This is a genomic window from Anoxybacillus sp. B2M1 (genome assembly GCF_001634265.1).
Lineage (GTDB): Bacteria > Bacillota > Bacilli > Bacillales > Anoxybacillaceae > Anoxybacteroides > Anoxybacteroides rupiense.
Genome location: NZ_CP015435.1, coordinates 286641 through 344311 on the forward strand (window position 1 = coordinate 286641; position 57671 = coordinate 344311).

Consider the following 57671-nt stretch of genomic DNA (forward strand, 5'->3'; position numbering starts at 1 on the left):
TGCTGTAAATGTTGCGGCGCCGGAACGCTCTCCAAAGCCGGTGATCGCCCAACTACAAGGTTATACATTTGGAGTTGGTCTTGAAATTGCGATGGCTTGCGATTTCCGCATCGCTGCTGATGATACGCTTCTAGCGCTGCCAGAGATGAATCTTGGTATGATTCCAGGAAGCGGCGGAACACAGAGGGTAGCAAAAATAGCTGGATTAACCCGCGCGAAAGACATGATTATGAGGGCAAGAAGAATACCAGCTGACGAAGCATATCAATGGGGTCTTATCACCAAAGTAGTTCCAAAAGCAGATCTTGAAAATGAAGTCAATGCTCTTGCAGATGAACTTATGAAATTTTCACCACTTGCGCTAAAAGTATGTAAACAAGTACTGAATGCAGCCTATGAAACACCACTTAGCGCAGGCCTTGAAATTGAAGGAAAAGCATATGGTTTGCTCCGTACAACGGAGGATTTCAGAGAAGGTGTAGCGGCGTTCGTGGAAAAAAGAAAACCGAACTTTAAAGGTAAATAAGCCAAAAACTTCAGGGAGCGGAAATCGTTCCGCTTCCTAAAGTTGAAATTAAAATTAACTGAAAATTAAAAAAAATATATACAAGAAAGGTGGGTCTGTATGAGTGTAAATACGGAGACAACTGTTCAGCAAACTTCTCCGTTGGCATTATCGATTAGTAGAAAGCAAATGATGATAGCCGTTATGGCGTCCCTGTTGGGATGGTCGTTGGATTTGTATGATCTCTTTATTCTGCTCTATGTTGCGCCTGAATTAGGGAAGCTGTTTTTCCCGACAGATAAGCCCACGCTCTCATTGGCCGCTGTGTATGCTTCCTTTGCTGTTACACTGTGTATGCGTCCGCTTGGCTCGGCGCTTTTTGGTACCTATGCCGATCGCAACGGAAGGAAACGGGCAATGGTTGTGGCCGTGTCGGGTGTAGGGATTTCTACCGCACTGTTGGGAGCGCTGCCAACGGTAGCTCAAATCGGTGCTGCTGCTGCGATTATATTTATTGTTCTTCGTTTAATCCAAGGTGTATTTGTCGGAGGAGTCGTTGCCTCCACTCATACGATTGGTACCGAATCCGTACCGGAGAAGTGGCGAGGCTTGATGTCCGGTCTTGTCGGCGGGGGCGGTGCTGCTCTTGGTGCATTGCTGGCTTCTATTGTATATTTCGTCTTATCCAACATTTTTTCCGGACCGGAATTCAGCGAGTGGGGCTGGCGTTTTATGTTCTTTACCGGCATATTGAGCTCTGTTCTCGGACTGTTCGTATTCAAAAAGCTTGAGGAGTCTCCTTTATGGGTGCAACACAAAAAGACGCAAGAAGCGAAACAGGAAAACCAGCAGTCTCCGGTGAAAATGGTATTCACCAAATACTTGTCAGTTTTATTGATTAATTTGATGATTGTGATCGGCGGTGGATCAGCATATTATCTAACTTGCGGGTATCTGCCTACCTTTTTAAAAGTAATTAATAATATCCCGCAGACGGTATCCTCTATGATTCTTATGATAAGCAGCATTTCTGCCATGATCGCTTCTGTTGCTCTTGGTCATTTGAGCACCATTATTGGTAGAAAAAAAACGTTCATTTTACTAGGTATCGTGAATCTGATTGTTCTCCCGTACTTATATACAGAATTGGCAGCCGCTCAAGATCTGACACTGATTACACTCTATGCAATGGGACTGGCGTTTTTAGGTAATGGATCATATGCTCCCGTACTGATCTTTTTGAATGAACGTTTCCCAACGGCTATTCGTTCGACAGGTACCGGACTGTCCTGGAATATGGGGTTTGCCGTAGGTGGAATGATGCCGACTTTCGTAACAATGGCCAGCAGCCAAACCTCGGATATTCCATTATCCTTGACGTATTTCTCGATTGCTCTCTTCCTCTTGTATTTGTTGGGAAGCTTCATCATTCCGGAAACAAAAGGAAATTTTAAGTGATCAGTTAAATGAATTACTCCAATAAGTTTAGACAACAGATTTACCTTTCCAAATTTGCAATAGAATGATAACGTTTTCAGGTAGCGGCACAGAACTTTGTAAGGTCAAAAAGCTCCGACACTGCCTTTGTCAAATACTTGCACCAAAATTAGATTTGTATAGCAACCAATCGTTTTTTGTCAATCGCAATGAAATTTGGCGAACCGCCTAGTGCGGACCAGCATGTCAGGCGATGCGAGAGGCTGGGGGCAGTTATCCACCTTCTTCTCTAGTAAGATCTTTAAGCGGAAACGTTTCTAGTTCCAGTTTCATTCAAATGAATTCTTTAGACGAATAATAGTAAATTGTAAATCGCTTGCTCCAAGTATTTTATCCATATAATGCTTGGTTGGCATAGTTAGGCTTACTTGTTTCCATTTGATTTTATCAACTTTTTCAGCATGGATGGGTGGCAGTCTGTATTGAATCTTTTGATTGATATTGGGATGAAAGTGGATACAAAATGGAGTAAGAAATAAATTACCTTGAGAAGTATGTCAATTATAAAGAGTAATGCACATATATTAAACTGCGTGTCAAGGCTGATTATGTTTTGGTTCTTACGTTCTTTTGGTGAATGATTACCTATCATCCTGTTGGAGATTTTTATTGTTTTATTAAAATAATGATTATAGCCTATAGAGAACACGTTTTTCTAACAGAGCGAATCCAGCTCGGCCATCATCATTCGTTTAATCGTTTTCAACCGGTTGATTGGCCCTTCCAGCACACCATGGCTGTATGGGAGAAGAAAAGCGTGTTTTACGGCCTGCCAATCGCTGCGCAAACGCCGAGCATATCAAATGCCATCGATCGTAAACAGGAAGGATGGAAGGATTGGACATCCCTTGACGGAATCCTGTCAATCCATCCCGGCTCATCCCTTGTACATGGGAATCGATTTTCAGCCATTCCGTAAGTGTTTGCGGCAGCCGATTGGGCAAAAGAGCAACAGGATGATGACGGCAAAGATCACAAATGATCGCTCCATACGTATGGCCTTTTCGAAAAGCAACATCATCGACTCCGAGGAAAGGGAGACACCTCTACAGGAATAGGAGTTTTGTGAATCATCGTTAACAATGAATCATGGCTGATAGGCAGATGAATCGCCTGTGCTATTCTTTCCGCAGCTAAACAACTCGTGGAAAAGGCCATTTGTCGCAAAGGGTGTTCTGCCCGAAGCGTAGACGGCCAGGCGGCGCTAGCCAGTCATAACGCTCTGTAAACACTTGAACGGAACAGGAAGAATCATCACAAACCCACTTTCGAGAAATCAGCAGGAGTTGAACAGGCTGATCAGCGATAGGAAGATCTTGAATCACACGTGTATACCGACAATGCGGGCGAGAGGAAACATAATGACAGGCAGGGAGAAGACTCTCGGTTGCTTTTTACCGTTAAACGCAAACCATCATCGACATCAGACACATCGAGTCACTCGATAGTGGAATCAAGAGGAGGCCAAGAAAGGGGAATCATCGTTATGACCCCCTTTATTTTGATTATCCCCATGTAGTTAATAGAAAGTCATCTCCCCAAATTAGCGTAAGAACCTATGTTTTCCCCAAAATCGTCGGTTTAAAATTCCCCAGAAGGACCTTTCATTGATCCTTCTGTTTTTCTTGTTGGATCCTCTTTTCCCGTAATCGATAGCTTTCCCCCTTTAGATGAAAAATGATGGAATAGTGCAGTAATCGATCTAACATCGCCGTCGCCAACACCGAGTCTCCCACGACTTCTCCCCATTCTCCGAAGCTTTTGTTGGAGGTAAGGATAATCGGGGCATGCTCATACCGACGAGCGATCACTTGAAATAAGTAATGAGCACTGTTTGGGTCCAGTTTTAAGTATCCCATTTCATCAATAATGAGAACCGTTGGTTTCACAAAGACCCGAAGCTTTTTCTCCAGCTTTCCTTCCTGATCGGCTCTTCTTACCTGAGTCACTAAATCATGGGCCGTCATAAAATACGTTTTATATCCTCTTGCGGTCGCCTCCATTCCAATCGAAATGGCCAGATGTGTCTTTCCAATCCCCGGTGGACCGAGAAAGAGGATATTTTCTTTCCGGTCAATAAAGGACAACGTAAGCAGCTTGATGTTAGTCTAAAAAGTGGACACACCAAATAGAGACGTTATAATCAAACTAATTACATTAAGGGAGTGTCCAACGTGGGTAAACGTTTTGATAAAGAATTTAAACTTCATGCCGTCAAGTTAGTTGTAGAAGAAGGAAGCACTATCGCTGAAACAGCGCGACAGCTCGATTTATCACCAAAAACATTGCATAGATGGGTAAGCGACTATAAAGAGAATCCCGTTCACAGTTTTGTTGGGAGTGAAAACCTCCGACCGGAAGAGCAAGCATTGCGAGAAGCACAAAAGCGAATTCGTGACCTGGAAGAGGAAAACGCCATCCTAAAAAAGGCGATGAGCCTCTTCGCCAAAAACTAGAAGTAATTTATACTTTTATCGAACAGCATAAACAAGAATTCCGCGTGGCGAAGATGTGTGAAGTCTTTCGTGTATCTCGAAGTGGGTTTTATGCTTGGCGGAAACGACGAATGAGTGCCCAGAGACAAAGAAAACAGACGATGGTAAACGAATTCACATTGAATCGCGTCCACTGTACGGCAGCCCGAAAATCACGAAAATGTTACAACAGGAAGGAATTCCAATCTCACAAAAGACGGTGGCACGCTGGATGAAGGAAGAAGGAATTCGTTCGAAAACGAAGAAAAAACACAAACCAGCCAGTTCTTCTCCTCATCAGCTGCCTAACCTATCCCAACCTGCTGGAACAACAGTTTCATGCCGAAAAGCCCAATCAAATATGGGGGCGGACATTACGTACATTTGGACGGCCGAGGGGTGGCTTTATCTTGCCAGCATCATGGATTTGTTTTCCCGAAGAATGGTCGGATGGGCCATCAGTGAACGAATGAATCGCCAATTAGGGATGAGGGCATTAGAGAGAGCGGTTCAGAAGCGTCAACCGCCACTTGGGTTGATTCATCACTCTGATCAAGGATCACAATATGCTTCTCATGACTATCAGGCGATGTTGCGTAAATATGGCATGAAAACCAGCATGAGCCGCAAAGGCAATTGTTATGACAACGCTTGTATTGAATCATTTCATGGGGTTATAAAAAAAGAACGAATCTATCAGACTCGTTATAAAACAAGGGAGGAAGCAAAAAAGAGCATATTTGAGTATATAGAAATATTTTACAACAATAAACGTATTCACTCCGCAACAGAGTATTTTTCGCCATCCGAATACGAACGTATGGATTATAAAAAGGGAGCTTAATGAACATATTATATAGAATAGTGAGATCCGAAAATTTCCCTTTTAAAAATAATTGGGACAACGTCGTCATTATTTTTAAAAGGCTACCAAGCGATAGCGCAGTAGCTGCGAAAAAAATTTATAAATTTTTGTGTCTACTTTATTGACCTACTATCAAAATGCATATCAATGGTTACAATCTTATAAAGAGGATTTTCATTCTAAAACCTAGATCCATTTCAATCAAACAAAAGAAGATTGCATCGACCATCTAACGTTTAGCGGTTATGCCTATGCTGTCCATTACTATCATGTAGAAAAAGACCCAAAAACAAAAGAAGCATTAGAAAAAGCAAAGAATCTATTTTTTCGCATGGTTCAAGCAAACGATTTGAACGAAAGAGAGAAACTGATAGAAGAGTTCGATAGAATGTATTAAGAGTTTTCTTTATTTCAAAATAAACGATGATTTAGGAACGAGTGATCCACACGGTTGCTCTTTTTATTTTTTTACAAGGAAGATGGTTCAATGAAGTTTATCAAAGAGAGTGCGTTTGATCTGACCTACAAAGAATCCAACTCTTTGCTTCCAGTTTGTTTTGAAATAGTTGATGGATTGGGATGTTTATTTGCTTTTGGGGAGATGGGGAATGAAAAGTCAATCTGTTATCGGGGGCATTGAGAAGCTTTCGCAGTTGAGTTTAGATTTTCATAATGGTCTCGTGATTTTTCAGCACTGAGAAAGGCGAGATCATGCTGGACAAATCCTGCTGCGGTTGGCCCAAGCAGATAAATGATAGATAAGAAGGCTGATTCACTGAACAGTTCGATCATGAGGGGTTCGATTGGTTCTGTCAACTCCCTCTTTTTTTTGCGCGATTATATGATTTTTTTACTTCGAAGGAATGGCAAAATCCCCTGTTCAACTCTATTGGCGGAATGAACAGGGGATGACAAGCTTACAGCGGGATTTTTCTTCATTTTTTCGCTCCGTTTCATTCATTGACTCAGCATCATTTGAATTTGCTCAGGTGTTAAATTATGAATAAATTCAATTGGATCAATCGCTTGAATTCCAAACTCCTCGCATTTTTCCAAATATCGTAGATAAGCTTGTTCATACATTTCCATCTGATGCTGTCCCCCTTTTTGTCGTTTGTTTGCTGTTGTTTAGAGATAGCGGCTCTGTTATTCTTCCTGTTGGCTCATGCATTTTTCGCATTCATATAAATAGGATTCGCGCTGTTCTACAATTTCTTCCCCGCATTCTTGGCATTGCTTTGGCGGTAACGGATGGAATGTTAACATGCTGGTAGCTCCCTTCCTGTTTTCAATTTGTTGATTATATTGTATTATAACAGATATCAAAAATCAATATCTGTTATATAATTAATTTAAAAATTTTTTGCCATCTTGATCTTCAAAACAAAGAGATGCATGAAGTTTTGAAGGACAAATCCCCTGAAGCTTTGTTACTCGTAAAACAAAAGAAAGTCCACATATTTGCTGTCCAGTCTCAAGCCTTAGCAGACACGATCCGTTTTCCGCGTTTTTTGCCGTGTTGAATGTTTGTAAAAAGAGTGTAAGGCTTGTTATTTTTGTTTATATTTACTGTAAATTTAAACATTATTGGAATAAAAAACCTTATAATGGTACCGAAGAGGCCCAGATGTATAGGGTCTATAAAACCATGGGGGGAATGGCGATGAAAGCAAAGCAAGCGTTATTACTCAAAGTGGGGGCATCATTATTAACCATTATGCTATTGGGAGCATGCAACAATGAAGAGGATCAACCAGATAATGGAACGAATCAGATAGAAGAAACGGACGAAAATACAGAGCAGTCAGAGGATAATCAATAAACAAACGGAAAAGGCGGCTATTTTCTTTTAGCCGCTTTTTTCATCGAACGATTGAAAAAGGGGGTTCAAATGATCATGGTTAGGTGAAGCGAGGGAACCATCGGCTCAGAAAAAAATTTACAATTTATTCTCATTTCCTCAACATTTCTGTTTTAATCTGAAGATGTAGCACTTTCTTTAAAAAGGAGTTTGACGCGCGATGACAAAGCTTTTACAGCAGGCTTACACGTTGGAATGTCGGATGTTCCGAACCATTAATCGTTATTTTGACTACGAATGGCTCAATATTTATTTTCGATTGGTTACACATGTTGGCGGCGCCACTTTTTCGATTGTCGCTGTGCTGCTGGCGATGATTTTCTTTGAGCAGGAGTGGCGCATGACGGCGGTTGCCAGCGCGTGTGCTTTAGCCGCCAGTCACATCCCTGTTGCTGTGATGAAGCGCCTCTATCCGCGGCCGCGGCCATACGTTGTTTTATCGGAAGCAAAGGTATATGGTCCGTTAAAAGATCATTCATTCCCTTCTGGGCATACAACAGCTGTATTTGCGATCGTCATTCCATTTGTTTTCGCATTGCCTGTTTTGTCGTTTGGTCTTTTACCGATTGCTTTCAGTGTGGCCATTTCTCGAATTTATTTAGGGCTTCATTATCCTTCTGATGTTTTGGCTGGCTGTTTGCTTGGAACAGCTGCCGGTGCGTTTGCTTTTTACTTGCTTCTTTAAATGCTGAAGAGGAGGGGCTCGCATGAGAGTTTCGCTTTTTACGGATACGTTTGTGCCTGAAATCAATGGTGTGGCGCGGACATTAAAGCGCCTAACCGATTTTTTTGAAAAGAAAAACATCGAATACAAAGTGTTTGCGCCGGAAATCCCAGATTACCCGTTCTTTCATTCCCGCATTCACCGCTTGAGCAGCTTTCGTTTCTTTTTATATCCGGAATGCCGTGTGGCCGTTTCGAATGTGTTGCAAATGAAAGCGGAGCTACAAGCTTTTCAGCCTCATCTTATCCACGTTGCTACCCCTTTTAACATCGGGCTTTGCGGTTTGCATTATGCAAAAAAAATGCAAGTTCCCCTAGTCGGATCGTACCATACAAATTTTGATCACTATTTGCGTTATTACGATTTACAATTTCTCTCGAATTTTTTCTGGCGCTACATGTATTGGTTTCATCGTTCAATGCAAAAAATCTTTGTTCCATCACAGGATACAATGGAGCAATTAAAGCGGCGAGGCTTTACGAATTTGCATCTTTGGCCACGCGGGGTTGATTGTTCATTGTTTCATCCTTATTATCATCAGCGTGAAGTGAGAGAAAAGTATAACATTGATGAAAAATATCTTCTTGTTTATGTTGGCAGAATAGCGGTAGAAAAAGATGTCCAGCTTTTGCCTGAAATCGCTAAACGTCTGCCGGAATCATTACGGGATCACGTTCACTGGCTGATGGTCGGCGATGGTCCGTTAAAGGAGGAGATGCAGCAGCGTGCACCAGAACGCATGACCTTTGTTGGCTATTTGCAAGGAAGCGACTTAGCGAAAGTGTACGCGGCGGCCGACTTATTTGTGTTTCCATCGGCGACGGAGACCTTTGGAAATGTCGTGTTAGAATCGTTAGCGAGCGGCACGGCTGTGATTGGCGCCAACAGCGGTGGTGTGAAAAGCATTATGCAGCACGGAGCATTCGGCTATTTATGTGAGCCGAGAGCGATCGATGAATTTGCGGCTGCCATTGTCCGCTTTCTGTCAAACGACACACAACGAAAACAAATGGAGCTTGCGGGGCGCGCCTATGCACTCACCCAAAATTGGGAGGTTATTTTCGAAAACTTAATTTCTGAATATGAAAAAGTATGGCGCCACCATGCGGAGAGGCTACATGCATAGCGTGTGGGGAGACAAACAAAAGAATAAGTTTATATACTTTCGATTCATTACAAACTCAAGATGTATTGATATCACTAGCGATGTTTATTTTATGTGTTTTCCGCAACTGATCAAGATCAGGGTTAATTTGCCAGTTTGGCTTCATGCACAGAAGGATGACAAGCTTCTGATGAAAGCTGTCGTCGACCTCCAATGCTGCTAAAATCCCTAGGAATCGACGACAGTTTATTTTTATAAAAAATCTTGGCACAATCAGCAATTGCCCCCATTTCTGATTTTCGCTATAATAAAACCAACCATTCCACCCAACGAGAGAAACACGGCAACATCAACATTTTTTTGGGTTTGTATCTTAACTATCAGGGATTGAAACGAAAGCTGTTTACACCTGGTGAAATCGATAAGCTTTGTTTGTATCTTAACTATCAGGGATTGAAACCGCGGAGTCTACTTTGAAGAAAAAGGTTAACGGCATTGGTTTGTATCTTAACTATCAGGGATTGAAACTCATTCGATGCAACAATTTTGATCCAACTTCCATTATGTTTGTATCTTAACTATCAGGGATTGAAACGAATAATTTGATTCTGATAGCTTAGCCTCCAACTTGCGTTTGTATCTTAACTATCAGGGATTGAAACCATTACCTCTAAAATATGCAAGAGGTCAAGCGTATTTGTTTGTATCTTAACTATCAGGGATTGAAACATCTTTTTCTCGCGCTCCTCACGCCCCTTGTCAATCGTTTGTATCTTAACTATGAGGGATTGAAACATGGATGTGTGAAGGAGTTTCATTTCTGGGCTAGCGGTTTGTATCTTAACTATGAGGGATTGAAACTTTCTGAATTTGTTCCGCCAAAAGTGGCAGAACAGATGTTTATATCTTAACTATGAGGAATTGGGTTTTTATAAATGATAGGAAAATCGATAAAATAAAAGCATGGTTTTATTTATTTAGTAAATTTAATTTTCTCGCCGTTAATTAGAGCGATTTTATAAAGAATCGTTCTACCAGCCAACTGGAGGACACTGAATGAGCTTAATGCTCGTTTGGTGTCCTTTTTTATTTGTAAGGAGGTCATTTGCATGAATCTGATCCAGCAATATTAAAGGTGGCAAAGAAAATGTATAGAAGTGCTACTGATGAGGATAAAAAAGTGATTGCTGGAATGATCTTTGATCTGGAATTTGCCATTGAGTGGATGGAAACAGGAAGAAGACCCGGAAATCGTCGCGGTATTGAACGTAGGGCAGCGTATCAGTGTGAGAAGATTTTTGTCCCATTACTGATGCAAAAATATTTCCGTTCCAGTAAACCTACTTACGAATGGGACGATCACGAAAAAGAAGATGTCATCACGAGTTAGGATCGGGAGCGTATTGAGGATGCCTTGTCTGTACTGACGCAGCGAGAACGAGAAGTTTATTTGATGTCGCGGGGATATTGCCTCACATATAGCGAAATTGCCAATTATCTTTGTATATCATCCAGTAGCGTTCAAACGATGATTACAAGAGACGAGAAAAAAATTAAAAAACGCATAAAAGAAAGCCTCTTCTGCTTGTGTAGCTGAAGAGGCTTTTCCTTTCATCGCTTGAAATCAAAATCGTTTCGAACGTTGATTCCTAGACGCTCTTTAATGGCAAATTGCAACAACTGTGAAAAATTGATTCCTTCGGCTTCTGCGGCATCGTTTAACCATTTCGGAATCGTTAACGTTTTCTTAATGGCTTTATTGGCCATCTCTTCACGAATGTAGTCGGTTCTTGCCTCGATGACAGAAACGAATGCGCCTTTTGGCAATTCAATATCTTTCGGATTGGAAGGGGAAGGGATGGATTCGTTATCTTCTTCCATTCCATATAGATAACCTTCCAAAGCGTCTTTTGCCATGCGAAAGGCTTCTTCTAATGTTTCGCCTTCTGTGATGCATCCCGAAAGGTCAGGGAAAGTAACGGTATACCCTTCACTTCCGTCAGTGCCAGGGTCGAAAATCGCTGGAAAATAATATTTAGCCAATAGAAAAAACCTCCTTTCGCAGGAGGGCTACTTCAGCCCTGCCTGCTTTAGTATTGAGTGTAATGTTCCGGGTTTTAAATCTTTGCGTGGATGAGGAACAGTCACCGTTCCTTTTTTCGTTGGATGTTTGAAGTGGTGATGGCTACCGACTATTCTATGTAAGTACCATCCGTCTTTTTTTAGTAATTTAATCAATTCTTTTGATGAAATGTTTATTCCCCCTTTCCACATTTTTATTATAACACGTATAAATAACACGTGTAAAGAGATTTTTGTTTTATTTTTTGTCGTGTAAATGCCACTAATAAATGAATAAGGTTGAGTAAGCTTTCTGTATTGCGTCACCCGTTTGGGTGGTGTTTTTCTTTGGACACAAAAAAGCCCTTTGGTGGGGATATCGATACCAAAGGGAGGATGAGAGTGGTTTGAGTACAAAGTATCCCACTGTTTTTTTAGTGTAAAGACTTTTGTTGTAATTTGAGAAATGAACGTTGTAGGAAGATGCCTCCTTTTGTCGTACTGAGTAGGTGAAAGGGGGAATGGAAGCCGTACCAGCTCACAAAAAGTTCGCCATCATTCAAGAAACGGCTGTGTGTTATGGCTCGATTCAATGATTTGTGAGATCGTAGGCGTGTCTCGAAACGGATACTACAAGTAGGTCAAACGACAGGAACGCCCTTCTCAAAAGCAAGTAGAAGACAAGCATCTAAAGAAAAAATCGAGGAGCGCCATCCAGAACACAAAGGCATCTACGGGTATCGGAGAGTCCAAGTTTGGCTGAAACGGAAACACAAACGGGATATCAACCATAAACGAGTACGAAGGCTGATGAGGGAGATGGGCATCCGTGCGTTGATTCGGAAGAAACGACCTTATTACGGAAAGAAAGAGCCGTATGTGATTTCAGACAACCATCTAAACCGAGATTTCCACGTATCAAAGCCAAACAAGAAGTGGGTGACGGATATGACCTATTTGATTTTTAATGGGCAAAAGCTCTATTTGTCCGCCATTGAAGATCTATCCAACAATGAAATTGTGGCTGATCACATCAGCCGAAGAAATGACATCAAATTGGTCATCGACACGCTAAAAAAGGCTATAAAAAAACGGAATGTCAATGGACTCCTCCTCCATAGTGATCAGGGGTTCCGGTATACATCCCATCAATACAACAACCTATTAAAAAGATACAATATAAAGGCCAGTATGTCCAGAAAAGGAAACGGTTTGGACAATGCCTGCATGGAACACTTCTTCCGCCATTTCAAGGCAGAGTGTTTCCATCTGTGCTCTTTTCGCACGGCCGAAGAGGTGAAGGAGGCCGTACACCAATCTATTCGTTTTTATAACCACCATCGTTTCCAAAAGAAATTACACAACCTGAGTCCTTATGAATATCGGACTCAGGCTGCTTAAATGTGCTTTTTTATTCCTGTCTACTTGACAGGGGTCTCTTCACCTTTGGAGTGCTTTTTTATTTTAAGAAGGTGGCGGGGAAGGGAACGACATTTACGGAAGCGGTATCAAATTCCTCCTTCTCGCATCCATGGTTTGCTGGGGATGTGGATGAAATGCTTGCATAAACGTATAATTTTTGTAAAATATCAACTAGAATGCCATTTCTTTTATGGAAAGGACACCGTTCAGGCTTCGATGATGAGGAAGCCTGTTTTTTGTTGGGCGATAGGTGGCTTCAAAAGTGGCATTGGAGGGTGGACATGATGATTGAAGTTCAGCATTTGCATAAATCATTTCGCGTTCATGTTCGACAGGCGGGGTGGCTTGATGCGGTCCGCCATTTATGGAAGCGGCAGTATCAGGTAGTCGAAGCGGTGAAAGATATTTCATTTACCATTCCAAAAGGAGAAATTGTTGGATTTTTAGGCCCGAATGGAGCAGGGAAGACAACGACGATGAAAATGCTCGCTGGGCTGCTTCACCCGACATCGGGAAAGATGAATGTTGGAGGATTTGTTCCGTTCGAGCAGAGGCCGGAGTTTAAAAAAATGATGAGTTTGGTGATGGGACAAAAAAGTCAGCTGATTTGGGATATTCCGCCCATGGAAACCTTTTTAGTCAATAAGGCGATTTATGAAATCGATGACCGCACCTTTCGTCGGACGCTTGATGAATTAGTGGAGCTGTTGGAGCTGCAGCCGCTACTAACAAAACCGACGAGAAGCCTGTCGCTTGGGCAGCGGATGCGCTGTGAACTGGCTGCGGCTTTATTGCACCGGCCGGCCATTTTATTTTTGGATGAGCCAACGATTGGCCTTGATGTCCATACACAGGAAAAAGTCCGGCGTTTTATTGCGGAATATAATCGTGAGCACCAAACGACCATTTTATTAACATCGCATTATATGGGAGATGTGACTGCACTGTGTGACCGCATTATGATGATTAACTACGGCCAGCTGATTTATGACGGAGAATTGTCGGTGTTAACGGAAAAGCTGGCGCCATACAAACGGCTTGAGGTGCGCTTTTCTGAAGTGCCGAATGCGCGCTGGGAAGATTATGGGGAAGTGGCAGAAATCGAGGACAGCCAGGTGGTATTGCGGGTTAATCGTGAGAGAGTAGCTGAAGTGTCGGCGCATTTCTTGCAGCATTTCCACGTTCATGATATTAACATTCAAGATCCGCCGATGGAAGAAGTGATTACGCGCGCCTTTCAGGAGGAGTTGTCCCATGGTTCGTAAATATGCGGCTCTTTTACGGATGAAGTACATGGAAATGCTGGCTTACCGCCTAGCTACGATTGTATGGATGACCGGGGCTATCACTCAGCCCTTGATTACGATGGCTGTTTGGATCAACATTGATCCATCGCAAAGCGATGCGTTCTTTTTTTACTTTATGGCCGTGATTTTTGTAGAAAGAATGACAAGTGCATGGGATGTTTGGGAGCTCGATCGCGAAATTCGCGAAGGAACATTTTCCAACTATATCATCCGGCCGTTGCATCCGATCCATTGGGCGATTGCGGAGAATGTAGTGTATAAGCTATTATTTCTTGTTATTTTAATACCGATATGGGCGGGGGTGGCGCTGTTTGTGCCGGCACTGCGCGTTGAGATATCAATGAGTCAGCTGTTGTTATTTTTGGCGGCGGTGTTGATGGGGGCGCTGCTTCGTTTCTTGCTTAGCTATACTTGCGGGCTGCTTGGTTTTTGGATAACAAAAGTTGCGGCCATCTACAGCGTGCTGGAAGTTATCTCTTTATTTTTATCAGGGAGAATAGCGCCATTATCGATGCTTCCACCGCTTTTGCAGCAATGGAGCATTTTCCTGCCCTTTCGTTACATGATCGGTTTTCCGATTGATCTGATCAGCCAAGCCGCTAATGGTCATGAGGTGCGCCAGGGCTTTATGATCGCATCGGTTTGGGCCGTGATATTCATTATGATGCTTCAATGGATCTGGAAAGCGGGATTAAAGAAAAATCAAGCGGTGGGTGGTTGATCATGGGCAGATACTGGAGAATTTTCCACGAATTTTTCCGAGCGTGCTTTGTTGAAGAGCTGGAATATCGTAGCGAGTTTCTTGGGAATCTGGTTTCCAGCTTTTTTGGCATTGGGATTGCGATTTTGACCATCCATATCTTTTTTTATCAGACCGATCGGCTTGGAGGATGGACATATGCGGATGTACTTGTGCTGCTCGGCGTCTTTAATACATTGAAAGGCTGGATCGATTTTGCTTTGCGTCCCAATATGTCGCGCTTGCTTGAGCACGTTCGCCGCGGCACGCTTGATTATATTTTAACCAAGCCTGTTGACAGCATGTTTTATGTGAGCTGTCGTCATTTAGTGTTTTGGCGTTTGGTTGATGTTGCTCTTGGCCTCGGTCTGATCGTCTATGGACTAGCGGAAAAGCATTATATGCCATCATTGGTTGATATACTCGTTTTTCTGATCACGATGGCTTCGTCGCTTGTATTGATTTATTCGTTATGGATGATGCTGATGACGACTTCGTTTTGGGTGATCCGCATTGATGATTTATCTTTTATTTTTGATTCCTTCTTTGAAACGGCGCGGTTTCCGATCGGCATGTACCGTGGCTGGGTGCGCGTGATTTTGACTTATGTGCTGCCAGCGGCGGTGATTACGAATATGCCGGCTTTATCGTTGCTGGGAAAATGGAATATGGCGACTGCGCTTATTGCTGGATTGCTGGCTGTTGTGTTTTTATGGCTGGCACGTCGCTTTTGGCGGTTTGCATTGCGTTCGTATACAAGTGCAAGCAGCTGAGGAAAGCGCAAGGTAGAGAAAACGGATGGACATAATGGAGCAAAAGATGAAAGGGAGCGCGCATATCGCTCCCTCTTAGTGTTATACTTGTACATAAGTATATATTTAAAGGAAGGGATTGGGATGTGCGGACGTTTTTCGTTGGCGGCTGATATAGAGCAGTTGCAAGCGTTGTTTCATTTTGTTTTTCCTGAACCGCTATCGCCCCGTTTTAACATCGCGCCAAGCCAGGCGGTGCTGACGGTTGTTGAAGAGAATGGGATGAGGATCGGAAAAATGATGAGGTGGGGGCTCGTGCCCGCTTGGGCGAATGATCCGAAAATCGGCTGGAAGATGATCAATGCGAGAGGCGAGACCGTCGATGAAAAAGCGAGTTTTCGTCAAGCGTTGAAACGGCGCCGTTGTTTAATTTTAGCGGACGGCTTTTACGAATGGAAAAAGGAAGGGACGAACAAAATTCCGTATCGTTTTACGTTGCGAAATGGTGAGCCTTTTGCTTTTGCAGGGCTGTGGGAAAAATGGGACAAGCAAGGGACGGCGTTGTATACATGTACCATTATTACAACGGAAGCAAACGAATTGGTCAGCCCCATTCATGAGCGGATGCCGGTCATTTTGCCGCCAGAGCAGCATGAAGCATGGCTGGATGCAAAGCTAGAGGATACCGATTATGTGAAATCGTTGCTTAAGCCATATGCCGCGGCAAAGATGAGCATGTATGAAGTAGCTTCGATTGTCAATTCACCGAAAAATGATGTTCGTGCATGTCTGGAGCCGATTCATAGTCAATGAGAGGAAGGGAACTTGCACGTTCTTATCCTTTTAAGGACGAAATGAATGATCTTTGGAAGAGTGTAGGTTGGAAAAAATATGTATGATCTTGCCGTTGTCATCGATTCGTGTGATCAAGGTGAACTCTTTTTCGAGCCTCGGCCGCCCGACTCTACTAGACGACATTGAGGAAACTTACCTTCGGAAGGTTTGTTTTAGGGATTGAAGCATGGGGGAACGCTAGCGGAAACAGAAGATCCGCCGGCGTTTTTTATTGAAGGAGAAAGCGGCAACGCTTTTAGGAAGAACGAGATAGCAGACAGGACGAACACTTATCGGAGATGCTTTTGGGCATATCCAATCACCGGATAGCTCAACAGCAGCAAAGCAATGATAAACGCGATCACACCCAACCAATGAAAATGCATCCAAAAACAACCTCCTGCTGTCCCCGCTAAGCTCGACCCTACATAATTAAATAGCAGATAAAGAGAAGCTGCTTGTGCTTTATAGAGCCTTGTGCATTTGCCAATCCATGTGCTGGCGATCGAATGGCAGCCAAAAAAGCCAAACGTAAATAGTGAAAGCCCAATCAGCTTTATCGCAACAGAAGGAATAAGGGGAATAGCGGCACCGAGAATGGCGATAGACTTAATGTGGGCGCATATCCAGATAAATCGGCTTTTTTCCCATAAAAACAGAGCTGAAGCTTCCGAATAAGTACACCATAAACAAAAATCCAAGCACGGATAGACTTAATGAGTATGGTGGTTCACTTAATAAAAAGCTAATATAGTTGTACAGCGTCACAAACCCTTCCATAAATAAAAAGCCGAGCATAATCAGCGACATCAGCGGTTTATTGCGCAAATGGACAACATAGGCCGCCAAAGCCGTTTTGCCGCTAGACGGCTTTGGGGCAGAATGGCGCGGCGCCGGCAGGATCACGGCGAAAATAACGCTTAATAAAAGCGAAAAGGCTCCTATGGAAAACAGTGCGGTCCGCCATGAAAACCAATCGGTTAATAGCCCGATCGCTATTCGTCCAGCCATGCCTCCAATGCTGGTTCCGCTAAATAAAGCCCCATCGCTTTGCCAATTCCTTCTGCTTGAAATTCCTCCGTAATATAAGCCATTGCTAAAGAGGGGCCGCCGGCAGCTGCCATACCGAGTAACGCGCGCGCAAGCACAAGAGAAGGAAAGTGGGAGAGTAGCGCGCTTGCCATCGTTAATAACGATGTTAACAGCAACGAGATGGTCATCACTCTCTTTTTTTCAGCGCGATCCGAGATACTCGCGGCAAGGAGAATGATAATGGCTAATGCACCGGTCGATACAGACATGGCTAAGCTAGCTGAAGCGGCAGAAATGTGAAAGGTTTTTGCGAACAGCGGCAAGAGCGGTTGAGCCGTATATAAGCTGGCGAAGGTAACAAAACCGCCCAAAAACAGCGCCCAGCTTGCTTTGCTAGATTCCGTGCTGCCTTCTTGAATGTGTGTCAATGGTTCTCACCTCTTTATTGTTCATTCGATCTATTTTTACTATAATGGTTCGATGACGAAGCGTCTATTTCCATGCTGTGAAAAAGACACACGCCGTGAGGAGACGGCGTGTATGGGAGAAGTTATTGTTTTCGTTCCAGCATCCATTTTGGCTTTCCAAAGCCTTTGAAATTTTGGTCGATCACTTTTTCAAATTCTTTTGATTGAACCACTGCTTGGATATCTTTGACAAACGGTTGCTTTAAATCTTTTGTATTCACAACGATGCGATTGCGATAATCATCCGGCATATTTTCTAGGGCAAGAGCGTCATTTAAGTCCATTTTTGCCGCTAAAGCGAAGTTGCCGGGCACCGCTGCCAAATCGACGCTTTCAACTGTCCGCGGCAATTGCCCTGCTTCAATCGGTTTAAATTTAAGGTGCTTGACATTTTCTTTGATATCTTTTTCCGAAACAGTGAGCGGATTGACGGATGAGTCAAGCTGGATCAGTTTTTGGTCTTGTAAGATTAGTAGTGCTCTTGCCAGGTTCGTAGGATCATTCGGAATCGCCATTTCGCTTCCATCCTTGATTTCATTTAGTGATTTAAATTTTTTTGAATAAATCCCCATTGGAGCAGTTGGAACAATAATGACTTCAGAAAGATCAAGATGATGCTCTTTAGCGAATGTCTCCATATAAATTTTATGCTGGAATAAATTAGCGTCTAAATCGCCATTGGCTAAAGCTAAATTTGGTTGAATGTAGTCGCTGAATTCCACTACTTTGACTTTATATCCTTTCTTTTCTAACAGCGGTTTGATCGCTTGGTTGACCATGTCGCTGTATGGACCGGAAGTTGCGCCAATCGTCAGCTCCTTTTTCTGCGTGCTTCCGGAAGCAGCTTCTTTATTGCCGCATGCCGCTAAAAGTGAAAAGGAAAGAAGGCAAATAAGTAAAACCAGTCGTTTTTTCATGTTGAAATCCCCCTTGATTATTTTATCGATTGCGTTGTTTTTTACCGTTTATCGACAAGACGGGCGATGCGTTCACCGCTAAATTGAATGATTTGAACAAGACAAATTAAAACAACGATCGTTGTAATCATCACCGTATTGTCATAGCGATAATAGCCAAAACGGATCGCTAAGTCGCCAATGCCCCCGCCGCCGACAATGCCGGCCATGGCAGAATATCCGACTAAGCTAATCGTTGTAATGGTGATCCCATGGACGATGCCTGGGCGAGCTTCCGACAGCAGTACATCTTTAATAATCATCCACGGCGTAGCCCCAACGGCAATTGCTGCTTCAATCACTCCCTTCTCAATTTCTCGCAATGAGGTTTCTACCATTCTTGCGAAAAAAGGAATGGCGGCAACCGACAGCGAGACAGAGGCAGCAGTAGGACCGATGGTGGTTCCGGTAATCAGTCTTGTCAGCGGCAGCAGCCCGACGAGCAAGATGACAAACGGAATCGAACGAATCAGATTGACCGCAAAGCCTAGAACGGATTTGACGATGTTATTTTCTAAAAAAAGGCCCCGATCCGTGACGAAAAGCAGAATCCCCAACGGAAGTCCAATAAGGATCGCGATACAAAGAGAGATGGCGACCATATAAATCGTTTCTAAAAACGCTTTGTTTAGTTCAGGAATAAGATCGATAAGAGCATTAAGCAGCATGCGCAATCACTTCCAATCCATTTGTTCTTTCGGAAATGTAATCGAGCGCTCGTTCAATTTCTTTGCGCTCTCCTGTCAGCTCCATGATAAAGACGCCGAGCGGGATGTTTTGAATATATTCGATTTTCCCGTGTAAGATATTGCCTTTCACTTTAAATGTTTGTAGCATATCGGAAACGATCGCTTCTTCGGCGCTCTCTCCCTTGAATAAAATTTTCACCATCGTTCCTGTCCGTTTTTGCAACAGATGTTCAGGAATTTCAAATTGCAGGATGCTATTGATGAAAGATTTCGTTAATTCCTCCTTTGGATCGGTAAAAAGCTCATATACCGTTCCTAATTCTATAATTTTTCCATTTTGCATAACCGCGACGCGATCGCATATATCTTTCACTACCTCCATTTCATGGGTAATCAATACAATAGTGATGCCTAATTCGCGATTAATTTTTTTCAACAGTGTCAAAATGGATTTGGTTGTGCTTGGATCGAGTGCCGATGTTGCTTCATCGCACAAAAGGACATTGGGATCATTCGCAAGCGCCCGCGCGATGCCGACTCGCTGCTTTTGTCCGCCGCTCAACTGGGCAGGGTAGGCATCTCGCTTGTCAGACAGACCGACTATGTCTAGCAACTCATTGACTCGTTTCTCTATTTCCTCCTTCGGTTTGTTAGCGGCTTTTAAAGCGAATGCGATATTTTCAAAAACTGTTTTTGAACTGACAAGATAAAAATGTTGAAAAATCATTCCGATTTTTAGACGCGCTTGCCGTAGCTGTTCGCTGTTTAAAGATGTTAAATCAACGCCGTCTATCATAATTTGTCCAGATGTCGGCCGCTCCAAAAGGTTGAGGCAGCGCAGCAACGTGCTTTTGCCGGCGCCGCTATAGCCGATGACGCCAAAAATTTCTCCAGCTTGGATGGTCAAAGAGACGTGATCGACGCCGATGACTTGCCTGTTTTTCGATGTGTAAATTTTAGTTACATCCTTGATTTCAATCATCACTTTCCCCCCTGAGAGTCGAGCTTTTTTAAAAAGAATGGAATTTGCAAAAAGTCTCGCGATGGCTCTTTTCATATGGTAACGAAAATTTTTGCATGGACCTCCATATAAAAGAAAAAACCTCTTTCATTCAGAAAGAGGCATCGGTATGTAAATACCAGACTTATCTTTCAGAATGAAAGCCATTCTGCAGGATGTGGCACCGTTCCCGATTGCGGGAGGTTGCCGGACGTCATTGGGCCTGTTCCCTCGGTCGCTCTTGATAAGCGGTTTGTTTATGGAATTTTTATACTCATCATAATTCCGATAAAGCTGATTGTCAATATCGGTTTTTATGAAAAAAAGATAAAAACGCTTACATTATAGGGAAAATAAGAAAAAATTTTTATAGATGGCCCGAAAGTAAATCTATATTTGTCCACAAAAGGAGAAGAGAGAACGACAAAGCGATCGTCAACTTTTAGGATTTTTTCTCTAAGCTATGAGAGGGCGAACCTGACTTTCTTTCTTGACGATTGACAGTTGCTTATTTTTTTGATAAGTTGAATATGTTAAATCGTAATTATTACGATTTAATGGTGTATCAAATATTTTCAGTTTGGAGGGATCTTAGGCATGAGAGTAAAAGTTATTTTACAGTGCACAGAGACAGGTGACCGTAACTATATCACGACAAAAAATAAACGAAATAATCCAGAGCGCTTGGAACTAAGAAAATATTCACCACGTTTAAAGCGCTATACGCTGCATCGCGAAACGAAGTAGCGCTTTGCTGAAAATAATCTAAAGGAAGTGATTCTCAAATGAAGCCAGGCATTCATCCTAACTATCAAAAAGTGGTTTTTATGGATGTCAACAGTGAATATAAATTTTTAAGCGGATCGACCAAATCTTCCAACGAAACGATCGTATGGGAAGACGGGAATACATATCCGCTTATTAAAGTGGAAATTAGTTCAGATACGCACCCCTTTTATACTGGGAAACAAAAATTTACGGACCGTCGCGGAAGAGCTGAACAATTTATGAAAAAATATCATTTGCAGCAGCAAGATAAATAATGGAAGGATAAAGCCGTACGAGACCGACCGGGAGCCAATGGTTTTATTGATGAGGGAGAAAAAATTGTTTCTCATAAACTGTTGAGTAAAAAAAGAGGATTTCTATATAAACCCAGTCTGCCTTTCCAGATGCGCCCGTTTAAAATTTTACTGGGATGAATTGATAAGCCGGATTGATATAGCTTATTGGTCATGCGATCCCCTTCGGATCGCTACGGGGTCTGAACAAAGCACAGATAAAAAATAAAGTCGTCGACCTCCAATGGCGTAAAAATCCCTGGAGATCGACGACACATACATTTTGAATGAAACGGTTGTCCGATCAACCATTGCGCAAACATGCGCCTCTCGTTATAATAAAACTAACAAATCGTTCCAAAAACCAAAAAGCTTAATCCATCAACATTTGTTGGGGTTTGTATCTTAACTATAAGGAATTGAAACATTGGTAATCAGTTTTATTATGGATGATATACCCCTGTTTGTATCTTAACTATAAGGAATTGAAACAACTCAAACCACATCATCGCGATCCCCTGCTTCGTTGTTTGTATCTTAACTATAAGGAATTGAAACATAAAGTGAATGCTGACATCCGCAACGCGACACAAACGTTTGTATCTTAACTATAAGGAATTGAAACTGGATGATATACCCCTTTCCTTGTTTTTTTCGAACCCGTTTGTATCTTAACTATAAGGAATTGAAACGGGAGGAATCCCATCGCATATGCACTGTTTTTTTTGTTTGTATCTTAACTATAAGGAATTGAAACAAGATTAGAGAAAGCAGAACGGTATGAAAAGGTGCGTTTGTATCTTAACTATAAGGAATTGAAACAACTATGAACCTATCAAGAGAATGGAATCCAGCGCCGTTTGTATCTTAACTATAAGGAATTGAAACCGAAAACGATAGATTGCCTTTGCGACTTCTTCCGAATGTTTGTATCTTAACTATAAGGAATTGAAACCTGCAAAAACATGGGAAACCATCGGTACGATTGAAGTTTGTATCTTAACTATAAGGAATTGAAACCCCTGAACTGTTAGTCTTTTTTGACTAACAGCTACGTTTGTATCTTAACTATAAGGAATTGAAACAAGAAATTGAATGAAAAAGTGGATGCTTTATCCAAGTTTGTATCTTAACTATAAGGAATTGAAACTCTGGGGACAAACGATGCATGGGAAGTCTTATCTAGGTTTGTATCTTAACTATAAGGAATTGAAACATTCACTTTCATCTTTGGCGCTCCAGGAAAAAGTGATAGTTTGTATCTTAACTATAAGGAATTGAAACTGGTGAGATGGTGATTTCGTTTTTGCTTGCGCTTTGTTTGTATCTTAACTATAAGGAATTGAAACCACACAGCCGATTGTTGCATATCAACTTGAAGACGGAAGTTTGTATCTTAACTATAAGGAATTGAAACCTTGCCTACATGCTTTCCATGCCAGACAATTGGATTTTGTTTGTATCTTAACTATAAGGAATTGAAACAATTTTCAGATGAACAAGCTGCTATGCTGCATTCTTTGTTTGTATCTTAACTATAAGGAATTGAAACTACAAAAGGTTGGGGATTTTCCATCCTGCTCACATCGTTTGTATCTTAACTATAAGGAATTGAAACTCATGAACTGGTTTTACGTGATTGTCGGCCTGTAAAGTTTGTATCTTAACTATAAGGAATTGAAACTTGTCGACAATGTAAATGCTACAACAGTTGATTTCGGTTTGTATCTTAACTATAAGGAATTGAAACCGCGGATGACTATAATAACGGGGTCTGGCAAATGCATGTTTGTATCTTAACTATAAGGAATTGAAACTGAATATGTTGACCGTCCGCCGACTTCTGATGAACAGTTTGTATCTTAACTATAAGGAATTGAAACCGGAGGAACAAGTCATTGTGAAACTTCAAGAGCGCGTTTGTATCTTAACTATAAGGAATTGAAACTCTAGGGACTCTGCATTGTTGTATTTCAGCAATTCTGTTTGTATCTTAACTATAAGGAATTGAAACCTCGTATTCTCGTAAAGATATCCTTGCATAACCGCCGTTTGTATCTTAACTATAAGGAATTGAAACATTTTTGCTTCAATTTATCAAGCGGTTTAGTATCCAGTTTGTATCTTAACTATAAGGAATTGAAACAAGGGATTAGTTCATCAATCAGTCCATCGGCTGTGTATGTTTTCATCTTAACTATAAGAAATTAAGATATTGTGTGGGATAAGGGATTAGCTGAAAAAGAACGCAGAGCCAGTGTATGGTTCTACGTTCTTTTTTATATAACTTAAACGATCGTTACTTTTTTGTTGAAAAAACAACCTATAAAAAATACAGATAGAATATAGATGTATTAAATAAATACAGGATATTTTTTGTTTTACTGTTGACAATATTCAGACAATTAATTATTATGTTTTATATACGATATTTACAAAAACATAATAAAAAGAGGTGCCTGAAAATGGATAGGCAAGAGGCGGTGTATTGCTCGTTTTGTCATTCGGTGGATGTGGCAAAAATGTCTATGTTTGGAACTGCGCAGCTTGTTTCGCAATATTACTGTCATCAATGCAAAAGTGTTTTCGAATGGGTGCGATGGCGGAGGACATTGGATGAAGTAGAGGAAAAGCGATGAAAATCTGAGGGTGCGCTTTGCCTTTTGAACCGCTTGTTAATGGAAAGACTGCTTTTGTGGAAGGGGGCGAAAGCGGTAATTTTTAATGGATGTTGCAGCATTCATGTGTTCATGTTCAGTATGGAGCGATGGATGACTAATCTATTTGGAGGGATGGGTATGGCACAAGAAACAGTCACAAAAACGAAAAATTTAACAGTGGTGAAAAACGAAGGGGTGGCGGAAATTCATTTGCACATTAACAAATCCAATTCTTATGATCTCGCCTTTTATCAAGAGCTGAATGCGGCGATCGACGACATTCGGTTTGATCCAAACATAAAAGTGGTTGTGCTGATGAGCGATATGCCGAAATTTTTCTCAGCGGGGGCGGATATCCATTTTTTACGGGCAGCGGATCCACGGTTTAAAACGCAATTTTGCTTGTTCTGTAACGAGACGTTAGATAAAATCGCGCGCGCTCCTCAAGTGTATATCGCTTGTTTAGAAGGGCATACGGTCGGGGGAGGACTGGAAATGGCATTGGCGTGCGATCTTCGGTTCATGGGAGAGGAGGCAGGAAAAATCGGACTACCGGAAGTGACGCTTGGGGTGTTGGCGGGAACAGGAGGCACGCAGCGGCTGGCGCGTCTGGTTGGCTATTCGCGTGCGTTGGATATGAACATTAGCGGGGAGACGGTGACGCCGCAAGAAGCGCTAGAGATCGGGCTGGTAAATAAGGTATTTCCACAAGCAGAGACGAGGGAACGGACGCTGGAATATGCGCGGAAGATCGTCAACAGTGCAACTTATGCGGTATCGAATATTAAGCTATCGATTATGAATGGAAAAGAAATGCCGTTAAATGTGGCAATTCGCTACGAAGGGGAGCTACAAAACTTGTTATTCCGTTCGGAGGATGCGAAAGAGGGATTGAGCGCCTTTTTAGAAAAACGCCAGCCGAATTGGAAGGGAAATTAAACGTTTTAGATCACATGTATCGGCCAATCTGGCCGATCTATTTTTTAATTGGCTTTCATCATGCTTGAAAAAATCGGCAAACATTCGTCATAATACATAATAAAGGCGAAAAATTCAAAAAAAGACAGGTGTGAACAGCTATGAAACCAAGAGGGCTCATGTTTACTTTATTTGGGGAGTATATTCAGCATTATGGGAATGAAGTGTGGATTGGCAGTCTCATTCAAATGATGTCTCACTTTGGCATTTCTGAATCGTCCATTCGTGGAGCTGCGCTGCGGATGGTGCAGCAAGAATTTTTTGAGGTGCGGAAAATTGGAAACAATAGCTACTATTCTTTGACTCCAAAAGGAAAGCGGACGATGACGGATGGATTTATCCGCGTCTATTCATTGAAAAACTACAAATGGGATGGCTACTGGCGTATCTTAACCTATTCTGTACCGGAGGAAAAGAGGGAGCTGCGCAATCAAATTCGCAAAGAATTAAGCCTGATGGGGTTTGGTCTTATTTCCCATGGAACGTGGGCAAGCCCTAATCCTGTGGAACAGCAAGTAATGGAATTGATTAGGGATTATCATTTAGACCCATATGTGATTTTATTTACGTCGAGCTCCATTGTATCGCACAGTCATGAGCAATTGATTAAGCGCGGGTGGGATTTTGCGCAAATTGCTAAAGAATATGACCGGTTTATCGACACCTATCAACGAATATATGAAGAATTCCAGCGGCGAGCGTGGAACAATGAGCTGTCTGATCGAGAATGTTTTATTGAAAGGACCAAATTAGTACATGAATATCGTAGCTTTTTCTTTATGGACCCGAGCTTTCCTCATGATTTATTGCCAGATAATTGGAGCGGTACGAAAGCCCGTGAGCTGTTTTTTAATGTGCATCAGCTTTTGGCGGTGCCCGCTATTCGTTATTTTGAAACGCTGTTTGAATCGGCTCCTGACCGTGAGCCGCAATTGAACCGGGAAAAGGCGATCAATCCGTTTATCGGAATGATCTAGCGCATCGTATGATATAGAAGTTGTTTCGCTGAAGGAACTGGATGGACTCGACGGCGGTTGAAATGAGGAAGGCGGATAAGAGAGGGAGGATATTGATGGTGAATATTGAAATAATCCAGGATCATATGTATCGTATTCCGGTTCCTGTGCCATTTCCGATGAAATACGTTTATTGCTACTTATTTCGCGAGGCAGATGGATGGAGCATAGTCGATGTGGGGTTTCATTATCCTGATGCCATCGATACATGGGAAAAAGCATTTCAGCAGCTTCATGTGGATTGCCGGCAGATTCATTCTATTTATTTAACGCATTTTCATCCGGATCACTTCGGATTGGCAGGATGGATGCAGCGGCAGACCGGGGCGCAGGTGTGGATCAGCCGAGAAGATTATGCGATGGCAGAACGCGTCTGGAAAGAAGGGAGCGATCAAGCCGAGCAAGTCGGGGAGGCGTTTAGGCAGCATGGTGTTCCAGATGAATTAGTGAGCCAAATTGAAGAAAGCATGCAAAAACTGGCTCAACACGTTATGCCGTTTCCCTCTCTCTCCATTCTTAATCGCGATGAAGTGATTCTGGGACAAAAGCAATGGAAAGTGATCGAAGTTCCAGGACACAGCGATGGACTGATTAATTTTTACCAACCGGAGTTGCGATATTTGCTTGTGTCCGATCATGTATTAGAACGCATCACCCCTAATATTAGCGTATGGCCGGGAAGCCATCCCAATCCGCTGCAGCGATATGTTTCTTCTTTGCATCGGGTCAAGGAGCTGGATGTAGCGATAGCATTTCCAGCTCACGGAGAAGTGATTCGCTATCTGCGTCAACGAGTGGACGACATCCTGCGTCATCATGAGAAGCGGCTGCATCATATGAAGTCGCTTGCAAGTGAAGGAAAGACAGCCTACGAAGTGGCGTGCGCCGTATTTGGACATAAGTCGCTGACGGCCCATCAGTGGCGATTTGCTATTGCGGAAACATTGGCGCATTTAGATTATTTAGTATCACGCGGAGAGCTCCAAAAGGAGAAGCGCAACGGAAGCGTTGTCTATCAATCTGAAGAAAAATAAGGAGAGACTGGCTGCATGGTTGCAGTCAGTTTTTTTATTTGGAATCCATTATATATAGGGATTTTATATAAACAACACGATCGAAAAACAAACGTTATGGATTTTTAGTTGTCATTTGTGATTGTTGAATTAAACGTTCCTGCTCTCAATACTGAAATACCGCTATTTTTAAATTTTTATATTTTTCTGATTTTTACATTGACAATATAGATTACGTATATTAATATTATGTTTAACAGACGATAAAATAAAAAACATAATAAGGAGGGAGAAGAGGTGGATCCATCTACTATTCTGAAAGAAAAGGTTCAAAACGGTTTTATTGTTGAAGGATTAGAAGACATGAATGAAGAGTACTTACAAGCTCTTAAACAAACATTAATCATTGTTGGAGATACCGAATTGTTAAGCATCCCGCCTTTACTTACGGTATATGATCAAGCTCCTACACTAAACAACAAGATTACCGCGCTGGCCATTATGCAAGACGAGATCGGCCATGCTCACATCGCTTACCGCCTCTTAAAAGATTTAGGACAAAATATCGATGATTTGCTCTATAAACGCGAACCACATCGTTGGAAAAATCCGTATGCATTTGATTTTGAGCTGTCCAATTGGATTGAGCTAGGAGTCTTTAACGCCTTTTTTGATCGAGCCGGGTATACGCTCCTTGGCGATGCCTTCGAATATACCTCCTATGGTCCTTGGAAACGTGCATTAGTGAAAGTTGACAAGGAAGAGTTGTTCCATCTTAGAAACGGCGAAGTGATTATGAGAACGGCCATGCAGGACCCAGAACTGCGCGAAGAGGTACAAAAAGCCGTTGATTGGATGTTTTTAATGGCCCTTGAATTTTTTGGGGTAGAAGATCGTTTGAAAAGCCGATCAGCGCAGCTTGAATATCGTTTAAAAGGACGAACGAATGATGAATTGCGCCAAAAATGGCTATCTACTGCTGTTCCTTTCTGTGAATCGATTGGGGTGAAAGTGCCTGCTCATTATGATGAACAACAGCAAAAATACGTGTTGGACGTCCCGTTCCCATGTAAATTCGATCCGGTCAATAAAAAGTGGCTAGTTGACCAGCCAGATACATGGGATAACGTGATCAAGCGATTTAAGCAAAGAGGACCGCAAAATAAACAATTTGTTGAGCGCATTCAAAAAGGAGCCAAAGAATTAGAGCAATTACGAAAGGATGCGGTGTGATGGGAAAAATCGGGAGCGACACAAAGAAGTATTGGGAAGCGCTGAAGGAAGTGATGGACCCCGAATTTCCAATAAGCGTCGTTGATATGGGACTCATTTATGATATCGAAAAAAATGGCGATGAGCTTCAGATTACGATGACATATACCGCAGTTTCTTGCGCATGCATGGAATGGATCGAACAAGACATTCGGCATCGTCTCCTTCAAGAGAACGAGGTTCAGGCAGTGCAGATTAACGTAGTCTGGGATCCGCCATGGACGGTGGATAGGTTGAGTCCTGAAGGGCGCGAAAAATTGAAATATTGGGGAGTGAGTTCAAAATAATGGTGGCTACGAAAAGAAAAACCTTTGACATTTTCGCCCGAATTAAGCGCGGAGATCCATTAACCCATATCGGCACCGTTGAGGCAGAAAACGAACATCTGGCCAAAGTCTATGCCTCCTTTACTTATGATGAAGAAGATTGGTCAGAAATGACGGTTGTCGACCGCAGTCAGATTGTTTGGGTGAAAAAGCCTAACTGGTTATTTGCGCAGAAGGAGGGCAGAGTCCGATGAACCATACGCAACGGGAAGTACATGCATTGACGGAATTACTTGAGACGATCGCCGATCATAAATATGTCCTTGGGGATCGTTTGGTGGAAGTAGGAGTGAGCGGTCCCAATATCGAGGCGACATTAGCGGCGATTGCCATGGCGCAAGGAGAATTAGGGCACGCAAGACTACTATATAACTGGTGTTTTGATTTGCGCGGCATTCGCGGAAAAAAAGCGGAGATTTACGGCCAGACCGGGAAAGCGTTTACAAGTATTGTGAATGTGAACAACTGGATCACGCTCATTGCGGCCTTGTATGCTACGAACCTAGCCATCGATATTGTGTGGCAATCTTTTCTCCAAGCGAATCATCCGGCTGTCACTTCACGTATCCAAAAGCTTATCCGCGAGCAGCAAGATCATTTAATATACGCGAGAAGCTGGGCTTATGAGCTTCGTCATGAACAGGGAGCGATACCAAGTCGTTTTGCACAGGCGTTAAATCATACGGTCAACGAAGTATACGTTTGGCTGACAGAGATTGAGAAAAAAGAAGAATTACAAACAGAAGGGTATTTGCCTATGAATATAAACCTAGCCAATCAATTTAAAGAACAACTAAAGGAAGTGGCGGCGGAATCGCTTGTACAAATGAACTAAGCGAAAACAGAAGCAGGGAGATTTGCGGGAGGTGAGAAGAACGAGGAGAAGCTTAGCGTTTTAGAGCAGCGGGGTACATGCGGTCTTTTACTATAAAATCAATTCTAATAGAAGGAGAGGAGAAGATAAAATGGCGGTAGAAACAAAAACGAAAAATTTAACAGTGGTGAAAAACGAAGGGGTGGCGGAAATTCATTTGCACATTAACAAATCCAATTCTTATGATCTCGCCTTTTATCAGGAGCTGAATGCGGCGATCGACGACATTCGGTTTGATCCAAACATAAAAGTGGTTGTGCTAATGAGCGATATGCCGAAATTTTTCTCAGCGGGGGCGGATATCCATTTTTTACGGGCAGCGGATCCACGGTTTAAAACGCAATTTTGCTTGTTCTGTAACGAGACATTAGATAAAATCGCGCGCGCTCCTCAAGTGTATATCGCTTGTTTAGAAGGGCATACGGTCGGGGGAGGACTGGAAATGGCATTGGCGTGCGATCTTCGGTTCATGGGAGAGGAGGCAGGAAAAATCGGACTACCGGAAGTGACGCTTGGGGTGTTGGCGGGAACAGGAGGCACGCAGCGGCTGGCGCGTCTGGTTGGCTATTCGCGTGCGTTGGATATGAACATTAGCGGGGAGACGGTGACGCCGCAAGAAGCGCTAGAGATCGGGCTGGTAAATAAGGTATTTCCACAAGCAGAGACGAGGGAACGGACGCTGGAATATGCGCGGAAGATCGTCAACAGTGCAACTTATGCGGTATCGAATATTAAGCTATCAATTATGAATGGAAAAGAAATGCCGTTAAATGTGGCAATTCGTTACGAAGGGGAGCTACAAAACTTGTTATTCCGTTCGGAGGATGCGAAAGAGGGATTGAGCGCCTTTTTAGAAAAACGCCAGCCAAATTGGAAGGGAATGTAAAGGGTAGGTTCGTGAATGAGGCCCCGGAAATGGATTGGTTAAGCCTATTTCCGCGGGCTTCCTGCTTCGGTTTCTGCATGGGTCCACTTGATGTCCAATTTTTAAATAATGGGATGGTGAGCCATGGAATTACGCGGACTAGGGATGCTTTATAATGCAGCGAATTTGTTTATTGATGACCATATCCGTAATGGATTAGGAGAAAAGACGGCGATTTATTATCACGATCAGCAAATTTGTTATCGCGAGCTGCAGGAGAGAACGAATCAAACGGGGAATATGCTGCGGACACTTGGATATAAATTGGAAGATCGTATCATTATGGTATGCCATGACAGCCCGGAATTTATTTACACATTTTTTGGTGCCATAAAAATCGGGGCTGTGCCAATTCCGGTTAACACGATGATGCAACCGGCTGATTACGAATATTTTTTAAATAATAGCCGCGCCAAAGGGTTGATTATTCACGCCGATCTTTGGGAGGCACTTCAACACTTAAAGGAGCGGTTTGTGTTTTTAGAGCATGTGATCGTAATTTATGAAAGCGCTGACATTAAAAGGGGTGGCACTCTTGATTTTTACCGCTTGCTTGATCGCGCCAGCAAGGAGTTGGACGTTGCCCCGACAAATAAAGACGATGCAGCATTTTGGCTTTTTAGCTCCGGCAGCACGGGAGAGCCAAAAGGGGTGATTCATTTACAGCACGACATGGAATATGCATTGAATACCTATGCTAAGCAAGTGCTCAAAATCACCGAAGATGATCGTTGTCTCTCCGCATCGAAATTGTATTTTGCTTATGGACTGGGCGGAGGCCTGTATTTCCCGCTCGGTGTCGGTGCTTCTACGATTCTTGTGAAAGAACGCCCTTTGCCGGAAATGATATTTGAAGCTATTGAAACGTACAAGCCAACCATCTTTTTCGGTGTTCCGACACTATATGGAGCGATGATTGATTATGTGCAAAAAACAGGGAAACAGTTTGATCTTCGTTCCTTGCGTGTGTGTGTTTCTGCTGGGGAGGCCCTTCCGCCTGCGTTTTATCGAAAATGGAAGGAACTGTTCAATGTGGATATTTTAGATGGAATCGGATCTACAGAGGCGCTTCATATTTTTATCTCCAATCGGCTGGGCGATATTAAAGAAGGAAGTTCAGGAAAAGTGGTACCGGGGTATGACGTAAAGATTATTGATTCGCAAGGAATGGAATTGCCGCCTAACGAAATAGGCGATCTAGTGATTCATGGCGATTCCATTGCTCACGGCTATTGGAATCTTCATGAGCAAAATAAGAAAAAATTTGTTGGAGACTGGTTGTATATTGGCGATAAATACTATCGTGACGAGGATGGATACTATTGGTATTGCGGACGTTCCGATGATATGCTCAAAGTGGGAGGAATATGGGTTTCTCCGATTGAAATTGAAAATTGCCTTTTACAGCATGATGATGTTTTGGAAGCTGCTGTCGTAAGCATTGAAAATGATCGGAATCTTACCATTCCGAAAGCGTTCGTTGTGCTGAAAGATGGGATAGAACCATCGAAAGAAAAGGAAGAAGAGCTAAAACAATTTGCGAAACAACATTTAGCCCATTATAAGCATCCGCGCGTGATTGAATTTATTGATCAGCTTCCGAAAACCGCTACTGGGAAAATTCAACGTTTTAAATTGCGAGAATTATTGAAGCATCAATAAAAGGAAGGAAACCATTGAAGGGGCGATGGGCATGAAAAGAAATGAATTTCAGCTCCGTGTCAATTTCGGCGATACCGATACAGCTGGAATTGTCTACTATCCTAACTATTTTAAGTGGTTTGATATCGCCGGACATCAATTTTTCCGAAGCATTGGACTGCCGCCTTTAAAACTAATGAAAGAACAGCAAATTATCCTTCCTCTTCTTCAGGCCGATTGTACATTTGAGCATCCATTGTATTACGATGATGTTGTAACCATTAAGACGGAAGTCGAGGAAATTAACCGTAAAACGGTCAAATTAAAACATGAAGTGTTCCGGGGAGAGATGAGAACGGGTTACGGCTTTGAAGTGAGAGGCTGGGTAAAAGAAGACAGCGGCCGCATCTTTGCTGTCCCCATTCCTGATGATGTCCGGAAGCTGCTTGAAGAAGAGGGAATGGGACCGTGCGTTCAAGTAAATCCATGGCTTCATGCTTGAGGTGTGCTTGTATTTTTTTAAAAGCCAAGAGCGTTTATCGCTTCCTTGGCTCTTTTTCACTGTGGATAAAAGAAAGCCATATATTGAAAAACGGAGGGAGTCCATTGATAAGAAAAGCGAAAAGAACCGAACTAATAGAAGTGGCTCAAGGCCGCCGCCCCGCTGATCTTGTCATTCAAGGCGGAATGGTTGCGAATGTTTATTCTGGAGAGTTTTTGCAGCAAAATATTGCCATTTATCAAGATACGATTGCCTATGTTGGGGAGAAGGATGTGGCAGTAAATGATGAAACCATTATCATGGATGCAAGCGGAATGTATGTCTCTCCCGGATTTATTGAACCACATGCTCATCCTTGGGTTTTTTATAATCCTGTTAGTATGACAAAAAAGGCATTGTCTTTAGGCACTACGACGACCGTGAACGATAACTTGTTTTTTTATTTGCACTTGGGAGCTGACGGATTTAAACAATTAGTCCGTGATCTGCAAACAATGCCAGGCAACTTCTTTTGGCTTGTTCGCCTTGTTTCACAAGCGGATTTCCCTGGGGAGCGCGATTGGTTTCAACCAAAAGAAATTCAAGCGTTGCTTTTTATGGATGAAGTCGCCGGGACGGCTGAAGTGACAAGGTGGCCATTATTGTACGAAGGCGATCCAGTTTTAATGGAGACAATCGAAATCGCGAAAAAAATAGGAAAAATAGTAGACGGACATACGGCCGGCTGTTCTTATGACAAGTTAAATAGTATTGCAGCAAGCGGCGTCGATGCTTGTCATGAAGCGATTACAGCGAAAGAAGCGCTTGATCGGCTACGGCTTGGGATGTGGACCACGCTTCGCAACAGTTCTCTCCGTCCGGATTTTCCGGAGATTATTCGTCTTATTACTGAGGGGCGGGTCAATACACAACGAATTACCATGACGACAGATGGGGCTCATCCTAGTTTTATTGAAAAAGAAGGTTTTGTGGACGGATTGATTCGAAAAGCGGTCGAACTTGGAGTGCCGCCGATGACGGCTCTGCAAATGGCAACGATTAATGCGGCGACATATTTGCGCCTTGATGATCAAATTGGAGGAATAGCGCCGGGCAAGCTTGCTGATATGGTACTTCTGCCTGACCTAACCACTTTTAAACCGACTTTTGTCATCTCGAAAGGAACACTTATTGCTCAAGACGGGCAGCTGCTCACGCCATTCCCCGCAATAAAATGGAATAAGTATGCGACAAAAAAGCCATTTTTGTTTCCAAAAGAGCAATTAGCGGATGAACGCTTGTACTGTTATCCGCATTTGTCGGCTCACCGCTCTGTCCCTGTTGTTTCGCTTAAAAGCAATGTCATTACAGAACGAAGAGACGTTGTTTTACCATCGGTGAATGGATATGCGGATCTTTCTAAAAGCGAAGGGCTGCTTTATGCCTCGCTTATTGCCCGCGATGGGCAGTGGGTAGCGAAGGCGATTTTAGATCGATTTGCAGTGAATCTTGATGGTATGGCGTCGACGTACAATACAACAACCGAACTGCTTGTGATCGGCAAATCCCCGAAGGCAATGGCTATTGCGGCGCAGCGAGTGCACGAAATGGGCGGCGGTGTGGTGGTAGTCGACCATAACGAAATTGTCGTCGAAATCCCGCTGCCGTTTACAGGGATGATGACGATTGATGATTCGTTTGAAGCAGCGGTTCGTTACCACGATCAACTGCTGCATGCTCTTCAGAAAAGAGGCTTTCCTTTCCACGATATTTTATATACGCTGCTGTTTTTAACATGTGATTTTCTGCCGGGGCTTCGTCTTATTCCGTATGGTCTATACGATGTAAAGCGCAATGACATTTTGCTCCCGGCACAGCTGTTATCCGACTGCCTCTTGCAGCATTAGCCTGCATTTTATGGTGACCTCTTACATGTCGCTTGATTGTGGTCCTTTTCTCATCTGGCGGACTCGCATCAGAAAAAAGGGCGATTGATTATGAAAAAATGGTTAAGACGGAGTCGTCGATCTCTAGGTATACCCAAAACCTAGAGATCGGCGTTATTTTTTTGGCTGGATCGATATAGAACTTATCATTACATAACCAAAAAATCTTAACTTATGATGCCATTAATTTACGGCCGGAAGGTAAGTCGATGGCTTGTCCCTCACTATTGAAAAAAATCTTTCATTTTTTTGTCTTTATCCGATTTGTTCGGTTTTTAAAGTCATAATTCTACAAACAAGGACTTTTTCCTAGATTTATTATTATAAAGAATTTGTTTATCAGGCGTAAACAAACTTTAATGTTCTTTTGTTTATAACGTAAAAATGATGAAAAGATTTGATTTTATATGAAAAAATTAAAAATAAATATGCTTGATTCTCATAAAATAAACTAAGTACTAAGTATCTTGATTTATTGTGTAAATTGTAAAAAAACAACAAAAACAAAATAATATCAATTTAAAATTATAATAAACAAAAATAAAAACAAAAAAATTGTTGAAAAACAAAAATATCTGAATTAAAATAATAATCAAACAAATAGAGGTGAGGGTGCTTGAACGATAAGTATGTGTTTGGGATTGATTTTGGTACCGAATCTGCTAGGGCGGTACTAGTTCATGTGCAGTCTGGAAAGCTGATAACGGCAGCTGTTGGCTGCTATCCTCATGGGATCATAACAGAGAAGCTTCCGGGATCAGAGCAAGAGCTGGAACGAAATTGGGTACTGCAGCATCCTGAGGATTATTTATACGCCCTAAAGGACACTGTTAAGCGATGTTTGGAACATTCCCGGATTGATGTAAAAAATATAATAGGTATTGGCATTGATTTTACTGCAAGTACAATTTTGCCCATCAAAAAAAATGGACTCCCTCTTTGTTTGGATCCGAAATATAAAGAGAATCCACATTCTTGGGTGAAGCTATGGAAGCATCATGCCGCGCATAAAGAAGCAGCACTAATCAATCAGATATCTCATCAACGCCAAGAATATTTCTTGCGAAGGTACGGTGGAGAAATATCTGAAGAGTGGATGCTTCCAAAAATTCTGCAAATATTGCATGAGTCCCCAGAAGTATATGAAGCTGCCGATAAATTTATTGAGGCAGGAGATTGGATTGTAATGCAGCTGGTAGGATCAGAGAGACGAAGCTCATGTATGGCAGGATATAAAGGAATGTGGAGCAAACAAATTGGTTTTCCTTCTGAGGAATATTTCCAAGCAATCCACCCTCGTTTCAAACATTTTACTAAAGAAAAGCTGAATGAACGCATTTATCCAGTCGGTTCAAGAGCAGGTTTTTTAACGAAGGGGATGGCGGATAAATTAGGACTGACAGAAAGTGTTGCGGTTTCTGTCAGCATGATTGACGCCCATGCTGCTGTACTGGGTGCCGGGGTAACCCAACCAGGGAAAATGGTGTTAGCGATGGGAACATCCATCTGTCATATGTGTATAGATCACAGAGAAATTTTTGTCTCTGGTATTAGCGGAGTAGTAGAAGATGGCATTCTGCCAGGGTATTTTGGCTATGAAGCTGGTCAGAGTGCAGGAGGAGATTCACTCTTGTGGTTTATAAAAAATGGTGTTCCTTCTCATTTAATGGATGAAGCTGTCAGATCAGGAGATTCTATTTATCAAATACTGGAAGATAAAGCATCGCGCTTACAACCTGGAGAACATGGTTTAATTGCGCTAGATTGGTGGAATGGTAATCGTTCTATTTTAAAAGATGCCAATCTTAGTGGACTTATTATTGGGCTTACTTTACAAACGAAACCAGAGCATCTATATAGAGCTTTAATGGAGTCTTTGGCTTTTGGAACGAAAAAAATTTTAAATGCCTTTTATGAAAACGGTATCAAAATAAATGAAATATATGCCTGTGGGGGACTAGCAGAGAAAAATAAATTATTAATGCAATTATTCGCAGATATAACAGGTAAAAAGATATATGTGGTTACATTACCATATGCCAGCGCAATGGGAGCGGCAGTATTAGCGGCAACGGCAGCAGGAAAAGAAAATGGTGGATGGGACACGATTGAAGAAGCTATGTATCGTATGATTCATTATGAACCGATTGTTTATCAACCCAATGAACAAAGCAAAGCAATCTATCATCAATTATTTACATGGTATGAATTTCTTTATGACTATTTTGGAAAAGAATCGATGCTGATGAAAGAGATTTTAGCCATTAAGAAACAAAAAGGATCTGGGGAGAAATAGCATGGTGTTAATTGGACCATCTCTTATGTGTGCGGATATGGGGAATTTACGGGATAATGTTAATCGTTTGGAACAAGCAGGAGTAGATTATTTTCATTTTGATATTATGGATGGGAAATTTGTACCTAATTTCACAATGGGACCTGATGTGATAAGAATACTAAGAAATTCCACAAATCTTCCATTTGATATCCATCTAATGATTGAAAAACCAGAGGATTGCTTAGAACTATTTGTTGAATCAGGAGCAGATATGATTTCCATACATGTAGAAGCCACTGTCCATTTGACAAAAACGTTGCAAAAAATACGGGATAGAGGCTTAAAAGCGGGGGTAGCGTTAAATCCCTCAACTCCTATTGCTAATATTGAATATGTTTTAGATATGGTAGATTACATCACAGTAATGACTGTAAATCCAGGATTTTCTGGACAAAAATTTATACCTCTAATGAAGAAGAAAATCAAAAAGTTGAAACAACTCATCGCGGAGGAAAACTATCATGTGAATATCCAGGTAGATGGAAATATAGGCTATCATACGATGCAAGAAGTTTTAGAAAACGGAGCAGATATGTTGGTGCTAGGAACATCTTGTCTGTTTAATTCTACACAATCCTTAGAAGATGCGGTTTTACAAATCAAACGATTTATCCATCATTGTCAAACGCATATGAGATAAATCCAGAAGGTGAAGAGAGACATGAATAATATTACAGTGGTGGGGAGCATTAATATTGATATCGTAGCGCGTACTGCTCGCTATCCTACTAAAGGAGAGACCATCTTTGCAGAAAAAGTGGAGTTATTGCCGGGAGGAAAAGGGGCTAACCAAGCAACGGTCTGTGCACGTTTGGGGAAAACGGTTCAACTGATTGGAATGATAGGACAAGATTGGTATGGAGATATAGTGTTAAAGGCATTGCAAAAAAACGATATTGATACAACCTATATTAAGCGAATCCAAGACGTTGCAACTGGATGTGCCATTATTACTGTTGATCGCACAGCAGAAAATACCATGCTCGTAGTAAAGGGAGCAAACGATCAATTAAGAGATACAGATGTTTGTGAAGCTTTTTCAAAAATTTTTGATAGTAAAATTTTATTGGTTCAAATGGAAATTCCAGCAGAAGCAGTCATTCAATCTATGATAGAGGCAAAAAGGAAAGGAATGTTTGTGATTCTTGATCCTGCACCAGCCGAAGGAATAACGGTACGCGCGTGGGAGCATGCAGATTTAATTATTCCGAATCGTCAGGAGACAAAAGAGTTAACTGGAATAGATGTTATGTCAGTGGATACAGCATATGAGGCAGCAAAGCATTTTCAATTAATGGGAGTGAAGAATCTGATTATCAAAATGGCTAATAAAGGCTCCTTTGTGTGTGAAAATGGGAAATTTGAATATATTGAAGCCATTTCCGTGAAGTCAGTCGATACAGTTGGCGCCGGCGACTCATATGCTGGGGCGTTAGCATGCTCGATAGCTGACGGTCAAGAACTTATAAGGGCTGCACAATTTGCTACCATTGTTAGCGCATTAAAAGTAACGAAGTGGGGGGCTCAAGCCGGCATTCCAACTATTGAAGAAGTAAATGAATTTTGCAGACAAAGAAATTTAACATATTATTAAAGATTTCATGAGCCATAACTTTTGGATGTATATAATGAAAGATTTTTCAAGGATTAGACGCTTGAATAAAGAAACGTTTCTTAAGGTTTATGAATTGCTCTCACAGCAGCATCGTTCGAATCTTTATGGCACATTTGCATAACGAAGATAAGTCTAGAAAATGGTCTTTGACTGTCGACTTTCTAGAAAGTGATAGTTAAATTTTTAAAGCGATATAGAGACAATGTGAGTGAACCGAATCAAGAGAAAGAGGGATAGCCATGTCTGAATATTTATTAAGGATGGAGCATATAAGTAAAACCTTTCATGGAATGAAAGCGCTTGATCATGTAAGACTAGAAGTTAAAAGAGGAGAAGTCCATGCTTTAATTGGTGAAAATGGTGCTGGAAAATCAACATTAATCAAAATATTAGCTGGGGTCTATCAGCCGGATTTTGGAGCTGAATTTTATTTTGAGGGTAAGAAAGTAGAGATCAAAAAGCCGATTGACGCTGTCTTGAAGGGCATTTCCATTATATATCAAGATTTGAGTCTATTTCCTAATCTTTCGGTAGCTGAAAATATCTGTATAGGAAAGGATGTTTATAATAAATCATGGAAAAGAGTCAATTGGAACGAAATAAAAAAAATAGCTCAAAAAGTATTAAACGAGCTTGATTTTCAAATTGATTTATATACACCCGTCGAAAAGCTAAGCATTGCTCAACAACAGTTGATTGAAATTGCAAGGGCTTTAGCATTTGATTCTAAACTCATTGTCATGGATGAGCCTACTGCTTCCTTATCTTCTAGTGAAGTAGAGAAACTTTATCATATTATCGATAGGCTTAAACAAAAGGGGATATCTGTCATTTTTGTAAGTCACAAATTAAAAGAACTGTTCACGGTTTCTGATCGATTTACTGTTTTACGCGACGGAAAATACGTAGGAACCTATTTAAAAGAAGAGATGGATGAAGAGAAGCTTATTACTTTAATGGTTGGGCGCAAGGTCCAGTATGAAAGAAGTCAAGCTGTTAACCATAAGATCGGAAATGTAATATTAGAAGTTAGAAATTTATCAAAAGAAGGGAATTTTAAGGACATCTCTTTTCAGTTAAAAGAAGGAGAGGTATTGGGAATTACTGGATTAGTAGGTTCGGGAAGAACGGAACTTGCTCAGGCTATATTTGGGGTTAATAATCCCTATAAAGGCGAAGTGAAAATTCAGGGGGAGGCGGTATTCATCTCGTCACCTGAAAAAGCTGTGAAAAATGGGATTGCTTATATTCCTGAAAACAGAAAGATACAAGGGTTAATTTTAGAACAATCAGTGATAAACAATATTTCTATCTCTATTTTGAAAGCGCTTCGAACTAAGCTGGGCCTCATTCAGCGAAAAAAAGAAGTTGATTTAGCAGAACGCTATATTCAAGCAATTGACATTAGACCAGCAGCGCCTGAAAGAAAGGTTGGCCAATTATCAGGAGGAAATCAACAGAAAGTAGTCATAAGTAAATGGTTGGCAACGAATCCAAAAATACTGATTATTGATGAACCGACGAGCGGCATTGATATTGGAGCGAAAACAGAAATTCATAAACTTCTTCGTCAACTTGCGTCTGAAGGAATGGGAGTCATTGTTATCTCTTCGGAGCTTCCAGAGATTTTAGCAGTGAGTGATCGTATTTTAGTGATGAAACATGGTCGAATAGCGGGAGAATTAAACATTCAAGAGGCTACACAGGAAAATATCATGAACCTTGCATTGCTCGGAGCTAGCTCGACAAATCATCATGGAGCTCTTTCAACAGTTACTCAACAAAGCAAGGGGGCGATGATGTGAAAAGTATAATGAAAAAGGAAGCGAGTATAGCGGTTATTATCATCATACTTTCTATCGTCCTATCCTTTATCAATCCCGTTTTTCTAACCATTGATAATATCCTTGATATTCTTAAAGGAAATGTTGTCCTTGGCATATTAGCCATGGGAATGACGTTGGTGATTATTACAGGGGGCATTGATGTATCCGTTGCAGCTGTGACGACAGCCGTTTGCGTAGTGATAGGGAAACTTTTAGTGATGGTTCCTGATCATATAGGGGCGCTATTCTTGTTGTTGGTGATTGCTTGTTTGCTTGGAATAATATTAGGAGGAATTAACGGATTTCTTGTGTCAAAGATCGAAATACCTGCGATTGTAGTGACGCTTGGAACAATGAGTATGATTAACGGAATCGTTTTATATGTTACGAACGGACAATATTTAAACAGCACAGATTTCCCTAAAGTTTTCTTGAAATTTTCTAATATCAAAATATTGGGTGTTTCAATTTTAATATGGCTGTTTTTTTTGATTGCTATTCTAACTTGGTTCCTTTTAAAACACACTGTGATGGGTCGGGAAATTTTAGCGATTGGCGGAAATAAAGAATCAGCACTTAGAGTAGGAATTAATTTCAATAAGGTTCAAATTTTCGTTTTCGCTTATATGGGATTTTTGGCGGGAATCGCCGCTATTGCGCAAATTTCCTACACTAAGGCTGTAGATCCTAATGGATTGTCTGGGTTAGAACTATCTGTGATTGCGGCTGTAGTACTTGGTGGAACGAATATTATGGGAGGGAGAGGAACGGTTATCGGGACAATATTAGGGGTTCTTTTATTAGGTATCATACAAAATGGACTTATCTTAGCAAGAATTGATATTTTTTGGCAAAAGGTAGTGGTGGGGCTCATTATTTTATTAGCAGTTTCGTATGATCATATTCAATATAAACGAGCTCAAGCCCAATTATCCAGAATAGAAATAGATTCATAAAAAAGGAGGGAATAGGAGTGAAGATAGCGTTATCAAAAGAAAATATACTTGGTTTAATAGCTTTAGCACTTTTTGTCGTCATGACGATTATAGCGCCAGGATTTTTAAGTGCTGAAAATATAAATAACATGATGTTTCAATTGCCGGAATTCGGATTGCTGGCATTGGGAATGATGGTGGTGATAATAACTGGTGGGATTGATCTTTCGATTACCTATACTGCAGCGCTCTCAGGGGTCTCCATTGCTATGATGCAAAGCCATGGCTATCCTATGATGATATCGATTTTAGTTGGGATACTAATCGGCTTAGCTTGCGGATTTATGAACGGCTTTATTGTCACGAGGATAGGAGTTTCCCCCATCTTAGTGACATTAGGAACCATGATTTTGTTTGAGGGGGTGATACTCAGTATAACAAAAGGAAATTCAATCTCGGGTTTTAGCGATTGGTATAATTTGATTGGAAATGGCTACTATTTAGGGCTCATTCCTTTATCTATGATTATTTTTATCTTCTTCGCTGTTGTAACATCCGTTCTTTTAGGAAAAACATATTGGGGGCGATGTGTGTACATGATAGGAAGTAATTCTGTAGCTTCTCTCTTTTCAGGGATCAACACGAGTCGAGTGATTTTAAAAGTATATCTGTATGCCTCATTTTTAGCTGCTATATCTGCTATTATTATGACTTCCAGATATAACACCGCCAAAGTGGATTTAGGTTCTTCTTACCTTTTGCAAAGTGTGGCAGCTGCTGTTTTAGGAGGCACGGAAATTCAAGGGGGATACGGGAAGGTGATTGGAACCGTATATGCGGTTATGATTTTTCAAATCCTTTCAAATGGATTAAATTTGTTAGAAGTTCCGCGCACCATTGTGAACGTGATTATGGGAGCGATTTTAATCACTGTGCTTGTTATTAATTTTGCTAAAACCAAATTGGGAAACAAGGACAGGATGCAAGTTACTTCTTGAGCACTTTACTGTTGAATCGTTTGCCTAAATAGCATGTGATTAGAAAAGGAGGAGTTTTTAGATGAAGAAATTGAAATTCTTCGTTTCATTGCTGTTTCTCTTTGGCCTTTTAGTAGGCTGTGTTTCGCAAAATTCAGTTACATCGAATAAAAGCGCTAATAATGGCCAAGCAAGTGAAACGAAAAATGATGCTAACGGTAAATTAAAAATTGCTGTTGTTCCAAAGCTGGTTGGTATTCCATATTTTAACGCTGCCGAAAAAGGAGCATTACAAGCTGGAAAGGATTTAGGGGTAGATGTGATTTACACAGGACCAACTGAAGCTGACGCAGCACAGCAGGTGAAAATTATTGAGGATTTAATTAGCCAAAAAGTAGACGTTATTGCAGTGGCGCCAAATGATCCAGCCTCTTTAACTCCGGTGTTAAAAAAGGCAAAAGAACAAGGCATTAAAGTGATAGACTGGGATACACCGGCAGATCAGTCGATTGTTGAATTGTCCATTCATCAAATTGACGATGAAATTTATGGTCGTCATATTGCTAAAACTCTTATTGAAAAGATAGGGACAGATAAAGGAGAAATCGCTATTTTAACAGGAGGTCTTTCTGCCGCTAATTTAAACGCTTGGATTGACGCGGCTAAGAAAGAATTAGAAGAGAATTACCCCGGTATTAAATTGGTGACCGATAAAATTGCCACAGATGAAAAACAGCAGGTGGCATATCAGAAAACTCTTGATTTAATCAAATCCTATCCAAATTTAAAAGGCATTATGGCGTTTTCAACTCCAGCTCCCTTAGGAGCAGCACAAGCGATTCAAGAAAAAGGGTTACAAAATAAAATTACAGTCGTGGGAACAGCTCTACCTAAGGATTCTAAGCCGTTTTTAGAGGACCAATCATTAGATGTTGCAATTTTGTGGGAGCCAAACAAACTTGGATATTTAACAGTTGCATTGGCTAAGGATTTAGTTGAAGGCAAAAAGCCGCAAGACGGACAAAATATTGATAATGTAGGAAAAATTGAGGTCAAAGAGGATGGAAAAACCGTGATTATGGGACCGCCAACAGATTTTACTGCTGAAAATGCCGGCAACTATGATTTCTAATGAATAGAGGGAGGTTGTCTCAAAGCCCTTTTAAGCTGTATTGAGCAACCTCTTTGTTATTAAAGAAAAAAGATGAGTGATAGAAATAATAAAGTTGGAAGTGTATATTTCGAAGACCTATCGTTCTGTTTTCAAAAAAGAAAGCAAGGATGAGGTCACAACTTTGGTTCCTTTAGGATGTACACATCATAAATTCATTTCATAAAAGAAAGAAAAATAAGAATGATTTTTAATGTTGATGATATCTGCTAAAAAATACAATCATAAACAATGCAAGCAAAAATAAAACAAAAGGCGGGGGAATTATGGTAGGAAATTTATGGAATAATAGTGAATTTACAGTGTTGCAAACCGAGCTGGAGAAATTAGTGTATCGCTCTAATCTGCTTGGAGCGGATCGCTCAGTAGCAAACTGGGGCGGAGGCAATACATCAATGAAGGCGATCACGAAAGATTTTCGTGGACGAGAGATGGAAGTAATGTGGGTGAAGGGGAGCGGTTCAGATTTAGCGACAATGAAAGCACAACATTTTACAGGTTTAAGATTAGAAGATATTCGCCCGTTGATGGAACGGGAGGAGATGTCAGATGAAGAAATGGTGGAGTATTTATCACATTGTATGATCAACTCTAAGCATCCTCGGCCATCCATCGAGACCTTGCTGCATGCGTTTTTGCCGTTTAAACATATTGATCATACACATCCAGATGCGATTATTAGTATTTGCTGCGCTGATAATGGCAAAAAGATTGCCGAAGAGATATATGGAGATCGTTTTGTTTGGGTGCCATATGTTCGCCCGGGGTTTACCTTATCGAAAATGATTGCGGAGGGGGTAAGAAGGAATGCAAATGCTGAGCTCGTATTGATGGAAAAGCACGGTCTTGTTACTTGGGGAGAAACGTCGAAAGAATGCTATGAAAAAACCATTTCAATTATCAATGAAGCGGAGCAATATATTCAACGGAGTGTAAACGAAGCGACAGTATTTGGAGGTCCAAAACATAAAGCATTAACAGAAGATGAACGTAAAGCGATTTTAGCTCAAGTAATGCCGATCATTCGTAGGCTTGTAAGTCATTCAAACCGCATGATCGTGTCATACGATGATACAGATCAAGTCTTACAGTTTGTGAATAGCTACGAAGCTCCTGTGCTTTCACAAATTGGCGCAGCTTGCCCTGATCATTTGGTACATACAAAGCGTGTACCTTTATATATTGACTGGGATCCGCAAACAGGTAATGTACAGGAGCTAATCGAAAAAATCAAGGAAGGGATTTCCAGTTTTAAAAAGGAATATGAAGCTTATTTTGAAAGAAATCGCACGGAAGGAGATAAAATGTTTGAACCGGTCCCTCGAGTGATTTTAATTCCTGGTATCGGTATGGTGAATACCGGAAAAAGCTTAGCGATGGCGAAGGTAAGTGGAGCGTTGTATCATCGAGCGATTGCTGTGATGAAAGGAGCTACATCATTAGGGAGATTTGTTTCGTTGAATGAACAAGAATCTTATCAGGTGGAGTATTGGCCATTGGAGCTATACAAACTAACTCTTGCTCCTCCTGAAGCAGAATTTTCGCGGAAGGTTGCGTTTGTGACAGGAGGAGCGGGGGGAATCGGCAGCGAAACGTGCCGCCGTTTTGCTTTAGAAGGAGCCCATGTAGTGGTGGCTGATCTTAATATAGAGGGAGCGGCGAGGGTAGCGACTGAAATTAATAAAGAGCATGGAGAAGGAAGAGCGATTGCGGTACGAATGGACGTGACAAAAGAAGAAGAGGTAAGGCTGGCATTTGAAGAAGCGGCACGGACTTACGGAGGAATCGATATTATTGTCAATAATGCTGGATTGGCTACATCAAGCCCATTTGATGAAACAACACTACAGGAGTGGAATTTGAATATCAATGTATTGGCAACAGGTTATTTTCTTGTGGCGCGTGAAGCGTTTAGACAAATGAAGAAACAAGGCCTTGGCGGCAGCATGGTGTTTGTTGGCTCTAAAAATTCGGTTTATGCAGGGAAAAATGCGGCCGCGTACAGTGCTGCTAAAGCGTTAGAAATGCATTTGGCGAGATGCATTGCGGCGGAGGGGGGAGCATATGGCATTCGAGTCAATTCGGTTCTGCCGGATGCTGTTCTTCAAGGATCAGCGATTTGGAATTCTGCATGGCGGGAAGAACGAGCAAGAGCTTATGGCATTGAACCTGACCAGCTTGAAGACTACTATCGAAAGCGCACAGCATTGTTAGTGAATATATATCCAAAAGATATTGCCGATGCGATCCTCTTTTTTGCTTCTTCAAAAGCGGAAAAAACAACCGGTTGCCTGCTGACTGTTGATGGTGGAGTACCGGCTGCATTCCCAAGATAATCATTAATGTGACGGCGTGAAGGGAGTTCATTCTCTTCACGTATTGATGAGATAAAAAGGAAGCGCTTTCGGGGGGGTTAAAATGGAAAAATGTTGCTTGGCTGTTGATATTGGAGCGTCAAACGGCAAGATAGTGGCCGGATATTTATTGGAAGAAAAATTAATCATAGAAGAAATTTATCGTTTTGAAAACCAGCTTGTACAAAAAGGAGACTATATTTGTTGGGATATTGACCAACTATTTCAGGAAATTAAAAAAGGGCTTCATATTTGTAAAGGTCAAGGAATGAATCCAAAAAGTATTGGAATTGACACATGGGCTGTTGACTTTGTATTGCTCGATGAAGATGATCGGCGCCTAACGGAAGCTGTCGCTTATCGGGATTCGCGTACAAATGGCATGATGGAACAAGTATTTCAGAAGATTTCAAAAGAAGAATTATACGGCAGGACCGGCATTCAATTTCAATCGTTCAATACCATCTATCAGTTGTACGCGCTAAAACAAACAGCACCAGAAATATTGGAACGGACGAAGACATTTTTGATGATTCCGGATTATTTTCATTATCTGTTGACGGGAAAAAAAGTGAATGAATATACAAATGCGACAACCACACAGCTTGTCAATGCTGCTACGAAAACATGGGATAAGGAATTGTTGGAGAAGCTAGGAATCCCAGATTCTATTTTTCAGACGATCCATACACCTGGAACCGTGTTAGGCAAATTGAGACAAGAGTTAGCTGAAGAAGTAGGATTAGAGATGAAGGTCATTATGCCAGCCACCCATGATACGGCTTCAGCGGTAATTGCAGTGCCGGAATTACACGATACGATTTATATTAGTTCTGGAACATGGTCGTTAATTGGGGTGGAATTGCAGTCCCCTCTTTGTACAGAGCATGCCTTAAGGTATAACTTTACGAATGAAGGCGGCTTCAACTATCGATTTCGTTTTTTAAAAAATATTATGGGACTTTGGATGCTTCAAGAGATTAAACGAGTGTATCGGCATCAATATTCTTTTGAACAGCTGGTTCAGCTTGCTAAGATAGAAAAAGATTTTCGAGCCATTGTCCATGTCGATGATACGAGATTCTTAAAGCCGATTAATATGGTTGATGAGATTCAGAAATGCTGCTTAGAAACGAATCAACCGGTTCCGCAAACGCCGGGGCAAATAGCGAAATGCGTATTTGATAGCTTAGTTGTCAGTTATCAGCATGCGGTTGCAAAGATCGAAGAAGTGATTGGAATCAAGTTTAAACAAATCAATATTATTGGGGGAGGCTGCCAAAATGAGCTATTGAACCAAATGATAGCTCATGCGACGGGAAAGGAAGTTTACGCTGGGCCGGTGGAAGCAACAGCGATCGGCAATATTGTCGTTCAATTAATGGCACTTGGTGATATCAGTACATTAAATGAAGCGCGCACGATGATTGCTCGTTCTTTTCCGTTAAAAAAGTTTGTACCATATAGAGAAGGAGAGAGGAAATATGGTGAAAGAAAGCTTTGACAGAGCCAAGCAGCAGTATGAAAAATGGGGAATACATGTTGATGAGGTTTTAAAACAATTACAGCGTATAGCGATATCGATTCATTGCTGGCAAGGAGACGATGTTTCGGGATTTGAAGTGAATAGAAGAGGAAGAGAATTATCTGGCGGTATTGATGTAACTGGACATTATCCAGGCAAAGCAGGGACGCCGGAAGAGTTGCGCCAGGATCTTGAGAAAGCTTTATCGCTTATCCCAGGAACACATCGCGTTAATTTGCACGCGATGTATGCCGAGACAAACGGCGAAATGGTGGACAGAGACGAATTAGAGCCACAGCATTTTGACAACTGGGTGTATTGGGCAAAAGAGCGTGGGCTTGGCCTAGACTTTAACCCGACACTTTTTTCTCATGAAAAATTGACGGATGGCCTGACATTATCTCATCCCAACGAAGAAATCAGGCGGTTTTGGATTCGTCATTGTGTGGTTTGCCGGAAAATTGGCGAATATTTTGGCAAGTGTCTTGGTACCCCATGTTTAACAAATATTTGGATCCCAGATGGATACAAAGATATCCCAAGTGACCGTCTGACCCCGCGGCAGCGTCTAAAAGATTCCTTAGATCAAATTTTTAAGGAAACGATCGATGAAGCTTATAATATTGACGCAGTAGAAAGCAAGCTATTTGGAATCGGCTCAGAATCGTATGTGGTTGGTTCTCATGAGTTTTATTTAGGATATGCACTGCAAAATCATAAAGTATGCTTGCTAGATACAGGCCATTTTCATCCAACAGAGGCTGTTTCTGATAAAATTTCAGCGATGTTACTTTATTTTGATAAGTTAGCCTTGCATGTTTCAAGGCCGGTTCGCTGGGATAGTGATCATGTGGTTATTTTTGATGATGAACTCAAAGAGATAGCGTTGGAGATTGTTAGAAATCAGGCGTTAGATCGGGTAATGCTTGGCCTTGATTTTTTTGACGCTAGTATTAATCGGATTGCCGCTTGGGTGATGGGCACACGCAATATGATTAAAGCATTGCTATATGCCATGCTACTGCCACATGACTACTTAAAACAGCTTCAGGAAAAGGGAAACTTTACCGAACGTCTTGCATTGATGGAAGAATTTAAAACATACCCGTTTGGTGTAATTTGGGATGCGTATTGTGACGATAGAGGAGTACCTGTTAGGGAAGAGTGGCTCCAAGAAGTGAAGCGATATGAAGAAGAGGTATTGGCAAATAGATAAAAAATGTTTTTTAGAGCTAGCATTTATAAATCAGGCAGTATAGAAAACAAAGCAGATAGTGTCAGTACTGAAAGGGCAATAAGTTAAGTAAAGCGAGCGGATTTATTGTTTTTTCTTTTAATATGAATTCATTGATATAGGAATATTTTTTCTTGGCACGACTATCATAAGTTTTATAGAAGAAATGCACTTCCTGTAAATTTGGAAGTGCATTTTTCAGATAAGATTATGCTTTTAATGAAAGTGGAGCAACAACTGTAAATGATAAATTTTGTTCTTCGAGCTCCCATTTGGTTTCATGATCAATTTGGTCATCAGTGATAATATGATCCATATCGGCAAGAGAAGCCATATGAACAAAGGTACGGATCCCAAATTTGCTAGAATCAGCCATTAAAATAATTTTGTCGGCGATCTCCATCATTCGTTTTTTTAGAAGTGCTTGCCACTCATTCGATTCACTTAGTCCGTTCGCTAAATGAACGCCTTTACAGGAAAGAAAAACCTTATCGACGTGGTAGGCATCAAGAGATCGTTCTGCTAGGGGGCCAACGTACGAAAGCGATTTTGGAAGCAGCATTCCGCCGGTAGAAATGACCTGGATCTTTCCTTTTTTGCTTAATTCCACTGCTACCTTAATCGAATTGGTAATCACCGTTAGAGGGATATCAGGAAGAGTTTTCGCTAAATACCAAGCAGTAGTGCTGGCATCTAAAATGATGCGATCACCACTTTCAATGTGTTTGATCGCTTCTTGAGCGATCGCTTTTTTCTCTTCGACATTTGTAATTTCGCGCTCAGATACATCAATTTCCGTTTCTTCACGAATGCTGATGGCCCCTCCGTGGCTTCGCTTTAACTTGTGTTCTTTTTCCAGCTTTTCTAAATCACGACGAATGGTTTCTTCAGTGACAGAAAAGATTTTGCTTAGTTCTGATACGCGAATGCTCAATCGCTCGTTAACAATCTCCACAATTTTTTGTTGTCTTTCGGCTGCTAACATTATAGACTCTCCTCATCATTTCTGTTTTTATATGCCCGTTTTTGTTTGTTTTTCTGTTTTTATCATACCATATTTTTTGTTGTGTGTGAAATTTGAGATATCTTTTTTGTGGATGTTTAATCAACTTTGTTTATAAGATTCATATGGCTGTAATACAGCAGAAAATAAACCAAAGTGCTGATTAGAACAGCATCTAAAGAGTGAGGACAGAGGCAAATGAGTAAACAATTTTAAATGATTATTTTCCTCATACTACAGTAGCGACAACATCCATACGAAAAAATAAGTCGTCGACCTTCAATCGTGCAAAAATCCCGGGGGATCGATGACATATTTCTAGTAGCCAAAACCCCTACAGCGATCATGCAAAGAAAGTGTTGATCGAATTTTAAGATAAGCTTATAATAACATTGCATCCATTTTCCAAATGCTGATTTCATCATCATTTTTGGGGGTTTTTATCTTAACTATGAGGAATTGAAACACAAGAAAAGTGAGGATATCATCGTCCTCACTCCCGTTTTTATCTTAACTATGAGGAATTGAAACTCAGCCAACCGAATTTCACGTTCAATTCCTTGCCCAGTTTTTATCTTAACTATGAGGAATTGAAACTGGGTTGTTTGTCGAATTTGGTCGAAAAGCGGGAGAGGTTTTTATCTTAACTATGAGGAATTGAAACCAACAGCTGCTCGATCATCAGACGTTCTTTTCGCGTGTTTTTATCTTAACTATGAGGAATTGAAACAAAACACAGACATCATAGAGGAGAATGGACACCTTGTTTTTATCTTAACTATAAGGAATTGAACGGCTCAAAAAAATCTCCCACCTCTGCAATGCGGGTGGGAGAGAGTTGTTAAAAGGGGGGACTTAAAGGTCGAAATCGTTTGGATTTTTGCCGATTCGTTTGTTTTGGTTTAATGAGTGAATCCGTTCCATTTCTTCAGCTGTCAGTTCGAAATCAAAGATTTCGGCATTTTCTTTTATTCGTTGAGGTGTGACGGATTTCGGAATTGTGACCACTTGATTTTGCAGGTCCCAGCGCAGAATAACCTGTGCCGGTGATTTGCCATATTTATTGGCAATGTCGACCAGAATCGGTTCTTCTAGCAAAACGCCGCGCATGAGCGGAGACCATGCTTCCAGCTGAATCTGATGCTTTCGGCAAAAAGCATGAAGCTCTTGTTGTGTCAATCGAGGGTGATATTCCACTTGATTGACCATTGGTTTAATTTCGCAGTCGGTCATTAAGTTCTCTAAATGATGAATGTGGAAATTGCTCACGCCAATCGCGCGAACAAATCCCTCTTTATACAGCTTTTCTAAGGCTCTGTATGTTTCTTTATATGTTTCTTTTACTGGCCAATGCACTAAGTATAAATCCACGTATTCAAGCCCAAGTTTGTTTGCGCTTCTTTTAAAGGCTTGAAGTGTTTCTTCATATCCTTGTTCTGTGTTCCACACTTTTGTTGTAATAAACAGCTGCTCACGCGGTATTCCGGATTCTTTGATCGCTTGGCCGACCCCTTCTTCATTTTCATAGAAGGAAGCTGTATCGATGTGGCGGTAGCCGATTTCCAGCGCTGTCCGCACTGCTTTGACAACCTCATCGCCGTTTGACACTTTATAAACTCCAAGTCCGAGCCACGGCATTTTTACCCCATTTGATAATAAAGCGCTGTCTGTGATGCTTTTCATGGCAATCCCCCTATCCAAATTTTGTATAAGTTTATTATCTTTGCGTTTGTTTGAAAAAGCAAAACATATGCATCATTCATGGGGTCAATTTTTAGCGCTCTGTTTAAATAGTAGGAAGCAGACATAATACGGCGAAAAAGTGAGCGATTGAACCCGCCAATACAAACAGGTGCCAAATAGCGTGATGAAATTTTACACCTCTCCATACGTAAAAAATAGCGCCAATCGTATACAAAACTCCCCCAGATACGAGAAATAATAGGCCTTCAGAGCTAAGATTGGCTGCCAGGGGCTTCCAAGCAAAGATGATGAGCCAGCCCATTACAATGTAGAGAAGGGTGGAGGTATATAAAAAACGAGTGACAAAAAAGCATTTAAAAACTGTGCCTGCAACCGCAAGCCCCCAGACGATTCCAAACAAAATCCATCCTGTTGTTCCTTTGACGGCCAAAAAAAGAAACGGGGTATAGGTTCCAGCGATGAAAAAGTAAATGGAGGAGTGGTCAAAAATCTGAAATAATTGTTTTCCTTTTCCTTCTGGCAATCCGTGGCTGATGGTGGAGGATAAATATAAGATAAACATGGTGCTGCCAAATAAGCTAAAGCTAATGACGTGCCACTCATTTCCGTAAATAGCGGACATTACAACAAGAATAACGAGTCCGGCGATGCTTAATATCGCTCCAATTCCATGAGTAATCGCATGAACAAATTCCTCTGTTTTTGTAAATGTATGTGTACTAGCCAAACAGTCCATCCCTTTCCATAAAAATATTCTTTTCTATTGTAGCACGAACTGGATGAATGAACCAGTAAAGTCCTTGTATGTTGAAATAGGAAAATGAAAACGGCGTTTAGAGCCATGGTGATGAAAAACAAGCAGAATATTTCTCAATGTTTACAAAATGTTCAATTTTTTCTAATAGAAGCAAAGGAATGATGTGGTGATTTGTAGAAATCTATCCATATCCCTCGAAAAAAGGAGAGTGCTGTAGATGAAAGCGGCTAGATGGTATCAGGCGAGAGATATTCGCGTAGAGGAGGTTCCAGAGCCGAAAGCGGAGGCGGGACAAGTAAAAATTAAAGTAGCATATGCGGGGATTTGCGGTTCAGATTTACATGAATATTTAGCAGGGCCTATTTTTGTGCCGGTAAAGGAACCACATCCGCTTTCAAAGGACAAAGCACCGATTATTATGGGGCATGAGTATGCTGGAGAGGTTGTCGAAGTCGGAGAAGGTGTAGGACGTATTCAGGTGGGCGACCGCGTTTGTGTGGAACCGATTTATAGCTGCGGCGAGTGTCCGTCTTGCCGAAAAGGGCATTATAACGTTTGTGAAAAGTTGGGATTTGTTGGTCTATCTGGAGGATACGGGGGATTTGCCGAATATAGCGTGGTTCCGGCCCACATGGTGCATAAAATTCCTGATCACATGTCATGGGAGCAAGCTGCATTGGTGGAGCCTACAGCAGTAGCTGTTCATGCTGTGCGCCAAAGTGGTTTACAGATTGGAGATACAGTAGCTGTGTTTGGTGCGGGACCGATTGGCTTGCTTGTCATTCAAGCGGCGAGAGCAGCAGGGGCAAGCAACATTATTGCGGTGGAGGTTTCACCAGAGCGTCAGGAGCTTGCCCGGAAGGTAGGCACGGATCTGGTCATCCATCCCTTAGAGCAGGAAGCTGTTGCCGAAATTTTTGCTTATACAGAAGGGCTTGGGGCAGATGTCTCATTTGAGGTAGCAGGCGTTGAGGCAACGCTGAATATGGCGGTTGCGGCGACAAGGCCTGAGGGAAATATTGTGAATGTGAGTATCTGGGAGAAGCCGGCATCTTTGCCAGTAAACCATTTAGTGTTGACCGAGCGGAAGATGACAAGCATCATTGCTTACCGCAATATTTTTCCACAGGTCATTCGTTTAATTGCGAATGGTCAAATCAACGCCTCGGATCTTGTGACAAGCTATATTCGTTTAGATGAAATTGTACCAAAAGGGTTTGAAGCGTTAACGACTCAAAAAAGCCAAATCAAAATTCTAGTTCAGCCGTCTATATAAAGTCTATATAAATACCATTTAGCGTTGGCACATAGTGATTTGTATGGCTTCCCAGCGGTTCAAGGCAAGTCTCTGCGGCTTGCCTTTCTTTCATGACCAGCTTTTTTAGAAACGATAGATTGAAAAGGATGATTCGTTAGCCTTATAACAGACGAGAAACTTTTCGGGCGATAACCGTCTGATGATCGCCAGGAAGAACGGTTCTATTTGGCGAAGCTCAGCGGGCTGCCTTTCATTGAGAAGTAGGGGACTTTGAAAAATAGAAGGAACTGCACTGTATATCGAGAATATATCTAAAAAGGTTCCAGTGTTTTGAGGATAAAAGCCTTAATTAGGAAAGGACGTGTTGGAGAGTGTACCATCAGCCGCAAAGCAGCACATGGACAGGAAGGATTGACAGCCGCACGGATCCGCTCAGCTTTCGATTTCATCAGCGTGTGCAGCTAAAAAATATAGATGAACTTGAAAAAATGACAGGTGGAAAAGCATTTGCTTTATTAGGATTTCAATGTGATGAAGGTGTCAAGCGAAATAAGGGGCGCGTCGGAGCTTATTACGGCCCGGTGGAAGTAAAAAAAGCATTGGCCCATTTGCCATGGCATTTTTCTGACAAGACATTCGTTTTCGATGTCGGCAATGTCGGCTGTGACGATCATCATCTGGAACAAAGCCAACAGCAACTAGGCGAAGCGGTTCAGCATCTCATACAGCATCACATCACCCCGATTATTATTGGGGGAGGCCATGAAACGGCGTACGGGCATTACTTAGGGGTACGCCAAGCGGCTGGGACGGAAAAGAGCATCGGCATCATTAATATAGATGCTCATTTTGATATGAGGCCCTACGATCAGGGAACGTCATCAGGTACGATGTTTCGCCAAATATTAGATACAGACCGCCAAGCTGGATATTTATGTATCGGAATTCAGCCTTTTGGCAATACAGCCACCTTGTTTGAAACCGCTCAGCGGTATGGTTGTGTTTATGTTTTAGAGGAACAGGTGACGTGGGAGAGGATCAAAGAAGTATATACGACGATTGAACAATTTATCGAAAAATACGATGTCGTGATGCTGACGCTTTGCATGGATGCGATCAGCGCCAGCGCAGCCCCTGGAGTAAGTGCGCCATCTCCGTTTGGATTAGATCCGAAAATCGCTCGTGCTCTGATCCGGCATATCGTTGCTCATCCAAAAACGGCAAGCTTTGATATTTCCGAAGTGAATCCGACTGTCGATGAAAACCGCAAAACGATTACATTAGCCGCCTATTTGTGCGCTGAGGCGCTTGCAGGGTTTGAGCGAAGGAAAGTGTGATAAGAATGCCAGGTGGGTGAAGATGTGATGAAATTGTTGATTGCGGAACGTGACCATCATGAACGAATAGCACTTGAATGGCTTATTTCTGCTTATTCACTTCCCATAAGCAGTGTATTAACAGCTAGTACGTTATCTAAAACAATGGAATTATTAGAAAAAGAAGCTCCCGATATTCTGTATATAGAATTAGATATGGTTCCTAGTGAGAATTGGGGGAGAATGACGAGATACGTGAAAAGCTTTTGTCGAAGAATTATTACTGTCACTGCAGAAGCAACATTTGTACGTGCAAAGCAAGCACTTGAGTGGCAAAGTGTAGACTTGCTTATTAAACCAATTGAACCTGTAAAAAATTAAACATTGCTTGCAAGCAGCACTTTCATGCTCTATTGGTGACGGGATGGTGAATACGCCAGCTTCTTTTACAGATGATGATTTATCATATCGATCTTTATTTTGTCCAGGAGAGCAGTCAGCCAATATTTCTCTCATTTTACTGCAAACAGAGAATGTAAAAAGCATACCAGAGTTGATATCTTTTTTAGCCTATTATCCATTTTACGAGTCTCCCACCATTCTGCCGTTGACGGATATGGTTGTCTGCGTATTTTCAGGTGCAAACAAAGATTTAAAAGAAGAGGCATGGAAAATTTTAAGAGAATGGGAGAGAACGAGTTCTGAACCGCTCGCAGCAGTGCTTGTTTCTCCTCGTTCAAATAAAACTACAGTGCGGGATCTATATCAAACGGCGAGAAGACTATTGGAAGTGACTTTCTTTATCGGATATCATCAAGTGATTGTACCGAAGGATGAATATGAATACTGGAAGGAGATGGACCCCTTTTTAACACCGAACGAACAACGAGAATGGATTGAGATGCTGAATAATTTTGACAAACAAAAAATAAAAACTTGGATGCACAATGAATTTTTATTTATAAAAACTCCATTTCCCAATCCAGAAATGCTTCGAACGAGATTAACCAGTATTTTGGCTCAAATTAGACGATTTATGAAAACTTATCAGCTTGATCAATATGAGATGGAAGAGTATTATATGAGAATTTTTGCAGAAATCTTATACAACAGGGTATTGTATCGGATTGTACAAGAAATGCTTCTATTTCTTTATGAATTACTTGATCGTGCCAAGAAGGCCGAGACATTAGCGAAAAAAGATGTCATTGAAAAAGGCATTAGCTATATCGAAAAATATTTTGCTGAGCCGGATTTGACGCTTGAGAAAGTTGCTGAAGCCGTAGGAAGAAGCCCAGCCTATTATAGCCATTTGTTAATGAAAAGAAAAGGGGTGTCTTTCCGCCAACTGTTAGCTCATACGAGAATAACGGAAGCAAAACGTCTTTTGGTAGAGACCGAATTGTCAATTAAAGAAGTCGCTTATCAGGTTGGTTTTCGCCATCCAAATTATTTTAACCGTCTTTTTAAAGAAATAACGACGATGACACCCAAAGAATACCGAATGTACAAGTGGAATGGAGGACATTTGAAAAGAGAGTATTGAAATAGAGATAAACAAATGAAGATAATTTTTTACATTTATAAAATACAAAGTTTAGCTGTTTTTCATTAGCGTTTAAGTATAAGAAAATATACGGTTTTTATATAGTGAGATGTATCTTTATAAGAAAAAGCTCTGTTCAATGTGATGTAAGAGATCAGCCATATATTGGCTGTCTTTTTTTTTATCGAAAATAATTATAAAAATCGAAAATAATTATAAAAAAAGCTCTAAATTTCATTCGAATTATTAGATTATTCTAAAATATGTATCGTGATTCGAAATGAGGGGTGATATATTTCACGTTATTTCTATTTTATAATTATCTGTAAATTCAGAAATATAGAAAATGAGGTGATTGAATGACAGGGACAAAACGATTATTAGAAACGTATACTTCTTCTACTCTACATGCTAAGGGATGGATTCAAGAAGCAGCACTCCGCATGTTAACTAATAATTTAAATCCTGATGTTGCAGAACGTCCTCAAGATTTAGTGGTATATGGAGGAATTGGAAAAGCTGCTCGTAATTGGGAATGTTATGACATGATTGTGGAAACGTTATTAAACTTAGAAAATGATGAAACATTGTTGATTCAATCGGGCAAACCTGTAGCTGTTTTTAAAACACATAAGGATGCTCCACGTGTTTTGATAGCTAACTCTAACTTGGTTCCAGCATGGGCTAATTGGGATTGTTTTCATGAACTTGATAAAAAAGGATTGATTATGTATGGACAAATGACGGCGGGAAGTTGGATTTATATTGGGAGTCAAGGAATTATTCAAGGAACATATGAGACTTTTGCTGAATTGGCCCGCCAGCATTACCAAGGAACGCTACAAGGAACCATTACCGTAACAGCAGGGCTTGGAGGGATGGGGGGAGCCCAGCCACTTGCAGTCACATTGAATGGCGGAGTCTGTATTGCCATTGAAATGGATCGCTCTCGCATTCAACGTCGTCTTGATACAAAGTATTTAGACACAATGACAGAGAATCTCGCTGAAGCCATTGACATGGCAAAACAAGCGAAGGAGCAAGGAAGAGCTTTGTCAATTGGATTGCTGGGAAATGTTGCGGAATTATTACCGGAAATGGTAAAAAAAGAATTCATTCCAGAAATATTAACGGATCAAACTTCTGCCCATGATCCGCTTAACGGATATTTTCCAGCAGGGATAAAGATTGAAGAAGCAATCGAGCTCCGCAACCGCGATCCTCAACAGTATGTGAAACGCGCGAAACAAACGATTGCTGAACATGTAAAAGCCATGCTGGTAATGCAGAAAAAAGGGGCAGTTACATTTGATTATGGGAACAATATTCGCCAAATAGCAAAAGATGAAGGAGTAGAGAATGCTTTTGATTTTCCTGGGTTCGTGCCTGCTTATATTCGCCCTCAATTTTGCGAAGGAAAGGGGCCTTTTCGATGGGTAGCATTATCTGGAGATCCAGAAGATATTTATAAAACGGATGAAGTAATTTTACGGGAATTTAGTGATAATAAGCATTTATGTAATTGGATTCGTATGGCTCGAGAAAAGATTCAGTTTCAAGGATTGCCAGCACGCATTTGCTGGCTAGGGTATGGAGAAAGAAAAAAATTCGGGAAAATTATTAATGACA

At 41.4% G+C, this 57671-nt stretch carries 54 protein-coding genes, 3 pseudogenes, 3 CRISPR repeat arrays and 1 riboswitch (2 of these 61 cut by a window edge); of the genes and pseudogenes, 43 read left to right on the forward strand and 14 right to left on the reverse strand.

Translation table 11 applies throughout. The features are described 5' to 3' along the window. Both GFC28_RS01505 and GFC28_RS01510 read left to right on the forward strand, forming a co-directional pair. Positions 1–526: the 3' portion of an enoyl-CoA hydratase/isomerase family protein gene (locus GFC28_RS01505; protein ID WP_044741889.1), read on the forward strand. The gene continues 263 nt to the left of window position 1, outside the view; only the last 526 of its 789 coding nucleotides appear in the window; its start codon lies beyond the left edge, outside the window; the stop codon is at positions 524–526. A gap of 99 nt (positions 527–625) precedes the next feature. Further along, positions 626–1963, forward strand: coding sequence for an MFS transporter (locus GFC28_RS01510; protein WP_082063469.1), 1338 nt, complete (start codon positions 626–628; stop codon positions 1961–1963). Positions 1964–2694: 731 nt separating this feature from the next. On the opposite strand, the gene GFC28_RS18600 is transcribed toward GFC28_RS01510, so the two are convergent. From GFC28_RS18600 to istB, 3 genes and pseudogenes are all read right to left on the reverse strand, one after another. Next, complete coding sequence (locus GFC28_RS18600; RefSeq protein ID WP_335340438.1) at positions 2695–2985, reverse strand: hypothetical protein; 291 nt, start codon at positions 2983–2985, stop codon at positions 2695–2697. A gap of 150 nt (positions 2986–3135) precedes the next feature. Then, on the reverse strand, positions 3136–3327 hold the full coding sequence (locus tag GFC28_RS20150; RefSeq protein WP_231883451.1) for a hypothetical protein: 192 nt from the start codon (positions 3325–3327) through the stop codon (positions 3136–3138). Between the two features lie 279 nt (positions 3328–3606). Continuing rightward, positions 3607–4101, reverse strand: a pseudogene (gene istB, locus GFC28_RS01520) (IS21-like element helper ATPase IstB); the annotation flags it as partial. A 75-nt stretch (positions 4102–4176) separates the two neighbouring features. Between istB and GFC28_RS19575 the strand changes: the two are divergent. The 3 genes from GFC28_RS19575 (at position 4177) to GFC28_RS19130 (ending at position 5981) form a co-directional block, all read left to right on the forward strand. After that, the gene (locus GFC28_RS19575) at positions 4177–4458 is read left to right on the forward strand and encodes a transposase (protein WP_044741891.1); all 282 of its coding nucleotides are present in this window, start codon (positions 4177–4179) and stop codon (positions 4456–4458) included. A 94-nt stretch (positions 4459–4552) separates the two neighbouring features. Further along, complete coding sequence (locus tag GFC28_RS01530; protein WP_082063473.1) at positions 4553–5320, forward strand: IS3 family transposase; 768 nt, start codon at positions 4553–4555, stop codon at positions 5318–5320. A 508-nt stretch (positions 5321–5828) separates the two neighbouring features. Further along, on the forward strand, positions 5829–5981 hold the full coding sequence (locus GFC28_RS19130; RefSeq protein ID WP_156487497.1) for a hypothetical protein: 153 nt from the start codon (positions 5829–5831) through the stop codon (positions 5979–5981). A gap of 317 nt (positions 5982–6298) precedes the next feature. Here GFC28_RS19130 and GFC28_RS19940 read toward each other — a convergent pair whose 3' ends face one another. Beyond that, the gene (locus tag GFC28_RS19940) at positions 6299–6430 is read right to left on the reverse strand and encodes a hypothetical protein (RefSeq protein ID WP_255357516.1); all 132 of its coding nucleotides are present in this window, start codon (positions 6428–6430) and stop codon (positions 6299–6301) included. Positions 6431–6487: 57 nt separating this feature from the next. Further along, the gene (gene yhfH / locus GFC28_RS18610; protein WP_080862588.1) at positions 6488–6607 is read right to left on the reverse strand and encodes a protein YhfH; all 120 of its coding nucleotides are present in this window, start codon (positions 6605–6607) and stop codon (positions 6488–6490) included. 397 nt (positions 6608–7004) lie between these two features. On the opposite strand from yhfH, the gene GFC28_RS01535 reads away from it, so the two are divergent. The 4 genes and pseudogenes from GFC28_RS01535 (at position 7005) to GFC28_RS01555 (ending at position 10628) form a co-directional block, all read left to right on the forward strand. Beyond that, positions 7005–7163, forward strand: coding sequence for a hypothetical protein (locus tag GFC28_RS01535; RefSeq protein WP_156487498.1), 159 nt, complete (start codon positions 7005–7007; stop codon positions 7161–7163). 199 nt (positions 7164–7362) lie between these two features. Then, entirely contained in the window at positions 7363–7887 is a 525-nt protein-coding gene (locus GFC28_RS01540) for a phosphatase PAP2 family protein (RefSeq protein ID WP_044741893.1), read from the forward strand. 22 nt (positions 7888–7909) lie between these two features. Next, on the forward strand, positions 7910–9052 hold the full coding sequence (locus GFC28_RS01545) for a glycosyltransferase family 4 protein (protein WP_044741894.1): 1143 nt from the start codon (positions 7910–7912) through the stop codon (positions 9050–9052). A 343-nt stretch (positions 9053–9395) separates the two neighbouring features. Beyond that, a CRISPR array of direct repeats spans positions 9396–9959; the repeat unit is 30 nt; unit sequence GTTTGTATCTTAACTATGAGGGATTGAAAC. A 219-nt stretch (positions 9960–10178) separates the two neighbouring features. Continuing rightward, a pseudogene (locus GFC28_RS01555) lies at positions 10179–10628 on the forward strand (sigma-70 family RNA polymerase sigma factor). Positions 10629–10642: 14 nt separating this feature from the next. On the opposite strand, the gene GFC28_RS01560 reads toward GFC28_RS01555, so the two are convergent. Both GFC28_RS01560 and GFC28_RS18615 read right to left on the reverse strand, forming a co-directional pair. After that, the gene (locus GFC28_RS01560) at positions 10643–11074 is read right to left on the reverse strand and encodes a type II toxin-antitoxin system HicB family antitoxin (protein ID WP_044741896.1); all 432 of its coding nucleotides are present in this window, start codon (positions 11072–11074) and stop codon (positions 10643–10645) included. 27 nt (positions 11075–11101) lie between these two features. Continuing rightward, positions 11102–11305 carry a type II toxin-antitoxin system HicA family toxin gene (locus GFC28_RS18615; RefSeq protein WP_197478862.1) on the reverse strand — a complete coding sequence of 68 codons (204 nt, stop codon included), beginning with the start codon at positions 11303–11305 and terminating at the stop codon, positions 11102–11104. Positions 11306–11719: 414 nt separating this feature from the next. Here GFC28_RS18615 and GFC28_RS01565 point away from each other — a divergent pair, with 414 nt between their 5' ends. The 5 genes from GFC28_RS01565 (at position 11720) to GFC28_RS01585 (ending at position 16125) form a co-directional block, all read left to right on the forward strand. Further along, on the forward strand, positions 11720–12493 hold the full coding sequence (locus GFC28_RS01565; protein ID WP_156487499.1) for an IS3 family transposase: 774 nt from the start codon (positions 11720–11722) through the stop codon (positions 12491–12493). 305 nt (positions 12494–12798) lie between these two features. Further along, positions 12799–13779, forward strand: a complete 981-nt coding sequence (locus tag GFC28_RS01570) for an ABC transporter ATP-binding protein (protein ID WP_044741907.1) — start codon at positions 12799–12801, stop codon at positions 13777–13779. Beyond that, positions 13769–14542, forward strand: a complete 774-nt coding sequence (locus GFC28_RS01575; protein WP_044741897.1) for an ABC transporter permease — start codon at positions 13769–13771, stop codon at positions 14540–14542. The genes GFC28_RS01570 and GFC28_RS01575 overlap by 11 nt, the downstream gene beginning before the upstream one ends. A 2-nt stretch (positions 14543–14544) precedes the next feature. After that, positions 14545–15333 carry an ABC transporter permease gene (locus tag GFC28_RS01580; RefSeq protein WP_044741898.1) on the forward strand — a complete coding sequence of 263 codons (789 nt, stop codon included), beginning with the start codon at positions 14545–14547 and terminating at the stop codon, positions 15331–15333. A 123-nt stretch (positions 15334–15456) separates the two neighbouring features. Beyond that, positions 15457–16125, forward strand: coding sequence for an SOS response-associated peptidase (locus GFC28_RS01585; RefSeq protein WP_044741899.1), 669 nt, complete (start codon positions 15457–15459; stop codon positions 16123–16125). Positions 16126–16755: 630 nt separating this feature from the next. On the opposite strand, the pseudogene GFC28_RS20155 reads toward GFC28_RS01585, so the two are convergent. The 4 genes and pseudogenes from GFC28_RS20155 to GFC28_RS01605 all read right to left on the reverse strand — a co-directional run bounded on the left by GFC28_RS20155 (position 16756) and on the right by GFC28_RS01605 (position 20272). Continuing rightward, positions 16756–17606, reverse strand: a pseudogene (locus tag GFC28_RS20155) (MFS transporter). A gap of 122 nt (positions 17607–17728) precedes the next feature. Further along, on the reverse strand, positions 17729–18562 hold the full coding sequence (locus GFC28_RS01595; protein WP_044741900.1) for a MetQ/NlpA family ABC transporter substrate-binding protein: 834 nt from the start codon (positions 18560–18562) through the stop codon (positions 17729–17731). A gap of 41 nt (positions 18563–18603) precedes the next feature. Continuing rightward, positions 18604–19269: a methionine ABC transporter permease gene (locus tag GFC28_RS01600; RefSeq protein WP_044741901.1), complete on the reverse strand. Its 666-nt coding sequence runs from the start codon at positions 19267–19269 to the stop codon at positions 18604–18606. Beyond that, positions 19259–20272 carry a methionine ABC transporter ATP-binding protein gene (locus GFC28_RS01605; protein ID WP_044741902.1) on the reverse strand — a complete coding sequence of 338 codons (1014 nt, stop codon included), beginning with the start codon at positions 20270–20272 and terminating at the stop codon, positions 19259–19261. The genes GFC28_RS01600 and GFC28_RS01605 overlap by 11 nt, the downstream gene beginning before the upstream one ends. Before the next feature lie 160 nt (positions 20273–20432). Then, positions 20433–20541, reverse strand: a riboswitch (SAM riboswitch). Positions 20542–20887: 346 nt separating this feature from the next. Here GFC28_RS01605 and rpmG point away from each other — a divergent pair. From rpmG to rhaA, 24 genes are all read left to right on the forward strand, one after another. Beyond that, entirely contained in the window at positions 20888–21037 is a 150-nt protein-coding gene (gene rpmG, locus GFC28_RS01610) for a 50S ribosomal protein L33 (RefSeq protein WP_066150423.1), read from the forward strand. 38 nt (positions 21038–21075) lie between these two features. Beyond that, entirely contained in the window at positions 21076–21333 is a 258-nt protein-coding gene (locus GFC28_RS01615; protein WP_044741903.1) for a type B 50S ribosomal protein L31, read from the forward strand. 414 nt (positions 21334–21747) lie between these two features. After that, positions 21748–23565: a CRISPR direct-repeat array (repeat unit 30 nt; unit sequence GTTTGTATCTTAACTATAAGGAATTGAAAC). Between the two features lie 251 nt (positions 23566–23816). Then, on the forward strand, positions 23817–23990 hold the full coding sequence (locus tag GFC28_RS20160) for a PaaD-like zinc ribbon domain-containing protein (protein ID WP_240371134.1): 174 nt from the start codon (positions 23817–23819) through the stop codon (positions 23988–23990). Between the two features lie 159 nt (positions 23991–24149). Further along, on the forward strand, positions 24150–24950 hold the full coding sequence (locus GFC28_RS01620) for an enoyl-CoA hydratase/isomerase family protein (protein ID WP_066329500.1): 801 nt from the start codon (positions 24150–24152) through the stop codon (positions 24948–24950). Between the two features lie 140 nt (positions 24951–25090). Next, positions 25091–25966, forward strand: a complete 876-nt coding sequence (locus GFC28_RS01625; protein WP_044742353.1) for a PaaX family transcriptional regulator — start codon at positions 25091–25093, stop codon at positions 25964–25966. Between the two features lie 89 nt (positions 25967–26055). After that, positions 26056–27039, forward strand: a complete 984-nt coding sequence (locus GFC28_RS01630) for an MBL fold metallo-hydrolase (protein WP_044742354.1) — start codon at positions 26056–26058, stop codon at positions 27037–27039. Positions 27040–27315: 276 nt separating this feature from the next. Next, entirely contained in the window at positions 27316–28251 is a 936-nt protein-coding gene (locus tag GFC28_RS01635; RefSeq protein WP_044742352.1) for a Phenylacetic acid catabolic protein, read from the forward strand. After that, positions 28251–28577: a metal-sulfur cluster assembly factor gene (locus GFC28_RS01640; protein WP_044742351.1), complete on the forward strand. Its 327-nt coding sequence runs from the start codon at positions 28251–28253 to the stop codon at positions 28575–28577. Before GFC28_RS01635 ends, GFC28_RS01640 begins: the two co-directional genes overlap by 1 nt. Continuing rightward, positions 28577–28810: a hypothetical protein gene (locus tag GFC28_RS01645; protein WP_044742350.1), complete on the forward strand. Its 234-nt coding sequence runs from the start codon at positions 28577–28579 to the stop codon at positions 28808–28810. The genes GFC28_RS01640 and GFC28_RS01645 overlap by 1 nt, the downstream gene beginning before the upstream one ends. Continuing rightward, positions 28807–29451 carry a Phenylacetic acid catabolic protein gene (locus tag GFC28_RS01650; RefSeq protein WP_044742349.1) on the forward strand — a complete coding sequence of 215 codons (645 nt, stop codon included), beginning with the start codon at positions 28807–28809 and terminating at the stop codon, positions 29449–29451. Before GFC28_RS01645 ends, GFC28_RS01650 begins: the two co-directional genes overlap by 4 nt. 130 nt (positions 29452–29581) lie before the next feature. Next, complete coding sequence (locus GFC28_RS01655; RefSeq protein WP_066329497.1) at positions 29582–30376, forward strand: enoyl-CoA hydratase/isomerase family protein; 795 nt, start codon at positions 29582–29584, stop codon at positions 30374–30376. Positions 30377–30499: 123 nt separating this feature from the next. Further along, on the forward strand, positions 30500–32077 hold the full coding sequence (locus GFC28_RS01660) for a benzoate-CoA ligase family protein (protein ID WP_044746346.1): 1578 nt from the start codon (positions 30500–30502) through the stop codon (positions 32075–32077). A gap of 31 nt (positions 32078–32108) precedes the next feature. Beyond that, on the forward strand, positions 32109–32558 hold the full coding sequence (locus tag GFC28_RS01665; protein ID WP_044746347.1) for an acyl-CoA thioesterase: 450 nt from the start codon (positions 32109–32111) through the stop codon (positions 32556–32558). A gap of 104 nt (positions 32559–32662) precedes the next feature. After that, positions 32663–34444 (forward strand): adenine deaminase C-terminal domain-containing protein, encoded by a 1782-nt coding sequence (locus GFC28_RS01670; RefSeq protein ID WP_044746348.1) that lies wholly within the window; start codon positions 32663–32665, stop codon positions 34442–34444. A 655-nt stretch (positions 34445–35099) separates the two neighbouring features. Continuing rightward, positions 35100–36779, forward strand: a complete 1680-nt coding sequence (locus GFC28_RS01675; protein ID WP_044746349.1) for a ribulokinase — start codon at positions 35100–35102, stop codon at positions 36777–36779. 1 nt (position 36780) lies between these two features. Next, on the forward strand, positions 36781–37461 hold the full coding sequence (gene rpe, locus GFC28_RS01680; RefSeq protein ID WP_044746350.1) for a ribulose-phosphate 3-epimerase: 681 nt from the start codon (positions 36781–36783) through the stop codon (positions 37459–37461). 21 nt (positions 37462–37482) lie between these two features. Beyond that, positions 37483–38415: a ribokinase gene (rbsK, locus tag GFC28_RS01685; RefSeq protein ID WP_044746351.1), complete on the forward strand. Its 933-nt coding sequence runs from the start codon at positions 37483–37485 to the stop codon at positions 38413–38415. Positions 38416–38675: 260 nt separating this feature from the next. Further along, a complete protein-coding gene (locus tag GFC28_RS01690) occupies positions 38676–40241 on the forward strand; it encodes a sugar ABC transporter ATP-binding protein (protein ID WP_044746352.1) in 1566 nt (521 codons plus the stop codon). Next, positions 40238–41218: an ABC transporter permease gene (locus tag GFC28_RS01695; protein WP_052661035.1), complete on the forward strand. Its 981-nt coding sequence runs from the start codon at positions 40238–40240 to the stop codon at positions 41216–41218. The genes GFC28_RS01690 and GFC28_RS01695 overlap by 4 nt, the downstream gene beginning before the upstream one ends. A gap of 17 nt (positions 41219–41235) precedes the next feature. Continuing rightward, positions 41236–42195 (forward strand): ABC transporter permease, encoded by a 960-nt coding sequence (locus tag GFC28_RS01700; protein WP_052661036.1) that lies wholly within the window; start codon positions 41236–41238, stop codon positions 42193–42195. Between the two features lie 61 nt (positions 42196–42256). Then, positions 42257–43306, forward strand: a complete 1050-nt coding sequence (locus GFC28_RS01705; RefSeq protein ID WP_044746354.1) for an autoinducer 2 ABC transporter substrate-binding protein — start codon at positions 42257–42259, stop codon at positions 43304–43306. 305 nt (positions 43307–43611) lie between these two features. Continuing rightward, positions 43612–45681 (forward strand): bifunctional rhamnulose-1-phosphate aldolase/short-chain dehydrogenase, encoded by a 2070-nt coding sequence (locus GFC28_RS01710; RefSeq protein ID WP_044746355.1) that lies wholly within the window; start codon positions 43612–43614, stop codon positions 45679–45681. Positions 45682–45763: 82 nt separating this feature from the next. Next, positions 45764–47203, forward strand: coding sequence for a rhamnulokinase (gene rhaB / locus GFC28_RS01715; protein ID WP_044746356.1), 1440 nt, complete (start codon positions 45764–45766; stop codon positions 47201–47203). Next, positions 47184–48440: an L-rhamnose isomerase gene (gene rhaA, locus GFC28_RS01720; protein WP_044746357.1), complete on the forward strand. Its 1257-nt coding sequence runs from the start codon at positions 47184–47186 to the stop codon at positions 48438–48440. The genes rhaB and rhaA overlap by 20 nt, the downstream gene beginning before the upstream one ends. Before the next feature lie 226 nt (positions 48441–48666). Here the strand turns inward: rhaA and GFC28_RS01725 are convergent, their stop codons facing one another. From GFC28_RS01725 to trhA, 3 genes are all read right to left on the reverse strand, one after another. Next, the gene (locus tag GFC28_RS01725) at positions 48667–49443 is read right to left on the reverse strand and encodes a DeoR/GlpR family DNA-binding transcription regulator (RefSeq protein WP_044746358.1); all 777 of its coding nucleotides are present in this window, start codon (positions 49441–49443) and stop codon (positions 48667–48669) included. A 454-nt stretch (positions 49444–49897) separates the two neighbouring features. Next, positions 49898–50256: a CRISPR direct-repeat array (repeat unit 30 nt; unit sequence GTTTTTATCTTAACTATGAGGAATTGAAAC). A gap of 60 nt (positions 50257–50316) precedes the next feature. Then, positions 50317–51144 carry an aldo/keto reductase gene (locus GFC28_RS01730; RefSeq protein WP_044746359.1) on the reverse strand — a complete coding sequence of 276 codons (828 nt, stop codon included), beginning with the start codon at positions 51142–51144 and terminating at the stop codon, positions 50317–50319. Between the two features lie 103 nt (positions 51145–51247). Continuing rightward, entirely contained in the window at positions 51248–51892 is a 645-nt protein-coding gene (gene trhA, locus GFC28_RS01735; RefSeq protein WP_044746360.1) for a PAQR family membrane homeostasis protein TrhA, read from the reverse strand. A 247-nt stretch (positions 51893–52139) separates the two neighbouring features. On the opposite strand from trhA, the gene GFC28_RS01740 reads away from it, so the two are divergent. The 5 genes from GFC28_RS01740 to hutU all read left to right on the forward strand — a co-directional run. Beyond that, positions 52140–53198 carry a 2,3-butanediol dehydrogenase gene (locus GFC28_RS01740; protein ID WP_044746361.1) on the forward strand — a complete coding sequence of 353 codons (1059 nt, stop codon included), beginning with the start codon at positions 52140–52142 and terminating at the stop codon, positions 53196–53198. A gap of 353 nt (positions 53199–53551) precedes the next feature. Continuing rightward, the gene (gene hutG / locus GFC28_RS01745) at positions 53552–54517 is read left to right on the forward strand and encodes a formimidoylglutamase (RefSeq protein WP_044746362.1); all 966 of its coding nucleotides are present in this window, start codon (positions 53552–53554) and stop codon (positions 54515–54517) included. Between the two features lie 24 nt (positions 54518–54541). Then, positions 54542–54877 (forward strand): response regulator transcription factor, encoded by a 336-nt coding sequence (locus tag GFC28_RS19650; protein WP_231883450.1) that lies wholly within the window; start codon positions 54542–54544, stop codon positions 54875–54877. A gap of 46 nt (positions 54878–54923) precedes the next feature. Further along, positions 54924–56042 carry a helix-turn-helix transcriptional regulator gene (locus tag GFC28_RS01750; RefSeq protein ID WP_231883449.1) on the forward strand — a complete coding sequence of 373 codons (1119 nt, stop codon included), beginning with the start codon at positions 54924–54926 and terminating at the stop codon, positions 56040–56042. A 359-nt stretch (positions 56043–56401) separates the two neighbouring features. Continuing rightward, positions 56402–57671 carry the 5' portion of a urocanate hydratase gene (gene hutU / locus GFC28_RS01755; RefSeq protein WP_044746363.1) on the forward strand. Its footprint extends 389 nt past the window's final position, so the window shows 1270 of its 1659 coding nt (coding positions 1–1270); the start codon lies at positions 56402–56404; its stop codon lies off the right edge, out of view.

What these genes read in the sequence shown, in the direction of transcription:
- GFC28_RS01655 (WP_066329497.1), top strand. Translation starts at nt 29,582, where the DNA reads ATGGCGGTAGAAACAAAAACGAAAAATTTAACAGTGGTGAAAAACGAA.
- GFC28_RS19940 (WP_255357516.1), bottom strand. Translation starts at nt 6,430, where the DNA reads ATGGAAATGTATGAACAAGCTTATCTACGATATTTGGAAAAATGCGAG.
- GFC28_RS01510 (WP_082063469.1), top strand. Translation starts at nt 626, where the DNA reads ATGAGTGTAAATACGGAGACAACTGTTCAGCAAACTTCTCCGTTGGCA.
- GFC28_RS01575 (WP_044741897.1), top strand. Translation starts at nt 13,769, where the DNA reads ATGGTTCGTAAATATGCGGCTCTTTTACGGATGAAGTACATGGAAATG.
- GFC28_RS01660 (WP_044746346.1), top strand. Translation starts at nt 30,500, where the DNA reads ATGGAATTACGCGGACTAGGGATGCTTTATAATGCAGCGAATTTGTTT.
- GFC28_RS01705 (WP_044746354.1), top strand. Translation starts at nt 42,257, where the DNA reads ATGAAGAAATTGAAATTCTTCGTTTCATTGCTGTTTCTCTTTGGCCTT.
- rpe (WP_044746350.1), top strand. Translation starts at nt 36,781, where the DNA reads ATGGTGTTAATTGGACCATCTCTTATGTGTGCGGATATGGGGAATTTA.
- GFC28_RS19130 (WP_156487497.1), top strand. Translation starts at nt 5,829, where the DNA reads ATGAAGTTTATCAAAGAGAGTGCGTTTGATCTGACCTACAAAGAATCC.
- rhaA (WP_044746357.1), top strand. Translation starts at nt 47,184, where the DNA reads ATGGTGAAAGAAAGCTTTGACAGAGCCAAGCAGCAGTATGAAAAATGG.
- GFC28_RS01585 (WP_044741899.1), top strand. Translation starts at nt 15,457, where the DNA reads ATGTGCGGACGTTTTTCGTTGGCGGCTGATATAGAGCAGTTGCAAGCG.
- rpmG (WP_066150423.1), top strand. Translation starts at nt 20,888, where the DNA reads ATGAGAGTAAAAGTTATTTTACAGTGCACAGAGACAGGTGACCGTAAC.
- GFC28_RS01640 (WP_044742351.1), top strand. Translation starts at nt 28,251, where the DNA reads ATGGGAAAAATCGGGAGCGACACAAAGAAGTATTGGGAAGCGCTGAAG.
- GFC28_RS01730 (WP_044746359.1), bottom strand. Translation starts at nt 51,144, where the DNA reads ATGAAAAGCATCACAGACAGCGCTTTATTATCAAATGGGGTAAAAATG.
- yhfH (WP_080862588.1), bottom strand. Translation starts at nt 6,607, where the DNA reads ATGTTAACATTCCATCCGTTACCGCCAAAGCAATGCCAAGAATGCGGG.
- GFC28_RS01620 (WP_066329500.1), top strand. Translation starts at nt 24,150, where the DNA reads ATGGCACAAGAAACAGTCACAAAAACGAAAAATTTAACAGTGGTGAAA.
- GFC28_RS01535 (WP_156487498.1), top strand. Translation starts at nt 7,005, where the DNA reads ATGAAAGCAAAGCAAGCGTTATTACTCAAAGTGGGGGCATCATTATTA.
- GFC28_RS01570 (WP_044741907.1), top strand. Translation starts at nt 12,799, where the DNA reads ATGATTGAAGTTCAGCATTTGCATAAATCATTTCGCGTTCATGTTCGA.
- GFC28_RS01540 (WP_044741893.1), top strand. Translation starts at nt 7,363, where the DNA reads ATGACAAAGCTTTTACAGCAGGCTTACACGTTGGAATGTCGGATGTTC.
- rhaB (WP_044746356.1), top strand. Translation starts at nt 45,764, where the DNA reads ATGGAAAAATGTTGCTTGGCTGTTGATATTGGAGCGTCAAACGGCAAG.
- GFC28_RS01625 (WP_044742353.1), top strand. Translation starts at nt 25,091, where the DNA reads ATGAAACCAAGAGGGCTCATGTTTACTTTATTTGGGGAGTATATTCAG.
- GFC28_RS01605 (WP_044741902.1), bottom strand. Translation starts at nt 20,272, where the DNA reads ATGATTGAAATCAAGGATGTAACTAAAATTTACACATCGAAAAACAGG.
- GFC28_RS01725 (WP_044746358.1), bottom strand. Translation starts at nt 49,443, where the DNA reads ATGTTAGCAGCCGAAAGACAACAAAAAATTGTGGAGATTGTTAACGAG.
- GFC28_RS01740 (WP_044746361.1), top strand. Translation starts at nt 52,140, where the DNA reads ATGAAAGCGGCTAGATGGTATCAGGCGAGAGATATTCGCGTAGAGGAG.
- GFC28_RS18615 (WP_197478862.1), bottom strand. Translation starts at nt 11,305, where the DNA reads ATGTGGAAAGGGGGAATAAACATTTCATCAAAAGAATTGATTAAATTA.
- GFC28_RS01665 (WP_044746347.1), top strand. Translation starts at nt 32,109, where the DNA reads ATGAAAAGAAATGAATTTCAGCTCCGTGTCAATTTCGGCGATACCGAT.
- GFC28_RS20160 (WP_240371134.1), top strand. Translation starts at nt 23,817, where the DNA reads ATGGATAGGCAAGAGGCGGTGTATTGCTCGTTTTGTCATTCGGTGGAT.
- GFC28_RS01615 (WP_044741903.1), top strand. Translation starts at nt 21,076, where the DNA reads ATGAAGCCAGGCATTCATCCTAACTATCAAAAAGTGGTTTTTATGGAT.
- GFC28_RS01645 (WP_044742350.1), top strand. Translation starts at nt 28,577, where the DNA reads ATGGTGGCTACGAAAAGAAAAACCTTTGACATTTTCGCCCGAATTAAG.
- GFC28_RS01595 (WP_044741900.1), bottom strand. Translation starts at nt 18,562, where the DNA reads ATGAAAAAACGACTGGTTTTACTTATTTGCCTTCTTTCCTTTTCACTT.
- GFC28_RS01545 (WP_044741894.1), top strand. Translation starts at nt 7,910, where the DNA reads ATGAGAGTTTCGCTTTTTACGGATACGTTTGTGCCTGAAATCAATGGT.
- GFC28_RS01580 (WP_044741898.1), top strand. Translation starts at nt 14,545, where the DNA reads ATGGGCAGATACTGGAGAATTTTCCACGAATTTTTCCGAGCGTGCTTT.
- GFC28_RS01710 (WP_044746355.1), top strand. Translation starts at nt 43,612, where the DNA reads ATGGTAGGAAATTTATGGAATAATAGTGAATTTACAGTGTTGCAAACC.
- rbsK (WP_044746351.1), top strand. Translation starts at nt 37,483, where the DNA reads ATGAATAATATTACAGTGGTGGGGAGCATTAATATTGATATCGTAGCG.
- GFC28_RS01650 (WP_044742349.1), top strand. Translation starts at nt 28,807, where the DNA reads ATGAACCATACGCAACGGGAAGTACATGCATTGACGGAATTACTTGAG.
- GFC28_RS01690 (WP_044746352.1), top strand. Translation starts at nt 38,676, where the DNA reads ATGTCTGAATATTTATTAAGGATGGAGCATATAAGTAAAACCTTTCAT.
- GFC28_RS01600 (WP_044741901.1), bottom strand. Translation starts at nt 19,269, where the DNA reads ATGCTGCTTAATGCTCTTATCGATCTTATTCCTGAACTAAACAAAGCG.